This is a genomic window from Thermococcus marinus, assembly GCF_055389025.1.
Genome location: NZ_AP042417.1, coordinates 223,091 through 278,403, shown reverse-complemented (window position 1 = coordinate 278,403; position 55,313 = coordinate 223,091). Strand labels below are relative to the sequence as shown.

The 55,313-nt window shown below is 54.7% G+C and carries 56 protein-coding genes and 1 other RNA gene (2 of these 57 running past the window's edge); 36 read left to right on the top strand and 21 right to left on the bottom strand.

Features of this window, described 5'->3' with window-relative positions; genetic code table 11:
• The 3 genes in view from ACZ5ER_RS01490 to ACZ5ER_RS01480 are tightly spaced (each overlapping or abutting the next) and all read right to left on the bottom strand, a layout consistent with a single transcriptional unit that may run on beyond the window.
• Positions 1 to 802: the 5' portion of an NEW3 domain-containing protein gene (locus ACZ5ER_RS01490; RefSeq protein ID WP_081947189.1), read on the bottom strand. The gene continues 1,133 nt to the left of window position 1, outside the view; only the first 802 of its 1,935 coding nucleotides appear in the window; its start codon is at positions 800 to 802; the stop codon falls past the left edge of the window.
• Positions 802 to 1,797: an ABC transporter permease gene (locus tag ACZ5ER_RS01485; RefSeq protein ID WP_050002377.1), complete on the bottom strand. Its 996-nt coding sequence runs from the start codon at positions 1,795 to 1,797 to the stop codon at positions 802 to 804. Before ACZ5ER_RS01485 ends, ACZ5ER_RS01490 begins: the two co-directional genes overlap by 1 nt.
• Positions 1,794 to 2,729, bottom strand: coding sequence for an ABC transporter ATP-binding protein (locus tag ACZ5ER_RS01480; RefSeq protein ID WP_464934640.1), 936 nt, complete (start codon positions 2,727 to 2,729; stop codon positions 1,794 to 1,796). The genes ACZ5ER_RS01485 and ACZ5ER_RS01480 overlap by 4 nt, the downstream gene beginning before the upstream one ends.
• 92 nt (positions 2,730 to 2,821) lie before the next feature.
• Between ACZ5ER_RS01480 and ACZ5ER_RS01475 the strand changes: the two genes are divergently transcribed.
• The 4 genes from ACZ5ER_RS01475 to ACZ5ER_RS01460 all read left to right on the top strand — a co-directional run bounded on the left by ACZ5ER_RS01475 (position 2,822) and on the right by ACZ5ER_RS01460 (position 5,272).
• Positions 2,822 to 3,337: a YkgJ family cysteine cluster protein gene (locus ACZ5ER_RS01475; protein ID WP_050002379.1), complete on the top strand. Its 516-nt coding sequence runs from the start codon at positions 2,822 to 2,824 to the stop codon at positions 3,335 to 3,337.
• 30 nt (positions 3,338 to 3,367) lie between these two features.
• Positions 3,368 to 3,874 (top strand): PUA domain-containing protein, encoded by a 507-nt coding sequence (locus ACZ5ER_RS01470; protein WP_050002380.1) that lies wholly within the window; start codon positions 3,368 to 3,370, stop codon positions 3,872 to 3,874.
• Positions 3,875 to 3,958: 84 nt separating this feature from the next.
• Positions 3,959 to 4,705, top strand: coding sequence for a KaiC domain-containing protein (locus ACZ5ER_RS01465; protein WP_464934639.1), 747 nt, complete (start codon positions 3,959 to 3,961; stop codon positions 4,703 to 4,705).
• A 21-nt stretch (positions 4,706 to 4,726) separates the two neighbouring features.
• Positions 4,727 to 5,272, top strand: coding sequence for a hypothetical protein (locus ACZ5ER_RS01460; RefSeq protein WP_464934638.1), 546 nt, complete (start codon positions 4,727 to 4,729; stop codon positions 5,270 to 5,272).
• On the opposite strand, the gene speD is transcribed toward ACZ5ER_RS01460, so the two are convergent.
• Positions 5,269 to 5,688 carry an adenosylmethionine decarboxylase gene (gene speD / locus ACZ5ER_RS01455; RefSeq protein WP_050003923.1) on the bottom strand — a complete coding sequence of 140 codons (420 nt, stop codon included), beginning with the start codon at positions 5,686 to 5,688 and terminating at the stop codon, positions 5,269 to 5,271. The genes ACZ5ER_RS01460 and speD overlap by 4 nt on opposite strands.
• Before the next feature lie 314 nt (positions 5,689 to 6,002).
• Between speD and ACZ5ER_RS01450 the strand changes: the two genes are divergently transcribed.
• The 15 genes from ACZ5ER_RS01450 (at position 6,003) to ACZ5ER_RS01380 (ending at position 20,839) form a co-directional block, all read left to right on the top strand.
• A complete protein-coding gene (locus ACZ5ER_RS01450) occupies positions 6,003 to 6,911 on the top strand; it encodes a protein translocase subunit SecF (RefSeq protein WP_050002388.1) in 909 nt (302 codons plus the stop codon).
• Positions 6,908 to 8,428, top strand: a complete 1,521-nt coding sequence (locus ACZ5ER_RS01445) for a preprotein translocase subunit SecD (RefSeq protein ID WP_464934637.1) — start codon at positions 6,908 to 6,910, stop codon at positions 8,426 to 8,428. The genes ACZ5ER_RS01450 and ACZ5ER_RS01445 overlap by 4 nt, the downstream gene beginning before the upstream one ends.
• Complete coding sequence (locus ACZ5ER_RS01440; RefSeq protein WP_050002390.1) at positions 8,428 to 9,105, top strand: potassium channel family protein; 678 nt, start codon at positions 8,428 to 8,430, stop codon at positions 9,103 to 9,105. Before ACZ5ER_RS01445 ends, ACZ5ER_RS01440 begins: the two co-directional genes overlap by 1 nt.
• Before the next feature lie 170 nt (positions 9,106 to 9,275).
• The gene (locus ACZ5ER_RS01435) at positions 9,276 to 9,587 is read left to right on the top strand and encodes a V-type ATP synthase subunit H (RefSeq protein ID WP_464935048.1); all 312 of its coding nucleotides are present in this window, start codon (positions 9,276 to 9,278) and stop codon (positions 9,585 to 9,587) included.
• 1 nt (position 9,588) lies between these two features.
• Positions 9,589 to 11,598, top strand: coding sequence for a V-type ATP synthase subunit I (locus ACZ5ER_RS01430; protein WP_464934636.1), 2,010 nt, complete (start codon positions 9,589 to 9,591; stop codon positions 11,596 to 11,598).
• Between the two features lie 3 nt (positions 11,599 to 11,601).
• Positions 11,602 to 12,087, top strand: a complete 486-nt coding sequence (locus ACZ5ER_RS01425) for an ATP synthase subunit K (protein ID WP_050002393.1) — start codon at positions 11,602 to 11,604, stop codon at positions 12,085 to 12,087.
• Between the two features lie 38 nt (positions 12,088 to 12,125).
• Positions 12,126 to 12,737 carry a V-type ATP synthase subunit E gene (locus ACZ5ER_RS01420; RefSeq protein ID WP_050002394.1) on the top strand — a complete coding sequence of 204 codons (612 nt, stop codon included), beginning with the start codon at positions 12,126 to 12,128 and terminating at the stop codon, positions 12,735 to 12,737.
• Positions 12,737 to 13,837 carry a V-type ATP synthase subunit C gene (locus tag ACZ5ER_RS01415; protein WP_464935047.1) on the top strand — a complete coding sequence of 367 codons (1,101 nt, stop codon included), beginning with the start codon at positions 12,737 to 12,739 and terminating at the stop codon, positions 13,835 to 13,837. Before ACZ5ER_RS01420 ends, ACZ5ER_RS01415 begins: the two co-directional genes overlap by 1 nt.
• Positions 13,834 to 14,142 (top strand): V-type ATP synthase subunit F, encoded by a 309-nt coding sequence (locus tag ACZ5ER_RS01410; protein WP_050002395.1) that lies wholly within the window; start codon positions 13,834 to 13,836, stop codon positions 14,140 to 14,142. The genes ACZ5ER_RS01415 and ACZ5ER_RS01410 overlap by 4 nt, the downstream gene beginning before the upstream one ends.
• 6 nt (positions 14,143 to 14,148) lie before the next feature.
• Positions 14,149 to 15,906, top strand: coding sequence for an ATP synthase subunit A (locus ACZ5ER_RS01405; protein ID WP_464934635.1), 1,758 nt, complete (start codon positions 14,149 to 14,151; stop codon positions 15,904 to 15,906).
• Between the two features lie 5 nt (positions 15,907 to 15,911).
• Positions 15,912 to 17,303 carry an ATP synthase subunit B gene (locus tag ACZ5ER_RS01400; protein ID WP_050002397.1) on the top strand — a complete coding sequence of 464 codons (1,392 nt, stop codon included), beginning with the start codon at positions 15,912 to 15,914 and terminating at the stop codon, positions 17,301 to 17,303.
• 24 nt (positions 17,304 to 17,327) lie between these two features.
• Positions 17,328 to 17,966 carry a V-type ATP synthase subunit D gene (locus ACZ5ER_RS01395; protein WP_050002398.1) on the top strand — a complete coding sequence of 213 codons (639 nt, stop codon included), beginning with the start codon at positions 17,328 to 17,330 and terminating at the stop codon, positions 17,964 to 17,966.
• A 106-nt stretch (positions 17,967 to 18,072) separates the two neighbouring features.
• Positions 18,073 to 18,840: an oxygen-binding di-iron domain-containing protein gene (locus tag ACZ5ER_RS01390; protein ID WP_050002399.1), complete on the top strand. Its 768-nt coding sequence runs from the start codon at positions 18,073 to 18,075 to the stop codon at positions 18,838 to 18,840.
• 9 nt (positions 18,841 to 18,849) lie between these two features.
• Positions 18,850 to 19,620, top strand: coding sequence for a methyl-accepting chemotaxis protein (locus ACZ5ER_RS01385; RefSeq protein ID WP_050002400.1), 771 nt, complete (start codon positions 18,850 to 18,852; stop codon positions 19,618 to 19,620).
• Positions 19,613 to 20,839 (top strand): alanyl-tRNA editing protein, encoded by a 1,227-nt coding sequence (locus ACZ5ER_RS01380; RefSeq protein ID WP_464934634.1) that lies wholly within the window; start codon positions 19,613 to 19,615, stop codon positions 20,837 to 20,839. The genes ACZ5ER_RS01385 and ACZ5ER_RS01380 overlap by 8 nt, the downstream gene beginning before the upstream one ends.
• 27 nt (positions 20,840 to 20,866) lie before the next feature.
• Here ACZ5ER_RS01380 and ACZ5ER_RS01375 read toward each other — a convergent pair whose 3' ends face one another.
• From ACZ5ER_RS01375 to ACZ5ER_RS01355, 5 genes are read right to left on the bottom strand one after another with little or no spacing between them, the layout of a single operon-like run.
• A complete protein-coding gene (locus ACZ5ER_RS01375; RefSeq protein WP_050002402.1) occupies positions 20,867 to 21,697 on the bottom strand; it encodes a 7-cyano-7-deazaguanine synthase in 831 nt (276 codons plus the stop codon).
• Between the two features lie 31 nt (positions 21,698 to 21,728).
• Complete coding sequence (locus ACZ5ER_RS01370) at positions 21,729 to 22,397, bottom strand: hypothetical protein (protein WP_227738761.1); 669 nt, start codon at positions 22,395 to 22,397, stop codon at positions 21,729 to 21,731.
• 51 nt (positions 22,398 to 22,448) lie between these two features.
• A complete protein-coding gene (locus ACZ5ER_RS01365; protein WP_050002404.1) occupies positions 22,449 to 23,354 on the bottom strand; it encodes a radical SAM protein in 906 nt (301 codons plus the stop codon).
• Positions 23,355 to 23,401: 47 nt separating this feature from the next.
• A complete protein-coding gene (locus tag ACZ5ER_RS01360; protein ID WP_050002405.1) occupies positions 23,402 to 24,103 on the bottom strand; it encodes a dihydroorotate dehydrogenase electron transfer subunit in 702 nt (233 codons plus the stop codon).
• Entirely contained in the window at positions 24,087 to 25,310 is a 1,224-nt protein-coding gene (locus ACZ5ER_RS01355) for a dihydroorotase (RefSeq protein WP_464935046.1), read from the bottom strand. The genes ACZ5ER_RS01360 and ACZ5ER_RS01355 overlap by 17 nt, the downstream gene beginning before the upstream one ends.
• Positions 25,311 to 25,658: 348 nt before the next feature.
• Between ACZ5ER_RS01355 and ACZ5ER_RS01350 the strand changes: the two genes are divergently transcribed.
• The 8 genes from ACZ5ER_RS01350 to ACZ5ER_RS01315 all read left to right on the top strand — a co-directional run bounded on the left by ACZ5ER_RS01350 (position 25,659) and on the right by ACZ5ER_RS01315 (position 34,941).
• On the top strand, positions 25,659 to 28,130 hold the full coding sequence (locus tag ACZ5ER_RS01350; protein WP_464935045.1) for an ABC transporter substrate-binding protein: 2,472 nt from the start codon (positions 25,659 to 25,661) through the stop codon (positions 28,128 to 28,130).
• 179 nt (positions 28,131 to 28,309) lie between these two features.
• Positions 28,310 to 29,359, top strand: a complete 1,050-nt coding sequence (locus ACZ5ER_RS01345) for an ABC transporter permease (RefSeq protein WP_050002407.1) — start codon at positions 28,310 to 28,312, stop codon at positions 29,357 to 29,359.
• An 11-nt stretch (positions 29,360 to 29,370) separates the two neighbouring features.
• Positions 29,371 to 30,789: an ABC transporter permease gene (locus ACZ5ER_RS01340; protein ID WP_050002408.1), complete on the top strand. Its 1,419-nt coding sequence runs from the start codon at positions 29,371 to 29,373 to the stop codon at positions 30,787 to 30,789.
• Between the two features lie 10 nt (positions 30,790 to 30,799).
• Positions 30,800 to 31,759: an ABC transporter ATP-binding protein gene (locus ACZ5ER_RS01335; protein WP_050002409.1), complete on the top strand. Its 960-nt coding sequence runs from the start codon at positions 30,800 to 30,802 to the stop codon at positions 31,757 to 31,759.
• 10 nt (positions 31,760 to 31,769) lie between these two features.
• The gene (locus tag ACZ5ER_RS01330) at positions 31,770 to 32,777 is read left to right on the top strand and encodes an ABC transporter ATP-binding protein (protein ID WP_050002410.1); all 1,008 of its coding nucleotides are present in this window, start codon (positions 31,770 to 31,772) and stop codon (positions 32,775 to 32,777) included.
• 57 nt (positions 32,778 to 32,834) lie between these two features.
• Positions 32,835 to 33,347 carry a hypothetical protein gene (locus ACZ5ER_RS01325; RefSeq protein WP_050002411.1) on the top strand — a complete coding sequence of 171 codons (513 nt, stop codon included), beginning with the start codon at positions 32,835 to 32,837 and terminating at the stop codon, positions 33,345 to 33,347.
• Positions 33,328 to 34,089: an NAD+ synthase gene (locus tag ACZ5ER_RS01320; protein ID WP_464934633.1), complete on the top strand. Its 762-nt coding sequence runs from the start codon at positions 33,328 to 33,330 to the stop codon at positions 34,087 to 34,089. The genes ACZ5ER_RS01325 and ACZ5ER_RS01320 overlap by 20 nt, the downstream gene beginning before the upstream one ends.
• Before the next feature lie 9 nt (positions 34,090 to 34,098).
• Positions 34,099 to 34,941 (top strand): EamA family transporter, encoded by an 843-nt coding sequence (locus ACZ5ER_RS01315; RefSeq protein ID WP_050002413.1) that lies wholly within the window; start codon positions 34,099 to 34,101, stop codon positions 34,939 to 34,941.
• Positions 34,942 to 34,946: 5 nt separating this feature from the next.
• Here ACZ5ER_RS01315 and glnA read toward each other — a convergent pair whose 3' ends face one another.
• On the bottom strand, positions 34,947 to 36,269 hold the full coding sequence (glnA, locus tag ACZ5ER_RS01310; RefSeq protein WP_464934632.1) for a type I glutamate--ammonia ligase: 1,323 nt from the start codon (positions 36,267 to 36,269) through the stop codon (positions 34,947 to 34,949).
• Between the two features lie 223 nt (positions 36,270 to 36,492).
• Between glnA and ACZ5ER_RS01305 the strand changes: the two genes are divergently transcribed.
• The 4 genes from ACZ5ER_RS01305 to rnpB all read left to right on the top strand — a co-directional run bounded on the left by ACZ5ER_RS01305 (position 36,493) and on the right by rnpB (position 39,192).
• A complete protein-coding gene (locus ACZ5ER_RS01305) occupies positions 36,493 to 36,897 on the top strand; it encodes a DUF61 family protein (RefSeq protein WP_464934631.1) in 405 nt (134 codons plus the stop codon).
• A gap of 5 nt (positions 36,898 to 36,902) precedes the next feature.
• Entirely contained in the window at positions 36,903 to 37,175 is a 273-nt protein-coding gene (locus tag ACZ5ER_RS01300; protein ID WP_050002416.1) for a hypothetical protein, read from the top strand.
• A gap of 32 nt (positions 37,176 to 37,207) precedes the next feature.
• Positions 37,208 to 38,833, top strand: a complete 1,626-nt coding sequence (locus ACZ5ER_RS01295; protein WP_464934630.1) for a hypothetical protein — start codon at positions 37,208 to 37,210, stop codon at positions 38,831 to 38,833.
• Positions 38,834 to 38,870: 37 nt separating this feature from the next.
• An RNA gene (gene rnpB, locus ACZ5ER_RS01290) (RNase P RNA component) lies at positions 38,871 to 39,192 on the top strand.
• 337 nt (positions 39,193 to 39,529) lie between these two features.
• Here the strand turns inward: rnpB and ACZ5ER_RS01285 are convergent.
• From ACZ5ER_RS01285 to priL, 3 genes are read right to left on the bottom strand one after another with little or no spacing between them, the layout of a single operon-like run.
• Positions 39,530 to 39,979, bottom strand: a complete 450-nt coding sequence (locus ACZ5ER_RS01285) for a DMT family transporter (protein ID WP_464934629.1) — start codon at positions 39,977 to 39,979, stop codon at positions 39,530 to 39,532.
• The gene (gene priS / locus ACZ5ER_RS01280; RefSeq protein ID WP_464934628.1) at positions 39,976 to 41,013 is read right to left on the bottom strand and encodes a DNA primase catalytic subunit PriS; all 1,038 of its coding nucleotides are present in this window, start codon (positions 41,011 to 41,013) and stop codon (positions 39,976 to 39,978) included. Before priS ends, ACZ5ER_RS01285 begins: the two co-directional genes overlap by 4 nt.
• Positions 41,006 to 42,211, bottom strand: coding sequence for a DNA primase large subunit PriL (gene priL, locus ACZ5ER_RS01275; RefSeq protein ID WP_464934627.1), 1,206 nt, complete (start codon positions 42,209 to 42,211; stop codon positions 41,006 to 41,008). Before priL ends, priS begins: the two co-directional genes overlap by 8 nt.
• A gap of 232 nt (positions 42,212 to 42,443) precedes the next feature.
• On the opposite strand from priL, the gene ACZ5ER_RS01270 reads away from it, so the two are divergent.
• The 3 genes from ACZ5ER_RS01270 to ACZ5ER_RS01260 are packed head-to-tail and all read left to right on the top strand — an operon-like array spanning position 42,444 to position 45,508.
• The gene (locus ACZ5ER_RS01270; RefSeq protein ID WP_050002421.1) at positions 42,444 to 43,196 is read left to right on the top strand and encodes an ATPase domain-containing protein; all 753 of its coding nucleotides are present in this window, start codon (positions 42,444 to 42,446) and stop codon (positions 43,194 to 43,196) included.
• Positions 43,197 to 43,241: 45 nt separating this feature from the next.
• Positions 43,242 to 44,405, top strand: a complete 1,164-nt coding sequence (locus tag ACZ5ER_RS01265; protein WP_464934626.1) for a hypothetical protein — start codon at positions 43,242 to 43,244, stop codon at positions 44,403 to 44,405.
• Entirely contained in the window at positions 44,384 to 45,508 is a 1,125-nt protein-coding gene (locus ACZ5ER_RS01260; RefSeq protein WP_464934625.1) for a tripartite tricarboxylate transporter permease, read from the top strand. Before ACZ5ER_RS01265 ends, ACZ5ER_RS01260 begins: the two co-directional genes overlap by 22 nt.
• 2 nt (positions 45,509 to 45,510) lie before the next feature.
• Here ACZ5ER_RS01260 and ACZ5ER_RS01255 read toward each other — a convergent pair whose 3' ends face one another.
• A complete protein-coding gene (locus ACZ5ER_RS01255) occupies positions 45,511 to 45,822 on the bottom strand; it encodes a DUF5748 family protein (RefSeq protein WP_050002423.1) in 312 nt (103 codons plus the stop codon).
• Positions 45,823 to 45,916: 94 nt separating this feature from the next.
• Here ACZ5ER_RS01255 and ACZ5ER_RS01250 point away from each other — a divergent pair, with 94 nt between their 5' ends.
• On the top strand, positions 45,917 to 47,107 hold the full coding sequence (locus ACZ5ER_RS01250) for a class I SAM-dependent rRNA methyltransferase (protein ID WP_050002424.1): 1,191 nt from the start codon (positions 45,917 to 45,919) through the stop codon (positions 47,105 to 47,107).
• A 68-nt stretch (positions 47,108 to 47,175) separates the two neighbouring features.
• Here the strand turns inward: ACZ5ER_RS01250 and ACZ5ER_RS01245 are convergent, their stop codons facing one another.
• From ACZ5ER_RS01245 to ACZ5ER_RS01230, 4 genes are read right to left on the bottom strand one after another with little or no spacing between them, the layout of a single operon-like run.
• A complete protein-coding gene (locus ACZ5ER_RS01245) occupies positions 47,176 to 47,919 on the bottom strand; it encodes a methyltransferase domain-containing protein (protein WP_464934624.1) in 744 nt (247 codons plus the stop codon).
• A 36-nt stretch (positions 47,920 to 47,955) separates the two neighbouring features.
• Entirely contained in the window at positions 47,956 to 49,224 is a 1,269-nt protein-coding gene (locus ACZ5ER_RS01240) for a M20 family metallo-hydrolase (RefSeq protein WP_050002456.1), read from the bottom strand.
• 16 nt (positions 49,225 to 49,240) lie between these two features.
• Entirely contained in the window at positions 49,241 to 49,573 is a 333-nt protein-coding gene (locus tag ACZ5ER_RS01235; RefSeq protein WP_050002457.1) for a PqqD family protein, read from the bottom strand.
• Positions 49,574 to 49,612: 39 nt separating this feature from the next.
• Entirely contained in the window at positions 49,613 to 51,499 is a 1,887-nt protein-coding gene (locus ACZ5ER_RS01230) for an OPT family oligopeptide transporter (protein ID WP_050002458.1), read from the bottom strand.
• Between the two features lie 220 nt (positions 51,500 to 51,719).
• Between ACZ5ER_RS01230 and ACZ5ER_RS01225 the strand changes: the two genes are divergently transcribed.
• Positions 51,720 to 52,535, top strand: a complete 816-nt coding sequence (locus ACZ5ER_RS01225) for an MBL fold metallo-hydrolase (RefSeq protein WP_050002459.1) — start codon at positions 51,720 to 51,722, stop codon at positions 52,533 to 52,535.
• On the opposite strand, the gene glmM is transcribed toward ACZ5ER_RS01225, so the two are convergent.
• The 3 genes in view from glmM to ACZ5ER_RS01210 are tightly spaced (at most 32 nt apart) and all read right to left on the bottom strand, a layout consistent with a single transcriptional unit that may run on beyond the window.
• Positions 52,513 to 53,883 carry a phosphoglucosamine mutase gene (gene glmM, locus ACZ5ER_RS01220; RefSeq protein ID WP_464934623.1) on the bottom strand — a complete coding sequence of 457 codons (1,371 nt, stop codon included), beginning with the start codon at positions 53,881 to 53,883 and terminating at the stop codon, positions 52,513 to 52,515. The genes ACZ5ER_RS01225 and glmM overlap by 23 nt on opposite strands.
• A 29-nt stretch (positions 53,884 to 53,912) precedes the next feature.
• A complete protein-coding gene (locus tag ACZ5ER_RS01215; RefSeq protein WP_464934622.1) occupies positions 53,913 to 54,317 on the bottom strand; it encodes a UPF0146 family protein in 405 nt (134 codons plus the stop codon).
• Positions 54,318 to 54,349: 32 nt separating this feature from the next.
• On the bottom strand, positions 54,350 to 55,313 hold the 3' portion of the coding sequence (locus ACZ5ER_RS01210; protein ID WP_464934621.1) for an ABC transporter ATP-binding protein. It continues 155 nt past the right edge of the window; 964 of the gene's 1,119 nt are visible here — the last part of the coding sequence; its start codon lies beyond the right edge, outside the window; it ends in the stop codon at positions 54,350 to 54,352.

Below are 55,313 nucleotides of genomic sequence, written 5' to 3'. Positions count from 1 at the left end.
CGGAGACCCTAACCGCCCGAACCGGCTCTCCACCTGCGAGGAACTTTGCTCTCCATCCTTCGGGCATGTCAGCGTTCAGAAATACCACAGTGGGAGACGGCGAGGTAAGGACAAGCTGGAACTGGACGCTTTCGCCGGCTTCCACTTCCTTGACGGGGTAGTCGCACAGAACCCTAATACCATCGCCCTTTATCGTGACGTAGAGGGGCATTTGGCTTTCGCCGGCGCGGAAGGTGAGCTCAAACCTGCCAGTCTCGGCGGACGTTTTCACGACTATGGTGACCTGGGCGCTCTCGCCGTGTCTGAGGTAGACGCCGTTGATATCCGAGCTTCCGTCGGTTATTCTGGCGCTCCACCCCGGCGGGACATCAACCGAGAGCGGGACGAAAGCGTCGCCGCCTTCGTTCTTCACGGTAACCTGGAACGAGATCTCCCCACCTGGTGCCGTTATTTTGCTTGGAAACTGGGCCTCCAGGACTATGTTTCCTGGGGAATCCTCAACGCGGACGTCATCACCGATAAGGATTATGCGAACCGTGCCCTCGTTGTATTTGAGGCTCCCCGCCGTTAGATTCAATCCTTCGGCGATTTCCACCGTGTCCCCAAAGGAGAGCACGTAGGTTGTCCCGTTTACTCTGATGGCCGCCCTCCCGTCGCTCGAAAAGTCCACGAACTCAACTGGAATTCCGTTGACCCTTATGCTCTGGCCAACGTGGAGGGTTACGGTGATTGCTTTGGCAGACGCTACCGGCGTGACCAAGAGGAGAAAAAGAATCAGAGCGAGGGCCTTTTTCATTCCCATCACCTTATCTCAGCTCTAACAAAGCCGAGGTACGCCGCAACGAAGCCCACGACGAGATACGCCATCATGAAGACTATCTCCTTCTTTGCAAAGGACAGGCTCTCTGCCAGGCTGTACGTTGGCTCTTCGGAGTCGTCCATTCCAATCGGGAACATGACGTCTTCCCATGAGCGTGCGTGGGGGTTCAGGACGTACTGGGATATCTGCTCGAAGTCCGCCTGCGGCGACAGGCTGCTAATTGTCTCAACGGTCTCGAAGTATTTCTTGTTCCACTCCTTCATTTGCTCCTCGTATTCTTCCCACAGCTTCTCCTGCTCTTTCAGCTGTTCCAGCGTCATGTTCTCAAAGTTACCTGGGTCGTACGTGGGGGGCTGTGGTCGCGGGCCGGCCACGTGGTCCGCCACTATCGGAGCTATGGACTCAAAAACTACCGTGACCGCCAGGAAGAGCACGAGGGCGTACATCAGGGCGCTGCCGCTGGACTTGGAGTGTGCCGAGAACGCCACGGCTATCCCGAAGAACACCAGGAGGTAGACGTATGCAAAGACGAAGTAAACTGCCAGCCTCGTGACCGATGTGCTGTCCACGTTAACTCCCATCCACATCAGCGCTCCGAGGATAACGAGGAACGTTATGAAGACCGCCACGGCGAGCGTAACGGCACCGCCTATGAGCTTGCCAAGTATTATCTGGTCTCTGTAGACGGGGTGCCCCATGAGGACTTTCAGGGTTCTCTCTTCCCTCTCTCTGGTTATGGCGTCAAAGCCGAGGGCAAGGGCGAATATTCCCCCCGCGAGGCCTAGGTAATGCGTGACGCCCCACATGACCTCATAGACCTCTGGGCTTTCTCCTTCCTCGGTCATCCACGACATCATGCCCGTCTTTACCTGGACCAGCGCGAGCAGGGTTATGAGGAGCAGGAACCCGAAGAGAACCAAGAAGCGCCTGCTGGTTATGTAGTCGCGGAACTCTTTGGCCGCTATAGCTCCTATCATTCTCTCTCCCTCCCGTAAACCAGCTCAAGAAAGACCTCCTCGAGGGTCGGCTCGTGGAGGTGGATGTCGGTGACGGTGTAACCCATTCCCGTCAGCTCCCTAATCAGGTCTTCGCGGACGTCCCGTGAGGCGTATACGGTTATCCTGTTCGGTCCTTCCCTGTGCCAGTCAGTAACCTCTGTGTTCAGCCCGCTTATTTCGAGCGGCTGCTTCGTCTCCACGGTTATGACGACCCTTCCCTCAATGAACTTCCGCTTAATCTCCTCCTGACTGCCGCTTGCGAGGAGTTTTCCCCGGGAGATTATGCCGATTTCATCGCTAACCTCCTCGACCTCCGGGAGTATGTGTGACGAGAAGAACACTGTCTTTCCGTCCTTTTTCAGCTCCCTTATAAGCTCCCTCATCTCGATGACTCCGCGCGGGTCGAGGCCGTTGGTCGGCTCGTCAAGGAAGAGCACTTCTGGGTCGTTTATGAGGGCCTGTGCGAGTAAAAGGCGCTGCTTCATGCCTGTGGAGAACTCCCCGGCCTTCTTGTTCGCGACTTCTCTGAGCCCGACGAGGTCGAGCAGTTCCTTTGCTCTCTTCTCGGCCTCGTTCCGGGGCATCCGGTAGAACTTGGAAAAGTACAGGAGGTTGTCGAGGGCGCTCATGTTCGGGTAGAGGCCCCCCTCAGCCGGCATGAACCCGGTTATCCTCTTGACTTCGACTGGCTTTTCCATCACGTTGATTCCTGCTATGTACGCCGTCCCCTCCGTGGGCTCCACGAGGCCCAGGAGCATGAGGATTGTCGTTGTTTTGCCCGCCCCGTTGGGGCCCAGGAACCCGTAAACGGTGCCTTTCTTGACCTTGAGGTTGAGGTGGTCAACTGCGACTGTTCCATTGTAAACTTTAGTCAAGTTTTCTGTCTCTATTGCGTACACATGAACCACCATATGGGGGAAAAACTCTGGGACATATAAACCTTTCTGAAATTAAATCGTCGTTAGTAAAGCAAAGGTTTTTATCTGTGCTGAGAACTCGCCTTATGCGCTTCAAACCGAGACCCTTCAACGAACTCATTGGCTTCCGCTGTCTCTACTGCCTCGACTGCTGCAGGGGGAGACACATCTACCTGACCCTAAAGGATATAGAGCGAATAACTAAAGCTGGCTATGACCCTCAGGACTTCGTAACGTTCTCAATTGAGGGCGACAAGGTGCGCTTCGTTTTAGCTGTGAGGGAGTGGGACTTGGGCTGTGTCTTCCACGACCCTGAGACTGGTAAGTGCACGATTCACAAAGTTAGGCCTCTCATATGCCGCATCTACCCGTTTATGGTTTCAAGAAAGCCCCTCGGCGTGGAAGGGGAAAAGCCCTTCCACTACAGAGGCCAGGAGCTCTGGCTCTACTACGACGGGAGCTGTCTAGGAGTAAACGCCGACGAGCCTGAAACAACAATAACGCCTGAAGAGATAGCGGAGCTCGGCCTTGAGTTCGAGGAGGAGTTTGAGAGAACTGATATAGAGGGTTTCTCGGAGCTTTTGGAGGGGCTCGAAGGCTAAGCTTTTAAGCCCCCTGCCGATGTCAGAAACATGAGCAAGGAACTCCGCTACCGACGGGCTTCGGCCTGGGAGTACGACTTAATCCTCCGCGAGGCCGAGAAGTACGGTGAGCTTGAGCACCACTTCTTCGCCGTCGTTGAGGGTAGGTTCAGGGACGTTTACGCCGTCAACGGGAGGGTGTGGGCCGAGATTGAGGGCCTAAAAATCAAGCCCTACGCCTACGGAACCTTCGTCGGCACGATTAAGGTTGATAAGAACCTCGTGGAAAAGTTTTACCCCAACGTCGAGTTCTTCTACTTCGTTGAGGTCGAGAAGAACTACGCGGTTCTAAGCCCAAAGGCGGGCTTTCTGTTCACGACTGGCAAGGACGTGCCTAGGAGCGGTGTCCGAAAATACGTCTGGCAGGGGACTAAGAAGCTGGTAATATACGACGAGAACGGCGTTATCCTCGGTATCGGTAGGATAAACCCTGAGAGCAACCGGAAGTTCATTCTCAACGTCACTGACATCGGGGAGTTTCTGAGGAGGAACCGCTGACTTTTCTAACCCCACGTAATCTTTTTAAGACCCTCCGCATAGAATTCAAATGGTAACTAGAGGTTACTAAAGGGGGTGACGCTCATGGTCAGGAAAGTCAAGACGGGCATCCCTGGCATGGACGAAATTCTCCATGGGGGAATCCCCGAGAGGAACGCTGTCCTTCTCAGCGGCGGGCCGGGAACGGGGAAGACGATATTCAGCCAGCAGTTCCTCTGGAACGGCCTCCAGATGGGTGAGCCCGGCATCTACGTTGCCCTTGAGGAGCACCCGGTTCAGGTAAGGCAGAACATGGCCGGGTTCGGCTGGGACGTCAGGAAGTACGAGGAAGAAGGAATGTTCGCGATGGTCGATGCCTTCACCGCGGGCATTGGTAAGAGCAAGGAGTACGAGAAGTACATCGTCCACGACCTCACCGACATCAGGGAGTTCATAGACGTCCTCAGGACGGCCGTGAAGGACATAAACGCCAAGAGGGTCGTCATAGACTCAGTGACAACGCTCTACATCAACAAGCCGGCGATGGCGAGGGGCATCGTCATGCAGCTCAAGCGCGTTTTGGCCGGTCTTGGAGTTACGAGCATACTCGTGAGCCAGATAAGTGTCGGCGAACGCGGGTTCGGCGGTCCGGGAGTTGAGCACGGCGTTGACGGCATAATAAGGCTCGACCTTGACGAGATTGACGGCGAGCTCAAGCGCTCGTTGATAGTCTGGAAGATGCGCGGGACAAGCCACAGCATGAGGAGGCACCCGTTCGATATCACCGACAAAGGAATAGTCGTTTACCCGGACAAAGTTCTCAAGAGGAAGACCGTTGTTGAGGTTGAGTGAAAACTGAAAGGGGGTGAGAGAATGGAGGTTCCGCTGAACCCGATTGGGAGGGAGGAGATTCACAGGCTTGAGAGCATACTCCTCTTCGCGACGCTCTTCAGGCCCGAAGTTATAGAGCTCATAAAGGACCCGGCAGAGAGACTCACCTGGGTTGACAGCCTTGCAGTCGCTGCGGGTGCCATAGCCAGGGAGAAGGCTGGCATGACCACCAGCGAAATCGCCGAGGAGCTCGGCAGGACTGAGGCGACGATAAGGAAGCACCTCAAGGGTGAGACCAAGGCCGGCCAGCTCGTCAGAGAAACTTATGAGCTCATAAAGCAGGGCAAGCTCGACGAGCTCGTGAAGAACGTCGAGGTTCTGGCCAAGGGCGGTCAGCTCGTTGCTATGGAGGAGTACGAGAAGCTCAAGAAGGAGAAAGAGGAGCTTGAGGCCAGAGTGGAGGAGCTTGAAGAGAAAGTCAAGAGCCTCGAAGAGGAGAACAGGGCACTCAAGGCGAAGCTTGAGAACGTCAGGAAGATACTTGACGACGCTTTGAGCAGGATAAAAGAGATAGAGAAGCTCCTTTAACTTCCGTTTCCATTCTTCCTCAGGGCCTCTTCCCACGTCATTATCATGTGGGTGAAAGTCTCGTCGTCCTCCTCGATTCCGCGCTTTATCTCGGAAACGTGGGCGTACTTGGCCTTGAGCTGTTCGAGGATGTAGTCAACGGCCTTCTCGGGCTCGGCCTTGGTTCCGCAGGTGTAAACGTCAAGTGCGGCGTAGCCCTTCTCTGGCCAGGTGTGGATTGAGATGTGGCTCTCGGCGACGATAACTACACCGCTGACGCCGGTCGGTGAGAACTTGAAGAAGTAGCTTGACTTGACTTCCATGTTGCCTACCTTTGCCGCCTCAAGGAATATCTGCCTTATCTTGTCAGCGTTACCGAGAACCTCTGGATCGCACCCCGCGGCTTCAACAACGTAGTGAAACCCAATAGTCTCGATCTCGCTCATGGTCTCTCACCTGGGTGGTGGGTAGTACGCTCCCTTTTTAAAGTTAATCCCCAAAGTGAACAGGAATTAGCGGGCCGTTTCGGCTCTGAACTGGCCAGAATTGAATTTTATGGATTTAAACTGAAGTTTTCTGGTAGTTTTTGAAAAATCCGGTTACTTACTGACAAAACGGACTTTGAGGCGATTAAAGCCGTTTAAACCTTTCTGGTGAACAGTGTCCAGTTTAAACCAATGAACCACTAATTTTAAAACTCGCATTTCAAACTAACCACAAGTCGAGATTAAAAGCTTTCAGGGGTGAACGTATGGCCAAGAAGAAGGCTAAAAAGCCCGGGGAGACCAATGAGTTCCGGGCGAAAAAACGCGAAAAGCTCCGGTTTTTGGCTGAAATGGAACCGAAAAAGATGATAACCTATCCACTCGCCGTCTTTATAGTGGCCCTGCTCTTAGTGGCGGTTCACTTCCCGCCGCTTGGCATTGAGCTCAGGGGCGGTGTCGTGGTTACTGGCTACGGGATAAGCGCCGACCCCGACCAGGTCGAGAAATGGCTGGGTGACCAGCTTGGGTTCTCCGTCAATGTCGAGAGCTTTACGAGCGTTGATGGGTCAAAGGGAATTCGCGTTTACACCCCCGCTAACGCTGACCCCACCCAGATTATTAAGGCCCTCAAGCAGAAGTACCCAGATGCAGACTACACTCACAGCGAGGTTCTTCCAACGTTCGGTGAGCTCGCCAAGAGACAGGGCATTAGGGCCATAGCGTTTGCCTTCCTGGCAATGGCCGTGGTGGTCTTCCTGTTCTTCAGGAACCCGGTCTCGTCGCTGGCGATAATTTTCTCGGCACTCTCAGACATGATAATTGCAATTGCGCTGATGGGTGTCTTTGGAATCCAGCTGACGACGGCAACGATAGCGGCCCTGCTGATGCTCATCGGTTACACCGTTGACAGCAACATACTCCTCACCACCAAGCTCACGCGCAGGAAGGAGGACACCATAGAGGAGGCCTACCTCAGCGCTGTTTCAACGGGCTTCACCATGAGCACGACGACCCTTGGAGCTCTGTTTATGCTGTGGCTGATTTCAACGTCGCCGACGATAGACAACATAGCCATAGTCCTCATATTCGGTCTCCTCGCGGACTTCATGAACACCTGGGTCTTCAACGCCGGCGTTCTCCGCTGGTATCTCACCACCAGGGGGGTTAAGGCATGAACAGGAAGCTTAAAAAGCTCCTCCTCAACTGGAAAGTTCTCCTGCTCATCATCTTTGTCGCTGGTTCGATAGCGACGCTTGCTGTACGTCCATTGACCTACGGAATAGACATCGCGGGTGGAGTCGCCCTCATAGCCCAGACTGAGCGCCCCGTTGATTCCAGCACAATGGAGATTGTGACAGACTCGCTCCAGGAGCGTTTGAACACCTTTGGGCTGAGGGAGGTCCAGATTCAGGCGCAGGGAAATGACATTGTCGTTGTTAAAGTGGCTAACGTGACGAGCACTGAGGAAGCCAACTCCCTCAAGAAGGTCATTGAGAGCCAGGGTGTCTTCTACATGGAGTTCAACGGGGTAATATTTGGAACGGGTAAGGACATAACCTACGTTGGCGTTTACCAGGTTAAGTCTGACAACAGCTGGGCAGTTCCCTTCAGGATTTCCAAGGAAGCCGCTGAGAAGTTCGCCGAGCTCGCCAAGGGTAAGCCGGGCTGGCCCGTTGACATGTTCCTTGACCCGCCCGCTGACTCGCTCCTCGTCGTGCCCAGGAGCATTTACGACCTCATGAACAGCACAGCCTTCAACGCCAACGCCCCTGAGGCCCCGTACCTCATCGAGAGGATAGAGAGCGCCTTCAATACTACCACGGTGGTGTATGCAAACCAGAGCGCTGAGGAGCTGAAGAGACTCGCCAACGGGAAGCAGATTGTCCTCGCTGGAGTTGGTGCGGAGCTTGTAGATGAGCTCAAGGCAATGAACGTTAGCGTCCGCTACATCCCGAAGCAGAGTGGCGTTACGGACGAGGAGTTCATCAAGAAGGTTCTCGGCCTCTACGGCCCCTACTCCCTCGGTGCGGAGCTTGCCCAAGGCGAGCCTCAGACCGATGTACAGATAACAGGTCATGCCTCTAACAGGTTCCAGGCCGAGCAGGAAGCTAGGACCGTTTACACAGTCCTCAAGAGCGGTTCCCTCCCTGTTAAGCTTAAGGTCATAGGCATGGAGTTCATCTCGCCAAAGCTCGGTGAGAGCTTCAAGACCCAGGCGCTCTACGCGGGGATAGCCGCCCTGATGGCGGTGCTGCTCATCGTTTACCTTCACTACAGGAGCTGGAAGATAGCGATACCAGTCGCAAGCACGAGCCTCTCCGAGGTTATCATCATACTCGGAATCGCTGCCCTGATAAAGTGGAACCTTGACCTTCCGAGCATAGCAGGCATTATAGCGGCCATAGGAACCGGTGTTGACCAGCAGATAGTCATAACCGACGAGCTTCTCAGCGGGGACAAGTCCACCAAGATAACGAGGCGCTCCAGTACCCTCAAGAGGATTGGAAGGGCGTTCTTCATCATCTTCGCATCCGCGGCAACGACGATAGCGGCCATGAGCCTCCTTCTGGTATACTTCGTCGGGACGCTGAAGGGCTTTGCCGTGACGACTATAATCGGTGTCGTTATTGGAACCCTGATTACGAGGCCCGCCTACGCTGAGATAGCAAAGTACCTCGTTGGTGAGAAGTGATGTACGTCATAATAATGGGTGCCGGTAGGGTTGGATACCTGGTCGCGAAGATGCTCGAAGCGGACGGCCACGACGTCACGATAATAGAGATGGACAGAAATAGGGCGAAGGAGCTCTCGATGCAGATAAACGGCCTGGTCATAGAAGGTGACGCCACCGACCCGAGGACTCTCGAAGAGGCCAACATAAAGCAGGCCGACGCTTTCGCGGCGCTTACGGGCAAGGACGACGCCAACCTGCTCGCGTGCATCTTGGCGAAGCACCTCAACCCGAATATCAAGACGTCGCTGAGGATAAGCAACCCCAAGAACAGGCTCATATTCGAGGAGGTAACTGACCTCAGGAAGTACTTTGACTTCGTAATCTCCCCGGAAGTGATAGCGGCGGAATACATAAGCAGAAACATAGTCACGCCCGGCTTCGACCGCGTCCTCTTCCCGAAGGAAGGGGCGGAGATAGTGCGCTTCAACATTGACGAGAACAGCAAAATCGCAGGAAAGCTAGTTAAGGAGCTCAACCTACCAAAAGACGCTCTGATAATAGCAGTTTACGACGAAAAAGGCAACCTGATAATCCCGTCGGGGGACACGAGGCTCCCTGAGAAGGGTCAGATTATAGTTTTCGCCAAGAACTCAGTCCTTAAGGACGTTAAGGAGCTCTTGGAGGGCGAAGATTAGCCAGCAAACTAACAAATTTGGACGGTATTTGTGGTGTTTTAAATTTTAAACATTTTTCATAATTCTCATTTCATTAATTCATGAACACCATAAACTATTTAAAGCTGGTTAGGGAAGCCAAAACCGTCAAAAGGGCTCACCTGTTTTCATTGTCATCGGAGGGACGGTTCATGGAGGACGTCATCAAGCGGGTTGTTGAAGCAGAACGGGAAGCAGAGGAACGTATTGAGCGTGCGAAGGAAGAGGCCAAAGCCATTGTCCGCAATGCCAAGGAAGAGGCCAAGACCATCGAGGAGGAAATTCTCGCCAAGGCCCAGGCCGAGGCCGAGTCCCTCGTTCAGAAGGCGAGAGAAGAGGGCGAAGCCGAGGCCAAGAGGATTATTGAGGAGGGTGAGAGGGAAATCGAGTCCCTTCGCTCAAAGGCCGAGACGAACTTCGAGACTGCCATAGCCAGGGCGATAGAGCTTGTGAGAGGGGGCTGAAATGTTCAGGCCCGAGGAAATGGTCAAGCTCGAGGTCATAACCCTTAACCGCTACAAGGACGAGCTGCTGACTTACCTCCACGAGGCCGGGCTCGTTGAGATTCGCGAGCTCGACGTTAAGGTCGCCCAGAGGGACGCCCCCAACGAGTACTACCGGAAGGCCGCTTCGTACAGCATAACAATATCCAGGATTGTGGACTTTCTGAAGGCCCACAAGAAGACCTCCGGAGGGGGACTGAAGGGGTTCTTCTTCCCGAAGGAGCGCGCCAGAAGGACTTACCACTACGAGGGCGTTGAAAAGCTGATAAAGGACGTTGAAGAGTTCCTATCGAAAGTTGAGCCCGAGATAAAGGCCCTTGAGTCCCAGATGAACGCACTCCAGAGCGAGATTGAGCGCATCAACGAGTCCATTGAAGTACTTGAGACTCTCTCGCCCCTTAACCTGGACGTCCGCTACCTCAGGCACTCCGGGCTCGTAAAGGTCACAGTGGGTACTCTGGACAGGACGAGGCTGAAGCCCCTCATTGAAGACCTCAAAGGGGTCACGGAGGGTAAATTCGCCCTCGTTACGAAGGACTCCGGTGAGAAGGTTCTCCTTGTTATAGCGACCCTCAGCAGGTATCAGGATAAGGTCAATTCAGTCCTTGCAAAGCACTCCTTCGAGAAGATAGAGGTTCCTGGGGGTGAGGGGACTCCCGCGGAGCTCCTTAGAGAGTACAGGAGAAAGCTTGACGCCAAGCTGAGGGAGCTCGACGAGATCAGAAAAGAAGAGGAGAGCCTGGCCGAGAAGTACTACGACGACGTCGTTTTCTATAAGGAGCTCCTTGACAACGAGCGCGACAAGGCCTCAGTGCTTCCAATGCTCGCGAGGACCAACATGACGTTCGCTTTGACCGGGTGGCTTCCAAGGATGGACGTCCCCAAGGTTCTTGAGGGGATAAAGGACGTAACGGAAGGAAAGGCCTACATAAACGTCCGCGAGCCCACCGAGGCTGAGCTCGACGAGATTCCGATAAAGCTCAAGAACCCGAAGTGGGTCAGGCCCTTCGAGATGATTACCGAGATGTACGGTGTCCCCAAGTACAACGAGATAGACCCAACGCTCATCATAGCGTTCACGTACTCGTTCTTCTTCGGCTTCATGCTCACTGACTTCATGTACGGCCTTATCATCGGCGTGATTGCGGCATTACTCGTTAAAGGACACAGGAAGTTCAACGACGGAACCTACAAGTTCGCCTACACCCTCCTCTGGAGCTCGTTCTTCACGATGCTCATGGGTGCTCTCTTCGGCAGTTACTTCGGCAACGCGGGGGACATACTCCTCCAGCACATCACGGGCAACTCAAACGCCCAGTTCCCGCGCATAGCGGATCCGCTCAAGCAACCGATGACCGTGCTGATGATGGCCCTTGCCATAGGTCTGGCGCACCTCTTCACGGGCTATGCCACCGGCTTTGTCGTCAAGTGGAAGAACGGCGACGTCAAGGGCGCGGTGTTTGAACAGCTTCCATGGATGCTGATCATAATTGCCGTAGCCCTCCTTGCAACCAAGAATACCTCCATGACAATGCTCGCCAAGGTCATCTTCGGTGCTGGTCTGGTGCTCTTTGTGGTGGGAGAAATAGTCAGCAACGGCGGACTCGCGGCCCTGATGTTAATCTCGGACTTCTTTGGCTTCGTGGGCAACTGGCTCAGCTACGCCCGTTTGATGGCTTTGGCCCTTGCAACCAGTGGAATAGCGCTGGTCATCAATATCCTGGCGGAAATGGTCTGGGGAATCAAGGTAAGCGTCGTTCCCATTGGAATTGTCGTAGGTTTGATTATATTCTTTGGCGGTCAGCTGTTTTCAGTGGCAATAAACGCCCTTGGAGCGTTCGTTCACTCGCTCCGTCTTCACTATGTTGAGTTCTTCGGAACCTTTTACTCGGGTGACGGGAAGCCGTTCACCCCGTTCAAGTCCAAGAGGGAAGTTTCAAAACTTGAGCTGAAAGCTGATGGAGGTGCATGAAAGATGGATCCGATAGTTTACGTATCCCTGGGCGCGGCGCTCGCCGCGGGTATAGCTGGTGTCGCTTCGGCCTTTGGTATTGGTATAGCAGGTACTGCAGCTGCAGGAGCGGTGGCAGAGGACGAGAAGAACTTCAGGAACGCGCTCATACTTGAAGGTCTGCCGATGACCCAGAGCATCTACGGCCTCATTACGCTGTTCCTTATCCTGATGAGCGCGGGGATTATAGGCGGTGGCTTCAAGTTCACCGCCAACACCCCTGAAAACATCGTTAAGAGCGCCATACTCCTCGGTGCCGGCCTCACCGTTGGCCTTACCGGCCTCTCGGCCATCCCGCAGGGTATAATCGCAAGCGCCGGTATCGGTGCCGTTGCCAAGAACCCGAAGACCTTCACCCAGAACGTCGTCTTCGCCGCTATGGCAGAGACCACCGCAATATTCGGTCTCGTCGGTGCGCTCATTATGATAGCCACCGGAGTCGGCCTTTGAGCCAATCTCCTTTTTTTACAGCCTGAGGAGGACTGAAAATGGAGGGTGCAGAACTCATAATTCAGGAGATAAACAGGGAAGCGGAGCAGAAGATACAGTACATCATCAACGAGGCGAAGGAAGAGGCCGAGAAGCTCAAAGAGGAGGCCAGGAAGAGGGCTGAGGCCAAGGTCGAGTGGATACTCAGGAAGGCAAAGACACAGGCCGAGATTGAGAAGCAGAGGATAATAGCCAACGCAAAGCTTGAGGTCAGGAAGAAGAAGCTTGCCGCTCAGGAGGAGCTGATAAGAAAAGTCCTGGAGTCCCTCAAGGAGAGGCTTGCCAGCCTGTCCGAAGATGAGTACTTCCCGATGGTCGTCGGGCTCACGGCCAACGCCGTTGAGGAGCTCGGGGTTGATAGGGTCGTTCTCCGCTCGAACGATAGAACCCTCAAGCTCATCGTTGAGAGGCTCTCCGAGTTCAAGGAGAAGCTCCGCGAGGCCCTCGGGAAGGACGTCGAGGTCATCGTTGGCGAGCCGATTCAGACAATCGGCGGAGTCCTCGTTGAGAGCCCCGACGGGACGGTAAGGGTCGACAACACCTTCGAGTCTAGGATAGCGCGCTTTGAGAGCGAGCTGAGGGCTACCATTGCGAAGGCCCTCTTTGGGTGATTAAGATGGAGGCAGTAACGGGAATCCTCAACACCACCATCGCAGTCATATTTACGTGGGTGGGCTACAAAACGGCCAAGATGGTCTGGAAGTACACCCCCTACTCGTACCCGAACGCGAGGATTAAGGTAATGGAGGCCAGGCTCCTCACGGAGCAGAAGTTCAATGAGCTGGCGGAGAGCAAGACCCTCCAGAACTTCGTCGTGAGCCTGGAGGACACGGAGTACAAGGAGTACTTTACCGACGTTTCCACTTACTCAATCGAGGAAATCGAGAGGGCCCTTGAGAAGGCCCTCGCTGGAACCTACGAGCTCATGTTCAAGATACTCCCCAAGCGCTCAAGGGGCTTCTTCGAGCTCCTCCTTGAAGGCTGGGACGTCAGGAACATAACCAACGTCGTCAAGGCCAAGCTCGCCAACGAGCCGGCGAGCGACTACGTCATCGAGCTCGGTACGATGCTCCCCAAGGTAAAGGCCATGGCCGAGGCGAAGACCCTCGAGGAGATTCTGGTTATCCTGGAGGGCACCCCTTACGAGGGGCTCTACCAGAAGCTTCTCCTCGGCGAGATAGACGTTACGCGCTTTGAGGCCGAGCTGTACAGGATGTACTACGAGAAGCTCCTGAACTACGCCCTCTCAAGGAAAGACGACGAGAGAGCTGTCCTCGAAGACTACGTCAGGTTTTCAATCGACAGGCTCAACATACTGATCGCCCTCAGGGCCAAGAAGGCAGGCCTCCCGGCGGAGGAAATAAAGGAGATGCTCATCCCCGGAGGAACTATCGAACTCGACCCAATCCTGAACGTGGACTCCTTTGAGATGGCCCTGGCGGGACTTGAGTCCACCAAGTACGGCCACATCATCAGGAGCGCCAGGGAGGAGATCGAGAGGGACCTGAACGCCCTCGGGAGGGCGCTCAACGACTACATGATTACGAAGGTCTCAGAGCTGGAGCGCGTCTACCCGCTCAGCATCGCCACTCCGCTCAGCTACGTCCTCATGAAGGAGAGGGAAGTCAGGAAGCTGAGGGCAATAGCCAAGCTGGTGGAGAACGGAGTCAAGCCCGAGAGGATAAAGGAGCTAGTGGGTGAGGTGGCATGAAGATAGCCGTCCTCGGTGACAGGGACACTGCCCTGGGCTTCAAACTTGCAGGGGCTCATGAGGTGTATGCCTTTGAGGACACACCCCTCGAGATGGAGAGGCTCAAGAACAAGCTTATGGAGCTCATTGAGAGGGGCGACGTCGGAATAATACTCATAACCGAGAGGTTCGCCCAGAGGGTTGAGCTTCCCGACGTTACCATTCCAATCATCCTTCAGGTGCCGGACAAGTCCGGCTCTACGTTCGGTGAAGAAGCCCTCCGCGAGATAGTCAGGAGGGCGATTGGTGTTGAGCTCAAGAGGTGAAGGAAAATGGGAAGGATAATTCGTGTTACCGGACCACTCGTCGTTGCGGACGGCATGAAAGGAAGCAAGATGTACGAGGTTGTCCGCGTCGGTGAGATGGGCCTCATAGGAGAAATAATCCGTCTTGAAGGTGACAGGGCGGTCATTCAGGTCTACGAGGAGACTGCGGGCATAAGGCCCGGTGAGCCCGTTGAGGGAACGGGTTCATCGCTCAGCGTTGAGCTCGGCCCGGGACTGCTTACCTCGATGTACGACGGTATCCAGAGGCCTCTTGAGAAGCTCCGCGAGCTCAGCGGTGACTTCATTGCTAGGGGTCTTACCGCTCCGGCTTTGCCGAGGGACAAGAAGTGGCACTTCACGCCCAAGGTCAAGGTCGGCGACAAGGTCACCGGCGGAGACATCCTCGGTGTTGTCCCCGAGACCAGCATCATCGAGCACAAAATCCTCGTTCCTCCATGGGTCGAGGGTGAGATAGTCGAGATAGCCGAGGAAGGTGACTACACCGTCGAGGAGGTCATAGCCAAGGTCAAGAAGCCGGACGGAACCATCGAGGAGCTCAAGATGTACCACCGCTGGCCCGTCCGTGTCAAGAGGCCCTACAAGAACAAGCTCCCGCCGGAGGTTCCGCTCATCACCGGACAGAGGACGATAGACACCTTCTTCTCAATAGCCAAGGGTGGAACCGCCGCCATTCCGGGTCCGTTCGGTTCAGGAAAGACCGTCACCCAGCACCAGCTGGCGAAGTGGAGTGACGCACAGGTCGTCGTTTACATAGGTTGCGGTGAGCGCGGAAACGAGATGACCGACGTCCTTGAGGAGTTCCCCAAGCTCAAGGACCCGAAGACCGGTAAACCGCTCATGGAGAGAACCGTTCTCATAGCCAACACTTCAAACATGCCCGTTGCCGCCCGTGAGGCTTCAATCTACACCGGAATCACCATCGCCGAGTACTTCCGTGACCAGGGCTACGACGTCGCTCTGATGGCAGACTCGACCTCAAGATGGGCCGAGGCTCTGCGTGAGATTTCCGGAAGGCTTGAAGAGATGCCCGGTGAGGAAGGTTATCCGGCCTACCTCGCGAGCAAGATTGCGGAGTTCTACGAGCGTGCCGGCCGTGTAGTTACCCTTGGAAGCGAGCCGAGGGTCGGTAGTGTCTCCGTCATCGGTGCCGTTTCACCGCCCGGTGGTGACTTCAGCGAGCCCGTCGTCCAGAACACCCTGCGTGTCGTCAAGGTCTTCTGGGCCCTCGATGCCGACCTCGCGAGGAGGAGGCACTTCCCGGCAATCAACTGGCTGAGGAGCTACTCGCTCTACCTCGACGCCATTCAGGACTGGTGGCACGAGAACGTTGACCCAGAGTGGAGGAAGATGCGCGATACGGCTATGGCGCTCCTCCAGAAGGAGGCCGAGCTCCAGGAGATTGTCAGAATCGTCGGTCCAGATGCACTGCCCGACAGGGAGAAGGCCATACTCATCGTCACGAGGATGCTCCGTGAGGACTACCTCCAGCAGGACGCCTTTGACGAGGTCGATACCTACTGCCCGCCGAAGAAGCAGGTCACCATGATGCGCGTAATCCTCAACTTCTACAACAGGACGATGGAAGCCGTGGACAGGGGCGTCCCAGTGGACGAGATAGCCAAGCTCCCGGTCAGGGAGAAGATTGGCCGTATGAAGTTCGAGCCCGACATCGAGAAGGTTAGGGCGCTCATAGATGAGACGAACGAGCAGTTTGAAGAGCTCTTCAAGAAGTACGGGGCGTGATGCTCATGCCGGGAATGGAGTACTCCACCGTTAGCAAGATTTATGGCCCTCTGATGATTGTCGAGGGCGTCAAGGGAGTGGCCTACGGTGAGGTCGTCGAGATAGAGACCGAAAGCGGAGAGAAGAGGAAGGGACAGGTTCTTGAGGCCAGGGAGAACCTCGCGATAGTCCAGGTCTTCGAGGGAACCCGCGATTTGGACGTCAAAACAACGAGCGTCCGCTTCACCGGCGAGACGCTCAAGGTTCCCGTTTCAATGGACATGCTGGGAAGGATCTTCAACGGTATAGGCAAGCCCATAGACGGCGGGCCGGAAATTATCCCCGAGGACAGGCGCGACGTCCACGGCGCCCCGCTCAATCCAGTTGCGAGAGCATACCCGAGGGACTTCATCCAGACCGGTATCTCCGCCATAGACGGTATGAACACCCTCATCCGCGGTCAGAAGCTCCCGATATTCAGCGGTTCAGGTCTGCCACACAACATGCTCGCGGCCCAGATAGCCAGGCAGGCCAAGGTTCTCGGTGAGGAGGAGCAGTTCGCCGTCGTCTTTGCTGCCATGGGTATCACCTACGAAGAAGCGAATTTCTTCAAGAAGAGCTTCGAGGAGACCGGAGCCATTGAGAGGGCAGTCCTGTTCCTCAACCTTGCCGACGACCCGGCCATTGAGCGTATCATCACCCCGCGTATGGCCCTCACCGTTGCGGAGTATTTAGCTTTCGACTACGACATGCAGGTGCTCGTTATCCTCACCGATATGACCAACTACGCCGAGGCTCTGCGTGAGATTTCCGCTGCTAGAGAAGAGGTTCCTGGAAGGCGCGGTTATCCGGGTTACATGTACACCGACCTCGCCACAATCTACGAGCGCGCCGGCCGTGTCAGGGGCAAGAAGGGAAGCATAACCCAGGTGCCCATCCTGACGATGCCCGACGACGATATCACCCACCCGATTCCGGACCTTACCGGTTACATCACCGAGGGCCAGATAGTCCTCAGCAGGGAGCTCCACAGGAAGGGTATCTACCCGCCAATTGACGTCCTTCCGAGTCTCAGCCGTCTGATGAAGGACGGTATCGGTAAGGGCATGACCCGTGAGGACCACCCGCAGCTCAGCCAGCAGCTCTACGCGGCCTACGCTGAGGGAAGGTCTCTCAGAGACCTCGTCGCCGTCGTTGGTGAAGAAGCTTTAAGCGAGACCGACAGGAAGTACCTCAAGTTCGCGGACAGGTTCGAGAGAGAATTCGTCGCCCAGCGCTACGACGAGGACAGGAGCATCTTCGAGACCCTCGACCTCGGCTGGGAGCTCCTCGCCGAGCTTCCGGAGAGCGAGCTCAAGCGTGTCAGGAAGGAGTACATCCTCAAGTACCACCCCAAGTACAGGAAGAGGGGCTCTTAACTTTCAACTTTTTAGGTGGTCGAGATGGCAGAACTGCTCAACGTGAAGCCGACGCGAATGGAGCTCCTCAACCTCAAGAGGCGCATCCAGTTAGCAAAGAAGGGCCACAAGCTCCTCAAGGACAAGCAGGACGCTCTGGTCATGGAGTTCTTTACAATCTACGACGAGGCGCTTCAGCTGAGGCGCGAGCTCAACCTTAAGATGAAGGAGGCTTTTGAGGCCATTCAGATGGCCGAGATAGAGCTTGGAACGCTCCGCCTCAAGGAGATAAGTCTCTCGGTGAAGCCCAACAGGGAAGTCGAAATCCTCAAGAGGAACGTTATGGGCGTCTCCGTCCCCATGATAGAGGCCGAGAGCTTTAAGAGGAGTGCCGTGGAGCGCGGCTACGCCTTCGTGTCCAGCTCTGCGAGGGTCGACACCGCAGCAGAGAAGTTCGAGGAAGTCCTTGACCTGGCGGTCCGCCTTGCTGAGGTCGAGGAGACGCTCAAGAGGCTCGCGAAGGAGATAGAGGTCACGAAGAGGCGTGTCAATGCCCTTGAGTACATCATAATCCCGCGCATGGAGGCCACCGTTAAGTTCATCAAACAGCGCCTCGACGAGATGGAGCGCGAGAACTTCTTCAGGCTCAAGAGGGTCAAGGCGTTAATCGCCGCAAGGGGCTGAATTAGGGCTTTTAGTGCTTTTTTAAATCTCTTCTCTCTTATGTAGGTGTTTGTGTAGGCAAATCGCTTAAATATAATTTGTCCGTAATCTCCTTTGGTGATTGGGTGTGGGGGAGTATTTTATTGAGCCCGGGCTTGACCCGCGAAAGGATCACGTTCTCTACCGTGACGAGGAACACCTGGTCGTTTACCTCGGGACGCAGGAGGGGGGAGAAGACGTCGACGTCAACAGCTACCTCATAGTCAGCAGGGGGAAAGGTATCCTGATAGATCCAGGAGGGTACAAGATTTTCTCAAAAGTTCTCGCCAACATCTCCAAATACATAGACCCCCGGGACATCGAGTACGTTTACATATGTCATCAGGATCCCGACGTCGCGGGGAGCCTTCCCCTCTGGAGGGAAGTCAGCAACGCGAAAATAATTGTCCACTGGCTCTGGACGAGGTTTTTACCTCACTTCGGCTTCGAGGACGCCAAGAGCATCACACACGAGCTCCCTGATGAAGGTGAAACGCTCTCATTCGGGGCAACGACCCTTGAGTTCATTCCCGCCCACTTCCTCCACAGTCCCGGCCATTTCACAATATACGACCACAGGAGCAAGTTCCTCTTTACCGGTGACATTGGCATAGCGCTCCTTGACGAGCCATACATCGTTGTCGAGAATATCGAGAGACACATTCAGGCCATGAGACCCGTCCACGAAAGGCTAATGGCCAGCAACAAGGCAATAAAAGCTTGGCTGGACAAGGTCAGGTTCCTTGACGTTGAGGCAATACTGCCTCAGCACGGGGCAATCATACCCAAAAAGTTCATACCGCGCTTTTACGACTTCCTTGAGAACCTGAAGTGCGGCGTTGACCTCTACCGCTGAGGTGGTAGCATGAACATCAGAAGCATCGAGAAGGCCTCAAATGCGCTGGCCCAGTCAGTTCGTATAAAAACGTCCAGCAGGGAGTCCAGTAAAATCGTTGATGAACTTGCAGAGGAGATAAGCGGGCAGTTCCTGGACAACAACCTCGCAATAATAGAGAACATAGAAAAGCTGTCCAGGGTTATGAAAGAGCTCGAAAAGTTCCAGCAGGAGTTTTTACCCTTTTTCCAGCGCTTTGAGGTCTTTGCCAGCGAGTTCAACACCCTTGTTGAGAATCTTGAATACATTTCAAAAATAAGCGATTCAATAGCCAGTGTTGCCAAACAGACAAACCTGGTTGCCTTGAACGCCTCAATCGAGGCGGCCCGTGCGGGAGAGGCCGGGCGGGGCTTTGCTGTCGTTGCCGAGGAGATCAGGAACATGGCCGTCCAAACGATGAACCTTGCCAAGGAGATTAAGGACTTCAACGCCCGTGTTATGGGACAGCTGGAGACACTCCGCGATGCTCTGACGGTCATGGATCGCATTAAGGAGGGCACCGAGATACTGGGGAGGGATATAGAGGTAATGGTCGAGATTAGCTCCGTTTTGGAGGAAATTTCGAGAGAACAGGAAGAGATAGTCAACGACATCAAGAGGCTCAAGGGAATAGCCCTTGCCCTCAGGAAATTCGCCGACATGCAGGATAGGTATAACAAGGAGCTGGCTTCTCTCCTTAGGATGATGGTTAGTGAATACGCAAAGGAGCAAAAGACTGAAGAGGTGTTTGATGATGACTGAAAAGCTGTACTACAAAGACCCCTATCTCAAGGAGACGACAGCAAGGGTAGTTGAAGTTAAAGACCTCGGTAACGGTCTAGTTGAGCTTGTCCTTGATAGGACTATCTTTTATCCTGAAGGCGGGGGTCAGCCCTCTGACCGGGGGCTCATAGAGGGAGACGGCTTTGCAATTGAAGTCACCAACGTCAAGGAGCGGAAGGAAATCTGGCACGAGGGGGTACTTGAGGGCAGGCTTCCAGAGAAGGGGGAGGAAGTTACGCTCAAGCTCGACTGGGACTGGAGATACGAGAACATGAAGAACCACACCGGCCAGCACATTCTCTCCGCTGTTCTCAAGAAGCTCTACGACCTCGACACGACGGGCTTCCAGATTTTCGAGCACTACAACAAGATTGAGGTCAACGGCGAGCTTGACTGGGATATGATTACAAAGGCGGAAATCGAAGCAAACAGAATAGTGGCAGAGGGTATTCCCGTAACCGTCGAGGAGTTCAAGTACCTTCCGGAGGAGCTACTTAAGACGCTGAGGAAGCACGTGAGCAAGGTAACCGACAGGGTCAGGATAGTGAGCATCGGCGACGTTGACAGGACGCCCTGCGGCGGGACGCACGTCAGGAACACCTCTGAGGTCGGGCTTATCAAGGTTCTGCGCTTCTACAAGAAGTCCAGAGACCTCTGGAGGATAGAGTTCGTGACCGGCAACAGGGCTTTGAGGACACTCAACGAGCTCCTTGAGGACTACTGGAGTTCCCTTGAGGAGATGCCCAACAAGAACAGGCCCCTCATCGAGCGCGTCAAAGAGCTGAAGGCTGAGATGGGCTCCCTTGAAGGGAAGATTGAGGAGCTCAGGCGTGAGCTCTGGCGCTGGAAGGGCCTGGCCTTGATAGACAAGGCGGAGGAGATTGGCCACTATAACGTCGTTACCCTCGTCGAGAAGTGGCCGATGAAGGACGCCCAGGCCTTCGCCGTCAACTTCGTTGAGAACAACCCCGGCTCGATACTCCTCATTGCCGGAGAAAACTACGTCCTATTCGCGAGGAACGAAGAAGTGGAGGTCTCCATGAAGGAGCTCCTCTCAAAGGTCATCGAGGAGCTTGGGGGCAAGGGTGGGGGAACCGACAACCTTGCCCGGGGAAAGGTGGAGGCCGAGCCCGAAGACGTTCTTGACGTTGCAAAAGAAAAGCTGAGGGAGCTCATAAACTCCTCCGGGGACCAGTGAGCTTTCATTTTTGCCCTTCCGCTTTCTTTAATCCAGCGCGTCTTCCGTTATTCCCAGTTTTTCAAGCACAACCCTCCACTGCTCCTCTGGCACCTTGGGCTTTTTCAGCTCTTCCTCGGCTCTCTCCCTGCTCATCAGCCCGTAGCGGACTAAAGCAGCTATCCTTCTGTGCTCAAAAGAATGGCCGTGCTTTTCCCAGTAGCGCTCCAACGCCGGGCCGAGGACGAGGCAGTTGGTCGTGTAACCCGGCAGCTCTGGGAACTCAAAGGGGAGCTCTTTCAGTATTTCAAAGCGCTCCTCCTCGGTCATCATTGAGAGGAGCCTTATCTGAATCACCCCCCCACTCATGAGCCTGTAGGGGTGGTGGCCGAACGGCAGCTCGTGGCCGGTGATGATGTAGCGGTAGCCGTTTTTGAGGGCGTACTTCCTGAGCTTTTCCATAGTCCTCTTGGAACAGCGCCTGCAGGGGGATTCACCATTTAGCAGGGCCTCTCTAAAGATGTCCGAGTAGTCATAGCGAAGAACCTTGAACGGAACTCTCAGGTACTCAGCTATCCTTTTTGCGTTCTCTATCGCTTCCTCCGCCATGAGCCCGTGGTCTATCATGACTGCTTCAAGCTCCGGCACCTTGTAGACTTCCTTTGCGAGATAGAGCGACACAACACTGTCCTTTCCTCCGGAGTATGCGACTACGGCCCTATCAACGTCCTTCATTAGCTCCTCGAGCTCTTTCCTGATTTTCTCCCCCTCAATCGGGTGCTTGAGATAGACCTGGCACTCCCTGCATATTGGCTTCCCGTCGATGATGTCTATTTTGGCTGTCCTTTCATCGTGGACGCAGAGTGAGCACTTGAGCATGGCGAAAAGAAGGGAGGCGCGTTTTATAAGGCTACCTCCTGTACCTTTCGAAGCCCTTGAGGGTTTTGAGAACCGGCTCAATAGTTTTCTCCTTACCCTTCTTCCCCGCAAAGAGCAGAACCACCGTTATCTGGTCTTCGAGGAGAATGCCATCGTTGTTCCTCGCCATAAACCAGCCGAAGATGGCCCCGAAAACGAAGCCTGCTAACCAGAGGGCCATCACGAAGAGCGTCGTTGATGTTCCTGTTGAAGTGGTTGTCAGGGAAAGGGCCTTGTAAGCCAGCGCGAAGGCAACAATGAACATACCTTCTAGAAGCAGGCTTACCTTAACTGCTTTCTCTAGTATTCCGAAGACCCTGTCATCACTGGTGTATCTTTCAATAATCCTGCCGTCGTGGATGCTATAGACGAGAGTTCTGGAGACATTCGCGCCGCTTCTGAAAGCCAGAAAAGCAAAGAGCATGGCCAAGTAGTCCCAGCGGACTTTCCAGACCCCGTAGATGCCAACTATGATACAAATCAGTGTGAACAGCCTTTCAAGGGTTTTCTTCTGGTTCCCTGGAACGTCAATGCGGAAGGTTCTCCTTAGCGTTATTCCAGCCAGCTTGCTCATGAGTCTGGCCATCATTAAAGCTAAGTTCATGAAGAAAAATGCCAGCAGGAGAAGAATAGCCATAACCTTGGCCAGCAACGTTATCACTGTATTTACTACGCGTTTCAGGTTTTAGCCCTTTTCTGAGAAATAGGAAAGTTAGAGTTCTTCCCTCTTCCTTTTTACAATGGGTGCAACCTCCCGCGCGACCCTCTTGACGCTGAAGAGCGTGAGTGAGTCCATTCTCTTGAGCTGTGCCAGGAGGCAGCCGCTTATCCTGACGTCTATGTATTTCTTTGCCTCCATCACTGTCTTGAGGAGCTCCCTAACGCTCCCGGCCCTTTCAAAGTCCAGTCCGGCCTTCTTAAGCCTCTCCACGTTGAGCTCGTGGATTGTCAGCGGCTGGAGCATCATCTCGTCTATTCCGAGGGAAGCGGCAAGCTCTGCTATCTTCGGTATATCCTCGTCGTTGATGCCGGGCATGAATATCGTCCTGACGACGGAGCGGACGCTCTTGTCGGCGCCGACTATTCTGAGAGCGTTCACCACGGCGTCGAAGGTGTCGGCGTTGGTTATCTTCAGGTGTTTCTCACGAGTGGCCGCGTCGAGGCTTATCATGACGATATCGAAGTCGAGCTTCTCCCACAGCTCCTCAGTCAAAAGCGAGCCGTTCGTCTGGAGGTCGAGCCTCGCCTCCGGAAACCTCTCGCGGAGCATTCTGTTGACCTCTACTATTCGCTTGCTCAGCAGGGGCTCGCCGTACTGCGAAACGGTGATTGCCTTTGGGTTCTCCCAGCCGTAGTAGCCGGGTTTTGGAACCTTTCCGAGCTTCACCGCAACGTTGGAGTAGCAGAATATGCAGTCGTGGTTGCACGCGGGGGTTAACTCGTAGCTCGGGTGGTGAACCGGGTTTGGGTTGCTCAAATCAAGGCCCTGACACCCCTGGCAGTGGGTTGGGAACTTAAGATCCATGACAAACTCCTTTAACAGCCTCGCCTCTTTGTTCTCCAAAATCTGGGGCTCGACGCCCATCTTTCTCGCGAACTCCTCCCAGCTGTACTTCATTCTCTCACCGGTGGGAGCGGAAAAAAGGGCCTTAAAAAGGTGATTGGTCAGAGAAGTCCCCTCAGTTGAAGGCCGTCAAAGACCGGGCCGTCCCTGCACACGAGGTATTTTCCGAGGTTGCAGGAGCCGCAGACGCCTATGCCGCATTTCATGTAGCGCTCGGCCGAGACCTGGACGTTCCGGTAGTCCATGACCCGCAGGACTGCCCTCAGCATGGGCTCCGGGCCGCAGGCATAGACCTGGTCAAAGTCGTCCTTCCTTTCGGCCAAAACGTCCGTTGGGAAGCCCTTAACCCCTGCCGAGCCGTCGTCGGTCGTGATAATCACTTCGTCCACGTAGTTCTCGATATCCATCAGTGCAAGCTCGTCCTTTGAGCGGGCGCCGTAGATGAGCGTTACCTCTTTGAATATGCCTTTATACTGTCGTGCGAGGGCGTAGAGCGGCGGAATTCCTATACCTCCCGCCACGAGTGCAGGTCTGTCCCCCCTGAGTTCGAAGCCCCTTCCATAGGGCCCGCGAATCCACAGCCTGTCCCCTTCCTCCAGGCCGAAGAGCCTCGACGTGAACGGCCCGACGCGCTTGACAACGAGCATGTCCCTCCACGCCAGGCTGAAGGGCTTTTCCCCGGCGCCGGGGAGCCAGACCATGACGAACTGCCCGGGCGTAAAGTCAAACTCCCCTGAGAGCCTGAACGCCCGGACGTCCCTCGCGACTTCCCAGGTCTCCTTAAGCTCAACTACCCTGTACATTTAGGCGAACCCCCTTTGGCTTTCCAATAATTTCATCGTCCTCCATAACGACTTCTCCATGGAGAACCGTCATCACGACCTTTCCCCTCAGCTTTCTGCCCTCCCAGGGGCTCCATTTGGCCTTCGTGTAGAACTCCTCGGGTCTAACCCTCCACTCCCTCTTCAGGTCAATCACCGTGAAAGTTGCATCGTTTCCGGCTGCAAAGTCCCTTTCCCTAATCCCGAAGACCTTGATGGGGTTCTCGTGCATCTTCTCAACGATGTCAAAAACGCTGATTACTCCCCTGTTCACGGCGTCGAGGAGCAGCGCCACTTCGGTCTCAAGCCCGGGAATCCCGGCCGCTCCTGCTTCCTTGCCCTCCGGCGTGTGGGGTGCGTGGTCACTCGCTATTATCGGAATTTTTGAGAAGTTTCTCCAGAGCGCTTCAACGTGGTCTTTCGTCCTCAGTGGCGGGTAGACCTTTAGGAGAGGGTTTCTCTCGTAGCCTTTTCTTGTGAGAAATAGGTGGTGTGGAGTAACTTCAAAGCTGACCCACGGAAGGTTTTTATCCAGTATTGCCTCCAGCCCACCTTTCGTTGAGACGTGGCATATGTTCAGGGGCTTCTTGAGCCTCCCGGCGCTTTCGAGGGCTTTATGTATCGCCTTTTCTTCCACTTCCGGTGGCCTCTCCGGCATTTCTCTGATTAGTTCGGCATCCTCAGCGTGGACGCTCAAAACTCCCGGTGCACAGGCGTAGTCGTCCTCAAAGTTTTCCGAGTATATCCCACCGGTTGATGCGCCCATGAAGGCCTTGTAAAAGTCGGCTCCCGCGGTTATCGCCTCTTTGCAGTTGTTCTTCATTAGAAACCCGACTGCGTAGTCGGCATAAGCTTTTTTCTGGAACAGCTCAAGGCGTTTTTTGAACGTTTTTGAGTCCATCACCGGCGGCTTTGTGTTGGGCATGTCAAAGACCGCGGTGATTCCCCCGTGAAGGGCCGCCTTTGTCCCGCTCTCGACTGTTTCCTTCTTTTCCTCTTCGAAGTCCCTGAGGTGAACGTGGGTGTCTATCAGGCCCGGGAGAATTAGATACCGCGACAAATCCAGCTCCTTTTCTCCGGTTAGAGTCCGGGTTGCTATCTGCGATATTTTTCCGTCATCAACCGCTATACTGCCCTCGACGATTCTTCCCCTGAGAACGAACTTTCCTTTTAATACGAGCTCGTGCATTAAAGCCCGCACATGGGTTTTTTGGAGGGGGTTTTAAGATTTTTGCATTATGAAATTGAGAGGAAATGCTTTTTTCGGGTTTCCCCAAGCGTGTCTCAAGATTTTTTCAGAATTGTGGGTGAATTCTAACTTTTACATGATTCCAAAGCCACGTTCATGTCGCATTGTCTCTTTTGAACCCTTAATGCTTTTCTGTCCATGATCGAGTCTTTTTTCCGACAGATCTGTTCTGGTGGTTTGTACACTAACGTAACCCTTAAATATTACTCGAATGTATAGCTTCATGCCATTATACCCTATATATGGCAACACTGCTAAAAAGTGGAAAAGGAGGCCGAATAAATGAATATGAAGAAAACCTGGGGCATGATTGCTGCAGTTTTGTTGTTGTTTAGTTTGATAGCGACCCCAGTGGCCAGGCCAGTAGCTGCCGCAGAGGGCGACAAGGTCCTCAAGACCGTCATCTACTCTTCAACCGGTGCCCTCTTCATGGGTGTCTGGAACCCGAGCTCCAGCGGTTACAGTGACACTTACTCAAGGAGAATTGCTGACCTGGTTTTTGACAGTGGATTCCCCTACGGCGTTGAGGGTCTTCCCGTCCCCTACCACTGCCGTGTGGTCGAATACAAGAAGGATGTAACCGTCCCTGAGGACGCTGTGATATTCAACTCGACAACCGACACCTGGGTCGCCGCTCACGCCGGCGAGACTGCCAAGACCTATGCCAAGATTGAGTGTGACAGGCCCTACTTCCACGATGGCCACAAGGTCAGCGCCGCTGACGTCATGTATAGCCTTGCCTGGAGCTGGGAGTGGATCCACCAGGACGGTGATGACGACCCGTATTACGACGCCAGCGAGGCCGACTGGAGCGGTGACTCCATGGCAACAATCCTCGGTATCAAGTTCGTTGAGCAGACCGACGACAGGATGGTCTTTGAAGTCTACCACAACTACTACTTCCCGCCGAGCGAGATAATGACGGCTGCCTACGTTGTCCCGTTCACTGGCACTCCCTGGCAGCTCTGGTACGCAATGAGCGAGCTCGTTGCCCACAACGAGAAGTACTCCTGGAGTGAGTCCACCGAGGAGATTGAGCAGCTCGACCAGATCAACCCGAAGCACGCCCAGGCCATAAAGGAGGAGCTCCTCGAGCTCAAGAACTCCAAGCCGATTCCGGAGTTCCTCAAGCCCTACATCGAGAACGAGAACGAGGCCATTGCTGCTTACGACTCCATAGCCAAGTTCATTGACGAGCACCACCATGCCGTCATCGGCAATGGTCCGTACTACATTGATGAGTACCAGCCCGAGAACCTCTTCGTCAGGCTCAAGAAGTTCGACAAGTGGACGGTTCCGGCCTTCGCCGAGGGCAAGTACAGGGCCGAGCCATACTTCGAGACCATTGAGGTCTATGGTCTCCAGAACCAGGACACCGCAATCCTTGAGGTCGCCAAGGGCACTTACGACGTCCTCTGGTACCCGTTCCCGGCCTACAGGTTCACAGGCCTAAGTCAGGAGCAGAAGAACGCGATTGACCTTTACAAGAGCACTGCCGCCTTCGGTGACTTCGTCTTCAACCCGGTTCACGACCCGGACAACCCGTATCTGATTACCGCTGGTGACAAGAAGTACTTCAACCCGTTCGCCGTTAGGAAGGTCAGGTTTGCCCTTGAGTACCTGATAAGCAGGGCCCACATCGCTCAGAACATCTTCCAGGGTAGCGCCGGTGCCATGTACACTCCGTGGACATCAACCGAGACTGGTTACGAGTACATCAAGCCGGTCGTTGATGCGTTTGAGCTCTCAGAGCAGCCGGACGAGACGTTTGCCCTCCAGCTGATTGAGGAGGGCATGCAGGAGGCCGCCCAGGAGCTTGCCAAGATGGGCTACGAGCTCAAGAAGGTTGACGGCAAGTGGTACTTCGAGGGCGAGCCGGTTAAGATTGTCGGTATCGGCCGTTCCGAGGACGAGAGGAAGGACGTTGCCCAGTACCTCGTGAGCGTTCTCAAGGATGCTGGCTTCGATGCGGAGGCCCAGATTGTTGACAGGAGGACCGCGAGCGGTATGGTCTACACCAGTGACCCGAGCTCATACCAGTGGAACTTCTACACCGAGGGCTGGGTCTCCTCGAGCAACGTTAAGTTCTCGCCATCTAGGATTATCCAGTACTATTCTAGCATCTGGTATGCTCCAGGCCTTGTTGGCTGGAAGTGGAGCCCGGAGAACACCGAGAGGGCCACCCTTGAGGAAGTCCTCAAGTACCTCGGTGACGGGGACATCGCCAAGGGCCTCAGCAAGCTTGGTCTTGACTACTACAACACCGTGGACAAGATCCAGCCGCTCCTTGACTGGACTGCCGACGACTTTGCTCTGGTAATCTACGCGGGTGAGAACAAGGGCGTTAAGATGGACAGCGAGGACAAGTACTGGGACTTCAACAGGCTCGGTACCGCCATTGGTATCTACGAGAGCTTCAGGGTCTTCACCTACGAGAACTGGGAGTTCTACGCCGTGAACAAGAGGGTTAAGATCGACGTCGTTGACCCGGTTGCCGGTCTGGCTTCTAGGTGGGCACTCAGGAGCGCCAAGCCTGCTAACGTTGAGCAGACCAAGCCAGCCGAGACCTCGGAAGAAACTGGAACTGGCAAGGAGACTGGAACCACCGAACAGACTGGAACTGAACAGACCGGAACTCAGCAGGAGACCACTGAGCCAACTGAGACCCAGAAGACTACCGAAGAGGGAGGAGGAATCTGCGGACCTGCGGCCCTTGTTGGGCTTGCAGTGGTCCCGCTGCTCCTCAGAAGAAGGAAGTGATTCCTCTCTTTCCCTTCTTCAACTTTTGTTGGGGTACGTATTTTGACATTCTTCGATTCGCTCTTTTGCTTGGGCTTATGGTCGTATGCGTAAAGTATTTAAATAAAGTTTTACAGACAAGAAAAAGACAATGCTCAAAATTGAACCTAGCAGTACAGAACAGTGAAGGAGGGAATTTTATGGGATTTGGAAAATATCTGGTCATTAGAATACTGAATGCTCTTATAGTGCTGACTATAGTTACATTAGTGATGTCCGCCCTTTTCGTTAAAGTGGCGGAAAAGGACCTCCAGGAGACAATAATACAGCGAGTGAATGCTGAGTTCCAGGCCCTCCAGCAAAAGGGGCAGACCCCCGAGGACCCCGACGCCTGGAGGGCACAGAGACTTGAATACTATAGATCCATGTACCACCTTGACAAGCCCTACTGGTGGAGGGTTCAGTACTACTTTAAGCGCACGCTGACATTCGACTTCGGAAAGACCAAGAACCCTGTGTTTGGTTCCGAAAAGGACGTCGTGGCCATCCTTAAGACTGCAATTCCCCGCACAATCCAGCTCTTCACGACCGCGCAGATAATAATCATAGTTTTGGGTATCCTCCTCGGTGTAAAGGCCGCCCAGATGGTCGGCAGTCTCTTCGACAGGGCACTTTCAATCATAGCCCTGATAATGAGCAGCATCCCGATGTGGTGGTTCGGGATGATAATGCTGCTCGTGTTTTCGTTCAAGCTTGGATGGTTCCCGTCTAGGGCAATCCCTGACCCGAACCTCACCGGGTGGGCTCACATAGCCGACATCCTCAAGCGTATGACCCTTCCGGTGTTGACAATAGTTATCGTCTCCTTCGGAGCTTGGGCGTGGGTTATTAGGAACATCATGATCGGTACGATGCAGGAAGACTTCATTATGGCTGCAAGGGCAAAGGGTATCCCCGAGAGGAAGGTTATATACGGCCACGCCCTTAGGGCAGCAGCTCCCCCGGTTGTTACGATGATCATCTTCAGCCTCCTCGGTTCCCTTGGCGGTGCTATAATCACCGAGAGCGTCTTTACGTGGCCTGGAATGGGTAGGGTTTACTGGATTGCAATTGAGACCAACGAGACGAACCTCATCATGGGTCTGACATTCGTAAACGTGCTGCTTTACCTCGCGGGTGTTATCATCGCGGACCTTGCATATGGATTCCTTGACCCGAGAGTTAAGGTTGGTGCATCTGAACACATGTGAGGTGACGGGCCATGCGTTGGGTTGACTTTAAACAGTCCCTTTCAGAGTTTTGGAGTGACTTCAAAAGGCAGAAGTCCGGTTTACTGGGTATAGGGTTGTTAATCCTGTTCATCTTTACTGCAGTCGCTGCCCCGGTGTTGACGTCACCTGACATCCCTGATAAATGGCAGGAGTTCTGGCTTGACAACCCTAAGAACGTGCCCCCAGTCTGGGTAAACGCATTTTCCGGCGAAAAGAAGGCCGCCCATTTGATAATCGAGGGTGAGGCCCTCCAGAAGCTCATAACGGAGACCGACTCCGGCTACCGCATAGAAGTTACCTACAACAACGAGTACGATGTTCCGCCCCAGGACATAGTTATAAAAGATCTCGTCGGTAATGCCGACGGAGGCAAGCCCTCAATAACGGTCATGGTTGAAAGGCCCGACGGCAGAGAGGTTACTTTAATAGAGAACTACAAGTTCTCAGGAAAGATTGTCCTCCAGCTCGGTACCCACCCGCAGGTTAGGGCCAACCTCATCAACTGGATTAAGAGCGAGGGCATACAAATTGACCCGCTTCAGGAGTTCCAGTACAGAACCCTTATGGACGCCACCAAAGTAATCTTCGGAAAGTTCAACGAGAACATCCTCGAGCACCCCGAGCCCCTGAAGGGTACTTACAAGTTCACTATACTCGTGAACGTCCCTGAAGGCACTTCCGTTTCCTTTGATGATGCCAGGATTATATTCACGGGTAGAACCTACGGCTGGCTCGGAACAGACTTCAAGGGAAGGGACCTGCTTTCAGGTATCATCTGGGGTTCAAGAGTATCCCTCGTTATCGGTATCTCAGTTGCCGTTGTCAGTGTCCTTATCGGAATATTCTACGGTGTTACGAGCGCGTACCTCGGTGGATGGAAGGACGAGATTATGATGAGGTTCCAGGAGTTCATGGCATCAATACCCAGCCTTCCGATACTCATCCTCATGGGTGCGTACTTTGGAGGCCACATCGCGCTCTGGCAGATAGTCGTGCTACTCGCAATATTCGGATGGGTCGGTATAGCGAGGGTTGCCAGAAGTATGGCGCTCCAGATTAAGGAGCAGACTTACGTTGAAGCTGCCAAGGTTCTGGGTGCCGGTACAGGTAGGATAATCTTCAAGCACATGGTTCCACAGCTCCTTCCGTATGCCTTTGCCCAGATGGCACTCAGCGTTCCCGGTGCCGTGCTTTCAGAGGCTTCACTGAGCTACCTGGGTCTCGGTGACCCGACCGCGGTTACGTGGGGGCAGATACTCCACGATGCACAGACGGCCGGTGCGGCAGTGAACGGTTACTGGTGGTGGGTTATCCCGCCCGGACTTGCAATCGCCCTCGTCGGACTGACGTTCGTGCTCATAGGTACCGCCCTCGACAGAGTGCTCAACCCGAGATTGAGGAGGCTGTGAGGTGGTAAAAATGGCAAAACCCGTCCTCGAAGTTCGCAACCTTAAGATGTACTACTTCACCAACAGGGGTGTAGTGAGGGCAGTTGACGACATAAGCTTTGACATAAAGAAGGGTGAAGTCCTTGGACTTGCCGGAGAGAGCGGATGCGGCAAGTCCTCCCTTGGTTTTACTTTAATGGGCATGCCCACGCCGCCTGGAAAGATTGTGGACGGCAGCATCAAAATCGACGGCAGGGAGATAGTCGGCCTCCCCGAGAGTGTGCTCAGGAAGGAGATACGCTGGCAGAAGATATCCATGATCTTTCAGGGTGCTATGAACGCTCTTAACCCCGTTTACACCGTCGGCTACCAGATGATAGAGCCCCTGATCTACCACAAGGGAATGAGCAAGGAAGAGGCGCTCGACAGGGCCCAGAAATACCTTGAGCTCGTTGGTCTCGACCCCGAGATCGTCTACCGCTACCCTCACGAGCTCTCAGGTGGTATGAAGCAGCGTGTTATCATTGCAACCGCGTTGCTCATGGAGCCGAGCGTCGTCATAGCCGACGAGCCGACCACGGCCCTTGACGTCGTTGTCCAGGCCCAGATTATCAACCTCATGAAGAGGCTGAAGAAGGAGCTCGGCCTCTCGATGATATTCATTACCCACGACCTCAGCATCCTCGCTGAGATTAGCGACCGCGTTGCCATCATGTACGCGGGCAAAATCGTGGAGATTGGAGACAGCGAGAAGATTTACTACGAGCCTGCCCACCCGTACACCCAGAAGCTCCTTGCCGCCATTCCAAGGCTCCACGAAGACGTCGAAAAGCTCGAATTCATTCCGGGACAGCCGCCCAACCTCCTCAACCCGCCGAAGGGATGCCGCTTCCACCCGAGGTGCCCGTATGCAATGCAGGTTTGTAAGGAGCAGGTTCCCGAGATGAAGGAAGTTGATAAAGACCACTACGCTGCATGCTGGTTGCTGTGAGGTGTGAGACATGGCCGAGCCGGTACTTAAAGTTGAAAACCTTAAGAAGTACTTCCCAATCAAGAGGGGCTTCCTTGCCAGCCTTCGCGGTGAGCCCCAGCGCTTCGTCCACGCCGTTGATGGGGTAAGCTTTGAGATAGGCAAGCAACAGGTCTTTGCCCTCGTCGGTGAGAGCGGCTGTGGAAAGTCCACCACTGGAAAGCTCATAGTGAAGCTCCTTGAGCCCACGGAGGGTAAAATATACCTGGAGGGTCAGGATGTCACTGAGATTAGGACAAAGGAAGAACTCCTCGCATACAGAAGGAAAGTTCAGATGATATTCCAGGACCCGTTCTCTTCAATGAACCCCAGGTTCAAGATATACGACGTGCTTGAGGAGCCCCTGCTGATCCACGGAATCGGTGAAACGAGGGCTGAGAGGGAGGAACTCATTTACAAGGCCCTTGAGATGGTTAAAATTACCCCTCCCGAGGAGTACGTGGGCAGGAACCCCCACATGCTCTCGGGTGGACAGAGGCAGCGTGTGGCAATAGCAAGGGCCCTCATCCTTAACCCGACTTTCATCGTTGCCGACGAGCCGGTCTCGATGCTTGACGTTTCAATCCGTGCGGAAGTCCTCGAGCTGATGAAGGAGCTCAAGGAGAAGATGGGAGTTACTTACCTCTACATCACCCACGATATGTCCACTGCAAGGTACTTCGCCGACTGGATGGCAGTCATGTACCTTGGAAGGATTGTCGAGATGGGCCCAGCGAAAGTCGTCATTGACAACCCGCTCCACCCGTACACGAGGGCACTCCTGGCCGCGGTTCCAGAGCCGAAGCCCGAGCGCAGGAACATCATCAAGGAGCTCCCGATCAAGGGTGAAGTCCCCAACGCCGTGGACATACCGCCTGGATGCCGCTTCCACCCGAGGTGTATCTACGCCCAGAAGGGTCTCTGCGACACCAAACACCCGCAGCTCATCGAGTACGAGCACAACCACTGGGCGGAGTGCCATCTTGTCGGGAAGTACTGAGCCCACACAACTTTTTTATTTTAATTCTCTGTCTCTCGTTGTTGAAGGTGGTACCTGATGAGTAGCTTCAGAGAAGGTATTACGTATCCCCCAATCAGAACTGGCCTGATACTGCTGTTGCTGGCTTTTCTGATGTCCCTTGCCGCCTCTTATAACGTGCTCAGAGAAGACGTTCGAACTGGCGTTTGGGGGCCCGGAACTCACTCCATTGGTGACGAGATTGAGGTGTCTGGGGAAGTTGTGAGTATAAGCCTTGAGATTTCCTCGGACAACGCTTCGGTCAGGGTAATCGCCGATGGTGTGGAAAACACCTACACCCTGTCTGGGAGCAGCGAGAGGTTGGAACTTTCTTCGCCCCCGTCTGTTCTGGTCGAGAACGGGGAGGTCAGCTATTCGTATGCTGTAAAGTGGGTGGAGTACCCGTATTCTTATCTCGGCTTCCTGGCGTTTTTCATCATGATCGTGGGAAGCGTTATCGCCTTTAGGGGGTACCTAAGCTTCATGGAGTCCCTCAAAGAGAAGGCAACGGCAAAGAAGAGGGGGGAGAAAAATGAGGGCTCTAAACTATGATGTCGCTATAAAAACCACCATGGACTTCATAAAAGAGAAAGTGGGCGATGCTGGGGCGAATGGAGTTGTGGTTGGAATCAGCGGGGGCATAGACAGCGCGACCGTCGCGTACCTCGCCGTTAGGGCCCTTGGGAAGGATAGGGTTATGGGTCTTATCATGCCCTACTACAAAAATCGTGATGTTGATGACGCGAAACTCGTCTGTGAGAGCCTGGGAATCGAATACGAGCTGATAAACATAAAGCCCATCGTAGATGAGTTCGAGAAGGCCGTTGGGGGGCTTGACACCCTGAGCAGGGGGAACGTAATGTCAAGGACGAGGATGGTTCTCCTCTATGCCCACGCCAACGCCAGGAACTACCTCGTCCTGGGTACCTCCAACCGGAGTGAGTTTCTGACCGGCTATTTCACCAAGTGGGGCGACGGGGCGAGCGACTACGCTCCGCTCATAAATCTCTACAAGACAGAGGTCTGGGAGATAGCAAAGCGTCTGGGAGTTCCTGAGGGGATAATCCAGAAGAAGCCCTCTGCCGGCCTCTGGGAGGGGCAGACCGACGAGGACGAGCTGGGAATAAGCTACCGCCTCCTTGATGAAATCCTGTGGCGTCTAGTTGACTTGAAGATGGAGAAGGGGGAAATAGCGAGGGAGCTTGGCGTTCCAGTTGAGAGGGTAGAATACGTCGAAGGCCTCGTGAAGAAGAGCGAGCACAAGAGGAGACTCCCCATCGGGCCAGAGTTCTGAGGTGAGCGCATGAAGAGGGGCTACATTCTCGTTTTTCTCGCTGCGTCTATGTGGGGGACTCTCGGTATCTTCGCCAAGTACCTCGACGGCTTTGGCCTCAGCCCGTTCACTATGGTATTTTACCGCGTCCTTTTTGCCCTGATACTCCTGGGCATGTACCTTAAGCTCAGGGGTATCGGGCTCTCCATTGAGAAGGGAAGGCTGAAGTTCTATGCCCTTTACGGGTTCTTCAGCATATTTCTCTTCTACACGCTCTATTTCTACACTGTAACTATCTCCTCGGTCTCCTTTGCTGTCCTGCTCCTCTACACCGCGCCGGTGTACTCGATAGTCCTGGGACGGCTGGTCTTTGGGGAGCCGATGAGCAGGGAAAAGCTCGTTGCGCTGGTCATGGTGATGGTTGGAGTTGTCCTCGTCAACGGTTCTGGGGCTGAATTTTCCGCCAGGGCGCTTGTATTCGGCCTCCTTACCGGGCTGACCTACGCCCTCTATGGGGTTCTTGCAAAGCTCGCCGTGAGAAAAGAAGAGCCCGAGAAGGCCCTCTTCTACACCCTGCTTTTTGGGTTCTTCTTCCTCATCCCGTTCTCTGACTTTAGCGTTCCGACCGGTGCGGTCCCCTACCTCTTCGCACTGGCACTCTTCCCGACGTTCCTCGGCTACGTCCTCTACAACCACGCTCTGAAGGAAGTGGAGGTCAGCAGGGCAAGTATAGTCGCAACTATAGAGCCCGTTGTCGCAATACTCCTCGCATACATTCTCTTCGGGGAAAAGCTTACGCTGTCCCAGGTGCTTGGTGGGGCCCTCATAATCGGGGCCTCTGTGCTGGTTCACATCAAAGAGGAGAAGGGCTGAGGGACTCAAATGTAGAAGTACCTCTCAAGCTCCCACTCCGTCACTTTTTTCGTCTTAACCGGCAGTCCTTCACTCTCAAGGTAGGTCACGTATTCGCTCCATTCGTTCTCTTTGTAGGCGATGAAGTTTCTGTACGCCTCGCCAAGGGCGTCTCTCACAATCCTGTCCTTTTTGAGTTCTTCGAGTGCCTCTCCAAGGCTTCCGGGCAGGGTTTCGATTCCCCGCCTGTTTCTTTCTTCCTCGGTCATGTTGTAGACGTTGCCCTCGACGTATGCATCGGGTTCGAGCTTTCTCTTTATTCCGTCGAGTCCTGCCATCAGAACCGCGGCTATTGCCAGATATGGGTTGGCGCTGGGGTCCGGGCACCTGTACTCTATCCTCGCCCCGCTGTTCTGGAAGGCTGGAATCCTCACGAGGGTGCTCCTGTTTCTGTAGCCCCAGCTGATGTAAACGGGGGCCTCGTAACCGGGAACGAGGCGCTTGTAGCTGTTCACCGTTGGGTTGGTTACGGCGGCGAGGGCCTTTGCGCGCTTCAGGATTCCGGCTATGAAGTGGATTGCAGTCTCGCTCAGTCCGTCTTCCCCTGCGAAGGCGTTCTCTCCGTTCCTCCAGAGGCTTATGTGGAGGTGCATCCCGTTGCCAGGGAATCCGTAGAGGGGTTTTGGCATGAACGTCGCGTGGAGGCCTCTCATCTCGGCTATGGCCTTGACGATGTACTTGAAGCTCACGAGGTTGTCCGCGGTCTTTAGGGCCTCGTCGTAGCGGAAGTCAATCTCGTGCTGGGCTTTGCCAACCTCGTGGTGGAGTGCCTCAGGCACGAGGCCAAACGACGGCATGTAGAGTGCTATTTCTCTCCTGAGCTCCCTCGCCTTGTCGAGCGTCACCAGGTCAAAATACCCTCCACTGTCTGGTATGTGGAGCTCCCACGTGCCGTTCTTCTTGAAGAGGTAGAACTCCGGCTCTGGCCCTATATATGCCTTGAACCCTTCCTTTTCGAGCCTTTTGAGGGTCCTCCTCAGGACTCCTCTGGGGTCTGCTCCGTAGGGCTTTCCGTCCTTGTAGATGTAGCCGTAGACCCTTGCTATTCCTTCCCAGGGGACTTCTGCGTACGTGCTGGGGTCTGCCTTAAAGATGAGATCGCTGTCTTCTATGCCCTGGAACCCTGGGATGGAAGAGCCGTCAAAGGCTATGCCGTCCTCAACGGCCTCTTCGTACCTCTCAATGGGAATTTCCAGGCCCTTTGGGACGCCGTTTATGTCCACGAATATGAGCTGTAAGAACCTCTGCCTGGTGATATCAACATTTGGAAATTTTGCACTTATGTTCATTTTTTCATTCCTCCTTTGCTTAAACGTCTAATTATTTCCGCCTTTTGGTGAACAAATACTCCTAATTAACCCTTTCTCCTGGATTTTTGAACACGTGACAAAAAACGGCCGGCGTGCTTAATCTTTTTGACATTAAAATGCATATTTTGTTGGTTTCCAGCTGTTCTTTTGACAAAAAAATGCTAAACAACGTTTATCTGTCTTGCCCTGGATTAACACCTGTATGAACCCTGAAAACTCAATCCTAAAGGAAATCTACCGCATAAACAGTCATCTTCCTGCAAAGAGACTGACCCTTGCCCAGCTCCTTGAAGAGAACAGACCGTCGGTCAGGCTTAGGGACGGGAGCGAGCACTCTTTTAGACGCGCTGAGCTTGAGCGCATCAAGGGTTTGCTAGACCCGGGTGAGGATACTCAGCTCCTGCTCCCCATAGTCCTTGAGATTGTGAGCGACTTCAGGGGCTACTTCCGCGTCAGGGGAAGGGTCGCCGTCAAGGTGATAGACAAACTCCTCGGCTCATACGACCCTCTGGACGAGCCCGTGGAGAGGCTCTACCCGAGGTACCTGCTTTCGAGGGTTAGACGTGAGCTGCCGACGACAACAACCTACGCATTCATAGCGGAGTGATGGGTATGGACGACGAGAGGGTCTTCCTAAACTATCTCATCTTTACGGTGCCCCAGGTTACCGTACTTGTGGGAGCGATTTTTGGAATCCTCGTGCTTGTTGGGGTAGAGACCCCAATTGTCCTTGGGATTTTTGCGCTCCTTTACGGGGTGATGCTCCTCGCGGTTGCCCTCATTGCCAGGGAGCACTTCTCAGGCTTGATGTTGTATTGGCTGTTCTTGTTTTTCTCCATCGTTCTGGCCCTTTCGGGCGTTGGCATACTGGTCTATAACAGGTAACGTTTTATATTTTCCAGTTGTATAACTTTAAGGTGATGCTGATGTGGAGAATTTCTTCAGTGACGCTCATTGTACTGGTATTGCTGGCGATTCTGCCTCCGACAGCCGCTTCTTCGGACCAAGTGATTCAGGTCATAGCGGGGGACTACTCGGATGGAAGCGTCGTTGTTCTGAATCCCCACAGGGTGAACTACAAGCTGGCTTCAGTGAGGGAGGTCTGGGTTGAGTCGCCTGACGGAAGGCGCGTGGAGGGCTTCAATGTAACGATATCCCCCCGTGTGGTTCAGGACTGGGGGCTGGGGGAGGGAATGACGTTTAGATACAACGTGAGCTGTGCCCCAACGGTAGCACCCGGGGGCTATTCTCTAAAAATTCGGTTTCTGGGGGTTCTTCCTACCGGGGAGCTGTCAATATTCATTGTCTCCGTGCCTTTAACCGTCTTGGAAAGCCCGCTTCACTTTGGAGACGTTAACGTTTACACACTCACAGGGAGCTGGCCCAGGGTTTTTATTGGGGGCGAGCTGGTGGTGTATTCCTCGGTCTATAACATGGGTCATGTGGCCGTTAATGGGACGGCTTTTCTGACAATCTCTCGCGGCGGGAAGACCTACGTAAGCTTGAGTAAGGCCATTGTCTTTGAGCCTGCTTCAGATTCTACTGTGCTCTTTAACGTGAAACTCCCCTACTCTCTCGGGCAGGGGGACTATACCCTAAAATACGTCATAAAGACCCCGCGGGGGACGTTTTCTAAGACCTTGACTTTTTCCCTGGAGTGGGGGGTTTCCCTTCTGGGCGTTTCCCTTGAAAAAGACAGGGTTTATGTTGGAGATTCGGCCGTCGCATACGTCTCTGTAATGTCTCAGCGAAATATACCTGCCAATCTAACGGTCCGGTTCATCAATGATAAAGGGGAACACGTGGACACTTTGCTCAAGCAGCTTTCCCTTGGGGAGGGTTCCTTTGTCTTTGAAGTGCCTCTGTTTACAGAGGCTCCCGGCCGCTATAACATATCAATCTCCATAGGCGTCGGTGAAAATGTTATCGGCACAGCGTCCGCAACCTACGAAGTTGTTGAGGCCCCCAGGATTTCCTCGGTTGTCCCAGTGTACTCAGAGGAGAACCTGGAGTTTCGTGTCATGATTTCAAACCCCGGCGCCGCGGCTTCGGGTGTTATCTCATACCTGCTCCGCTTCGAAAACGGTACTGTGTACAAAGGCTCGAAGGTCATTGACGTTCCATCCGGGAATTCCACCGTTGTCTTTGTGTTTCCATCGGGTGCCGGTGACGTTGAGTACACCTTCAATCTCTCTGTCGGCGGCCGCGTTAGCTCGGCGAGCGGGACGTTTGAGCAGCCCTCTCCCCCAACACCGGGACCTGCTCCCACAAACACTTCAACTACGCCTGTAGAGAACACCACTTCGAGCTACACTCCATCAAACTCAACGGGTGCGCCGACGTCCGGTGGGTTGTGGTGGCTGTTCGCAGTCCTGTTGATTACTGCACTGGTCGTGAGTGGGGCGTATTGCATCCACAGAAATCAGGCAGGGAGAAAGCGCCGGGGGAAGCGTGGGCCAAAACGTCGCTCTCCTCTCGGGAGATTCAGGAGGCCGAGGCCTCCTACGTTCTGGGAAAGGGACTCTCTCCCCAAAAAGAAGTGACCAAACCTTTTTATTCTCCCTTTTCTACTTCCTTACGGCGAGGGGGTCGGGGGCTCTCGGGGTACTCCCGAGGAAGTTCCGCCCACCGCACCGGGGCCGCGGTGCCGCAAGGCACCTCCCGAGAGGGAGGGCAACGGCGCAGAAACGACACGGCCCCCGGGAGATGTGAATGACGCGTGCGAAGGGCCCGGCGACGGGTCCCGAGCTAACCCGCAGACAATCCCGGGGGATGCGGTGAAACGGCCGTCCCGCGGGGTGCAAGGCCGAGGGAGGGGCGATGAGTTCCCGGTGTGAGCCCCGTGGTAGGCCGCTCAGTCGAATGCCCCCTTGATACAGAAGGCGGGCTACGACCCCCTCGCCAAATCAATAGATGAAACTTCTCCGAAGGCCAAGAACGCGTAAACTATCGCGCTCAGCGGGTCGAGGTAGCTGAGCAAAGCGGCGTCTTTGACCTCGACCTTTTCAGCCCGTCCATGTAAAGGTAGGGAGCGAATACAGTATGCACGAGAACGAGAACCGCTATTGCCCACTAGACCGGGTTTCCGACGTTTTCAACGGCCACGAAGGGGACTAAAACGGCAGAAGCTACCGCCAGCTGGAGGAACGTCAGGCTTTCGCCGTCAATCTCCCTGAGGAACCTGCCCAGGTTTGGGATTAGAGCATAGAAGAACGCCGCCAGGAATGCAAGGACTATTCCTATGAAGTCCCTGTCCGAGCGGCTGATTTTCTGGACGATGTTATAAGGAGCAGTCCAGCAAAGGCCATCCCGATGCCGGCTATTTTCCGCCTGTCAAGGCCCTCTCCGAGGAAGCGCCACGAAATCAGCATCGCCAGGACGGGAGAAACATAGTAAACGAGGACGGCGTTGGCTATGGTAGTGTAGTTGAAGGCGGTAAACAGAAAGGCCCAGTTAAGAGCTAAAGACGCTCCCAGTGCCAGCAGGTGGAGAGGCCTCTCTTTTAGCTTGCCCAGCGTGTATCCCAGCTTTTTCCTGAACTTCAGGATTGGGAGGAGGACGAGCGCCCCAAGCGAGACCCTTGCAAAGGCCACACCCAGTCCGGACAGGCCGGAAAGTCTGCCGAATACCCCGACGCTTCCCCATATCAGCATTGCGACCGCTATCTGTGCCTTTGGGTTTATCCTCATTCCAGGGAGCCCCCCCACTCCTCGTACGCTTCCTTCACTTCCTCCTTTCTGAACTCTGGAACCGCGTCCCTGAACGGGTCGAAGCGCTCAAGATTTTTCTCGTCACCCCCTATGTACGTGGCCACCAGCCCAACTTTTGAGTGAAGGCTTGAGGGCAGGCGTAGGATTCTCTTGATGTCCACGGTAACCCTTCCGTCAAAGTATGCCTTTGAGAACGTGCTTGATATTGAGAACAACCGTATGAGCGTTTTATATCCCACCCCGCTCGGAAATGCTGCCAGCAGGCCCTTCTCAACGAAGCTTTTGACTATCTGCTCCCTGCTCTCCTCGCTCAGTATCTTTCTTGCGAGGCCTTTCTTTATCCCAGCACTTATTAGATGGTTCTCGTTGGCCCTCTTTATGAAGTAGCCGAACCGGAGCCTGAAGGTTCTGAAGTAGCCGCTCGACAGCATAATCCTCCGGCTCATGACGTCCTCAAATGTCACTTCCTCAGAGGCGCTGATGTATGCGAGAATCCTCTCCCTCGCTTTGGAGTCCAGCCTTAGCGCCCACTCGTCAAGAACCCTTATGTGGTATCCCCTGCCCGAGTAGACCACGTGGACGTTCTCAAAGCCGAAGTCCTCCTTCAGGACCACCAGCGTGTCCTTCGCCAGCTCCTTGGCGTCCTCAAGGCAGATTGGACAGACCTGTCCGCTCGGGTGCCTGTCCATACACCGCCTTAAGGGCAGGTCTTTGGCGTCTATGTCGAAGACCAGCTCCGCACCGAGCCAGCCCTCCATTTCAGCCGGCTCCCTGTAGAGGGCAACCGAAGTGTAGACCGCGTAGGGAGATGTCGCCTTGATGTAGTCCTCCAAATCCCTAACATCGGCGAAGACGTTTTTCCTGTCGCTCGGCCCTTCTCCCGTATGGTCAAAGCCAAACTCCCGCTTTTCGAGCTCCTTTAAGATGAACTCTGGTATCATCTCTGCCTTCCACTCACCCTTATAGTAGAGCTCCCTTTCTTCCCTGCTGACCTCTCTGAGGAGCTCAGCCACTTTCCTCACCCCCTTGAGCCTCGCTCCGCTCTTCCCTCGCGAGCCTGCGGAGGTAGTAGGTCAGCGGGTTTTTTACTCCCCTGCAGTGCTTGTCCGGCTTGCACAGCTGGGGCGCGTTGGCGCGTATCTTGTCGCAGTTCGGGGGGAAGTACCAGGTTGAGTTCCCGCTGTCCTCAAGGGTAGGGCTGTCGGTGAGGCCGAAGCCGAGGTGGTACCAGATGTTCTTAATCTCGTGGGGCTGGTCTTCGAAGAGGGGTGGTTTACAGCGGTTTCCGGCCTCGATGATAATCGGTAGAATTTCCTCCTCAATGATTCTCAGGTCGCTCACGCAGTCCTTGACGCGGACGTCCCTTTTTGGCGGGTTCGGACAGAGGCGCGCGTAGCTGAGGAAGCTCGTTAGGAGGACGGTAATCGCGTAGTTCCTCATTCCCGCGGGGACGCCCTTCAGGGCCTCCTTCACGCACGGCGGGAAGAGGTCGAGGCGGAGCGGTTTGGCGCCGACTTTTCCAAGCTTCTCGAGCCTCTCTTTGAAGTACTCTCCCGCAAGTTCCTCCAGCTTTTCTCTCAGCTTCTCATAGAACTCCGGTAGCTCGTCCCGCACCTCTGTGAGAATGCTGACCGCCCTGTCGAACCGCCTCTCGAAGGCCATCTCCCAGAGCCGTAGTGTTTCTTTCCATCGGAGGTACGCGTAGCCCCTTCTGATGTAGATCTCTTTCAGAGACCCGTCCCACAGTTCGATGAATTTGCTCAGGGGCATTCTGTATTTCAGCTTGAGCTTCTCCTTATCCTCTTTCGGCAGGTTTCTGTCCATTGCCCTCTCAAGTATCTTTCTATCTCTTTCCGGAACTTCCTCTGCCGGCTCAATTTCTAGGAGGCTCCCTTCAAGTGAGCCTTTTCTCTCTATCCGCGCGCGGTAGAGCTTCGCGGTGGCCTTTCTCACGAACTCAACTTCAATGCCGTACGGTGAAAATGCGAGGGCCCCCAAGAGAGCGTAGAATCTGAAGAGGTCTCTAAGCTCTTCGAGAGCATCAATCTTGAGGAGCTCGGCGGGGGGTTCGCTCGAGTCAGTCATCCATCTGACGAGTGAAAGGGCCTCATCTACACCTATGCTTGAGGGGATTCTCTCCAGGAGCGTTAAAATGTCCCCAAACTCACGCCGTATTAACTCCTGTGCCTCCCTTCCAAAGGGGTCGGGCATGGTTTCACCTTCCAGTCACTTGGGGTTATCCAATAAAACGTTTCCCCTTCTATATATGGCCGCGCGTTGGTTCTCTGGTTTTGGGGTATGTTCCATTGCAAATCTTCCATCGGATTGCAGTTTATTTCCATTATCTTCCAAAAGTTTTATATCTACAAACCATCAATTAGGTATAGCAGTAGCATGGGAATGGATAGAATGGAAATTCCAAATAGCACTCACGGTGATTCCTATGACCGGAAATGTTTGGCAGGTTCCGAGAGTCAAGACCGGGATTCCCGGTTTTGATGACCTCGTTGGGGGAGGATTTCCAGCGGGGACCACAGTTCTCGTGACTGGTCCCACTGGGAGCGGTAAAACGACGTTCGCCGTTCAATTCGTTTACAAGGGTGCCGAGCTCTACGGTGAACCCGGCGTCATAGTCACCCTTGAGGAGCGTGCCCAGGACCTGAGACGTGAAATGAAGGCCTTTGGTTGGGACATTGAAAAATATGAGCGCGAGGGCAAGATAGCCATAGTGGACGGTGTCAGCGCGGTGGTTGGTCTCCCGTCTGAGGAGCAGTATGTTCTTGAGGGCAATCTCAACACCGAGGACTTTCTTAGGTACATCTACCGCGTTGTCAAGGCTATTAACGCGAAGAGACTGGTTATAGACTCCATTCCATCGATAGCATTCCGCCTTAAGAAGGAAGAGGACATCAGAGAAATGCTCCTTCAGCTCAATACAATACTCCTTGAGATGGGCGTCACCTCAATCCTTACGACCGAAGCCCCCGACCCTGCCAGGGGTAAGATTAGCAGGTACGGCATTGAGGAGTACATTGCGAGGGGCGTTATCCTGCTTGACTTCATTGAGAGGGAAGTTGAACTCAAGCGCTACCTTTTGATCAGGAAGATGCGTGAGACGAGGCATTCCATGAAGAAGTATCCCTTCGAAGTGACCGAGGACGGTATAGTTGTTTATCCAAGCGGGGAAATCTACTGACCTTCAACCCAAAATTTTTTAAAGTTCTGCTTCTTACTAAGTTTGATGGTGTCTAAAAAAGAACTTGTAGTTGCCCTGGCGTTGTCACTCATACTCGTTTCTCTTGCGCTTAGCCGTTACTCTCTGGAACGGGATTCCTTTACTGGTCTCTGCGTTCGCTCGTCCCCATCGTTCTCCCTCCTCTACGACGGGAGGGAAGCTGTTGCAGTGGGACGACAGCTTAATGTTGGGGAGATATACACCGTGGAAGGCAGGCTTAGAAAAACCGAGAACGGCCTGTGGATGGACGTTGCCTCGGCGATTCGGTCGAACGCGACGTTTCCCCTCGAACGGATTGAGGGTGCGTACTGGTACTCCAACGGCCCGCTCCTCTTAACTCCCCGCCGCGTCTACCTGCCCTATCCGCTGAACGTTTCGAAGGGTGCTTTTGTAAGAGTTCAAGGTCTGACCTACGGCTCGAAGTTTTATCCTGTTAAGGTGGAGGAAATTGGCAGTTTTCACGAGCTGAGGAACGGCATGCCTTACTCTGTTGATGGTGTTGTCCTATACGGCGGAAACCCCGCAACCCTCTGGAACGGGAGCGAAGAGTTTAGGGTTTACCTTCCATACGGCCTAACCCTCAAGCCAGGCTCCCGCGTGAGGGTTCTCGGCATAGCGAGGCTGCACTCGACGGTTACCCTCTACGCTGGGGACGGGGGCGATGTTGAATTCCTTGGGCCCGCTGAGAGCAAGCTCCTCGAAAACGCCAAAATCGGGGAAACAGCGACAGGGGAGTGCTTGGTTATTAAGAGCACCTCCCGGTACTTAAACCTCAACTGCACGTCCCTGCGGCTTTACGGCTTTCGGGCGAGGCCAGGGGACACGCTTCGTTTCAAAGCCCTCAGAAGAAAGTCGAGCCTGCTCTGTCTGGAATGCTCTGTTGTGAGGCCGAGGGAGAAACTTCCCAACGGAATATGCTCTTTTAGAGAAGGCTCCTTCGCAAGAATTTCCGGGACTGCTGTCCGGGTCAAAACCTACAGAAACGGTTTCGGAATAGCGAACGTTACGAACGGCACGTGCTCGGTCTTACTGAAGCTGCCTTCGAGGCTCGGCGTTTCTCTGGTTGAGGGAGATAACGTGACTGCTTACGGCTTCTTTACACTGTACAAGGGAAAACCGGCCTTTGAAGTCCAGTCGGGTGATGACCTTTGCTGCGGGAAGCGCTGTTAGGGCTTTTCCTCGGCACATTCACTGGAATAACACCTGGAATCCACGTGAACACGCTGGCCTCCATGCTCCGCGACGTTGTGCTGAGTCCCGTCGTCCTCTTCGCCATGGGGCTGACCCACACTTTCCTCGATGTTCTCCCATCAACGTTTCTCGGTGTCCCAGACGGAGGCACGGCCCTTAGCGTTTTGCCCGCTCACAGGCTCGTACTTAGGGGCAAAGGCCTTGAGGTAGTCAGAATAGCGCTGGTTGCGAGCTTCTTAGCAACTCTCTTTTCTATCCCTCTTATTCCGATATACATTCGTCTTGCCCCTCTCTATCGGCCGGCTGTGGGGAAAATCGCTGTCATCTTCTTGATAGTTCTCCTCGTGGCAACCGAAGACGGCGTGAAACGTCTCTATGCGCTCTTCGTGGTTTTTGTATCCGGGGCAGTGGGCTTCTTAGTCCTTTCCCTGTCCATGGAGGAGCCGTTCTACGCGCTTTTCACCGGGCTTTTTGGCGTCCCGGTGATAGTCTCTTCAATAGGTTCCGGAACAAGAAATATAGAACCGGGGAAGCCTGAAGTGGAGATTGCTCCGACAAAGCTCGCGTTCTTCTCCTTTTACGGGACGCTCTCAGGCATGCTTGCGTCTCTGTTTCCGGCCTTCACCGCGTCGCAGGCGGCCCTGCTCGGCACTTTTGTCTCCCGGGACGAGCGGTCTTTCCTAACTGTTGTTTACTCACTGAACACTGCCAACTTTCTCTTTGCGTTCTTCAACTTCCTAAAAACTGGGAGAGAAAGAAACGGGATAGTGGCGCTGATGGAGCCCTTAGGCCTTGAGAGCCTGCCCCCGTTTGTCCTGCTTGCGCTGTTTGTCGGCCTAGCGACCCTTCTCTACGGCGAAGCGCTCGCGGCCCTCTGTGCGGGGGCCCTTTCGAGGCTTCCATACCGGCTCATCAACTTTTTAGTCCTGGTGTTTTTGATAGTCCTGGCCTTCGTTTTTGATGGCGTCTTGGGACTGCTGGCGCTTACGGCATCTTCAATTACCGGCTACCTTGCGGTTCTTCTCGGCGTGAAAAGGACAAACTGCATGGGCTCCCTGATGCTCCCTGTCCTCCTGAGGTGAACTCAGGCTGACTTCTTCTCTTTCATAATCCTCTGGAACTCTGAGTAGTCGGTTACAATCCTCTTGCCGTCCAGCGTCTCGAAGTACACCTTCTTGACCTTCACCTTTTTGACGTCGGTGTACTTCATCTCAGGTGGGTCGTAAGAACCGGGCTCGACGACCTCGTCTTCTATTACATGGGTCTTTAGTTCGGGCTGGCCGACGTATTTCCATACCTCGTAGAAGACCTCCGGCTCGAGGTGTATCTCACCCTCGAGCTCTGTCCAGTCGGCCCCAATTTCTTCCAAGAACTCCTTCACAACCTCGAAGTGCATAGAAACCACCGCTTTATAATATGACGCCGGGGGTTAAATACCTATCGCCGGGCAGGTTTTTAAACCCCCTTCTCTAACTCCTCCGGTGGTTAAGATGGCGAGGGTAATCGTTGACGCTCAGGCTGCGAGAGCTATCGGTAAGGGCGCGATGATAGTCTTCAAGAAAGGGGTGGTGAGAACAGAGGGCGACTTCGAGCCGGGAGATATAGTCGAGGTCTACACGCGCGGGGGCAAGTTCCTCGGGAGGGGCTTTGTGAACCCGAACTCCAACATCATGGTTCGCCTGCTCATCAAGGACAGAGAAACCCCGATAACGAAGGAGCTCTTCAGGGAGAGGATTAAAAAGGCCAACGAGTACAGGAAGAAGGTTCTCGGCTACGACAAGGCATACAGGATGGTCTACGGCGAGGCGGACTACCTGCCGGGCCTCATCGTTGACAGGTTCAACGAGATAGCCTCAATCCAGATTTCGAGCATCGGTATGGAGCGCTTCAAGCTTGACCTTGCGGAGGCCATAATGGAGGCTGAGCCCGAAATCGAGACGGTCTTCGAGAAGAACACCGGGCGCTCAAGGCGGAGGGAGGGCTTGCCTGAGATAGAACGTGTCCTCCTCGGAAAGGAGAAGTACCGCACGATAATAGAGGAAGGGAAGGCAAAGTTCATCGTGGACATGCGGGGTCAGAAGACCGGCTTCTTCCTCGACCAGAGAGAGAACCGCATCGCGCTTGAGAAGTACGTCAAACCTGGAATGAGGGTTCTCGATGTCTTCACCTACACCGGCGGCTTTGCGATACACGCGGCAGTTGCTGGCGCCGATGAGGTAGTTGCCGTTGACAAGTCCCCTTGGGCTATCAACATGGTCATGGAGAACGCCAAGCTCAACGGGGTTGAGGACAAGATGAAGTATATAACGGGCTCCGCGTTCCAGGTCATGGAAGAGATGCTCAGGAAGGGAGAGAAGTTCGATATAGTAATTCTCGACCCGCCTGCCTTCGTCCAGCACGAGAAAGACCTCCAGCGCGGGCTCAGGGCGTACTTCAACGTCAACTACGCCGGCTTGAAGCTCGTGAAGGAAGGGGGAATCCTCGTCACGGCCTCCTGCTCCCAGCACGTTGATATGCAGACCTTCAAGGACATGGTGATAGCGGCCGCTGCTAAGGCGGGCAAGTTCCTCAAGATGCTTGAGCCCTACAGGACTCAGGCTCCAGACCACCCGATACTCATGGCATCAAAGGACACCGAATACCTTAAGTGCCTGTTCCTCTATGTTGAGGATATGCACTGAAGCTTGGGACGATGACGAGAAAGCACCTCCACTGAGAGCCAATGCTGAGACGCCCACGGTCGGAGTCCCTAAAGCGTTAAAATCAGGCTGTGTCTCCACCGGGTTCCCGCCTTAAAGCGGACGTCCTTCACCGAGTAGTCAAGCTCCTTTCCTTTTTCTGATATCGCGTCTATCAAGGGTTCTTTGTCGGGCAGGAAGAGGGCCACCCTTCCACCGGGTTTTAAGTAGTCCCTAGCCTCTTCGAGGAGCTTCACCGAGAACGCCTCGCCGTATTTGCCCCCTCCAACCCCTTCCCGCTCCGTCAAAACACCCCTCGTCGGTTTCTCGTAGTAGGGCGGAGCGGAAAAAACTACATCAAAACGCTCCCCCTCCGGGACGACGCCCCGGATTATTCCACCGTTGCTTTTGAGCAATCTAACTCTGGCGCCGTTCCTCTCGATGTTCTTCCTTGCGTACTCGAAGAACTCCTCATCGAGCTCCGTCGCCGTAACGTCGCACTTGAATAGCTTCTCTGCCATGAGGGCTATCATTGCGGTGTGTCCCGTGCCGATTTCCAGAACCCTCTCTCCTCCGCGCAGGAACGTCTTCAGGAAGAGGTAGCGCGAGACCGGCGTCGTTACAAGTCCTCGCGGGTGGTACTCAATCTCAAGCCCGAAGAGGGCCTTTGCTATTGCCCTGTTGTAGAGTATCCTCGTCTCCCTGTTCGAGAGGTCGAGTCTTCCGCGTTTGTCGAGGTATTTTTCAAGCTCCGGGAAGAGCTTTACCGCCTCTTTGACCGGCAGTCCGAGCTTTCCGTCCTTCCAGAGGGGCATAACCCAAGGTGGAAAAGAGGAAGAAAAAGCTTTTGCTCAGAGAAGCGCCAGCGCTGCCATGACCTTCGCGTCCTCGACCATGTTGTCTATCTTCGCGTACTCGTTGGGCTGGTGGGCCATCTCGTCGAGTGTCGCCCAGACCACCGCCGGGATTCCGAGCTTCCTGAAGTAGGCCGCGAAGGTTCCGCCGCCTATTCCGCCGACCTTGGCCTCCTTTCCGCGGAGCTTCCTGAGGGCCTCCTGGAGGAGCTTCACTATCTCGCTGTTCGGGTCCGTCGGCTCCGGGGCATCAACGCGCTGGAGGACTTCGAACTCTATCTCCGGCAGGACTTCTCCGTCAACTTCCTTCCTGTGCCTCTCCTTGACCTCTTCGGCCAACTTCTCTGCGTCGGCGAGGACCTCGTCGAGGTTATACCTCGGCAGAACCCTGCAGTCGAAGACGAGCTCGTGCTCGCCGGGGGCTATGTTCGGGCTGTCCGCGGGGTTTTTGACCATCGTCGGCTCGAAGGTGCTCTCAGGCGGGTCGAAGAGCTCGTCCCTCTCGCCGTACTTCTCGTGGAGGAGTCTGTCGAGGTGGTAGGCGAAGTCGAGGGCAACGCGGTGGGCGTTGAGGCCCTTGTCGGGCATGCTCGCGTGAACCTGCTTGCCCTTGACCCTTACCTTGAGCCAGAGGATGCTCTTCTCGGCGACCTCTATGAAGGTTCCGTCCTCGTTTCCGCCGTCCGGGACGAGGACAAGGTCGTCCTTCCTGAAGAGCTCCGGGTGGTTCTTCATCAGCCACTCGACGCCGTACTTGCTGCCGGTCTCCTCGTCGCTGACGAAGGCCAAAATAACTGTCCTCTTCGGCCTTATGCCGAGGTTCATCATGGCCCTTACCGCATAGAGGCTCGCCACCAGGCTCTGCCCGTTGTCCTCGCTTCCGCGTCCGTAAACTTTCCCGTCCTTCACGACCGGCTTGAAGGGCTCGGTAACCGTCCACTTGCTCAGGTCTCCGGGCGGGACTACGTCAAGGTGCGTTAGAATCCACAGGCGCGGGCTCTCCTCACCCTTTTCGCCGTAGTAGTAGGCCAGAATGCTCGGCCTGACGCCGTTTTTGGCCCTCTCGTCGGGCGCGTTGTAAACCTCAACCTTGTCGAACGGCCAGTCCTTGATTATCTCAAGGAGCTTCTGGGCCTTGTCGTATTCGCCCTCGTAGCCGTAGTCAGGACTTATGGCCGGAATCTTAATCAGCTCGACGAGTGTTTTTACCATCTCGTCGCGGAGCTTTTCAATCTCCTGCGAGACCTTTTCAAGGACTTCGCTCACGGGTATCACCACCATACTATAGCTCGCTTACCCTTTTAAACTCAACCAGATACCTCCTGGCCAGCTCAAAAAGAAAAGTCACCAGGCGCTCGTAGAGGGGCTCAACTTCTTCTCCAAAGCGGGCCTTGAGGGCCTTACCAATCTCCCTCACAGTTCTCCTGCCGTCGCAGAGCTCCCACGTGTATGCCCCTACCTCGTCGAGCTCTATCCTTCTGTAGTCCCCGTGGAGCCTCCGGGCCAGAAAGTCCAGCTTTGAGTCCATGGGGATTAAGAGGTAGTACTTGCCGTCAATCTTCTTCAGCTGGACTTTGGGGTTTGGCACTGGGACAAGCTCGAGGTACTCTTCCATGAAAGTCCCCTCCAAAAGAGGAAATAAAGGGACGGGCCTTCACTGGCCCTCTTTTCCTATCTTGTAGAGCCAGCCAAGCAGTCCAAAGAGGAAGAGGGCTCCGAGGACGTTGCCGGCGGTCGTGGTGGAGACGGAGGGCGCCACGTCGCCAATGATGAGTGCGGCGAACACTATTCCCATGAGAGCCTCTCCCGTTATAAGGCCCGCCGCTCCGAGGACTCCTGGGTCGGTGAGGCTCTCACCCTTGGCGCCCCTGACCTTGTCGACGAAGTACCTAACGATACCGCCGAGGAATATCGGGACGCCAAGTGAAAGCGGCAGGTATATACCGACGGCCACGGGCATTACCGGAGTCCTGAAGCTTGAGCCCTTCATGGCGAGTATCTCGTCGAGAATTATGAGCACTATTGCAATTCCGGCACCGATGAAGACCATGTTCCACGGCAGGTTGCCCTCGAAGACACCCTGGGTGACCTTTGCCATCAGGAAGGCCTGCGGTGCGGCGAGGGCGTTTTCTTTTGCCGTGGGAGTTCCTGCTATTCCGTACGCCTCAATCAGGAGGTTGAGGACGGGAGCCATGACGAGGGCCGCCGCGAACACACCGACAATCTCAAAGACCTGCTGCCTCTTGGGTGTTGCACCGACGATGTAACCAGTGGCAAGGTCCTGCATGGTGTCTCCAGCTATTGCTGCAGCGGTACACACGACGGCAGCGACGAGTATGGTGGCGACTGCGCCTTCAATGCCAGTAAGGCCGAGGGCCTTGAGGATGAGGGCCGTGAAGAGGAGGCTCATGATGGTTATTCCTGAGACCGGGTTGTTTGATGAGCCGACGATACCCGCGAGGTAGCCTGCTATTGCGCTTCCGAAGAAGCCCAGTATGAGCATGAGAACTGCCATCACCGCAGCGTGGAGGACGCTATCGAGCACGTGCATGTACAGGAGGAAGAGCGGAATGACGAAGGCAACGATGAGGACTATTACGTAGTTAAGAGGCATGTCCTCCTCTGTCCTCAGGACAGTACCTCCGGCCTGCCTGTGCTTAGCGGCTTCGAGACCGGCCTTGATACCTCTGCTTATCGGCCCCCTGAGCTTGATGAGGCTCCAGAGGCCACCGACGACCATCGCACCTACTCCCATGTACCTAATCTTGGTGCTCCAGATGGTCCAGGCAAGGTCGACGGCACTAAGACCATCGGGGTTGCCGTATGAGGCGGCATAGATGGGAATCGCTATGAACCATGCTATTGCACCACCGAGGAAGACAAGGAAGGCTATATTAAGCCCAACGATGTAACCGACGCTTACCAGCGCGGCGGAGAGGTCGCTTCCAAGGTAGAGAACCCTTTTTCCAATGAACTTCGCGCCTTCAAGGGTTCCCTTCCACACGCCGATGCTTCCGAGGAACTTGTAGAGCGCACCGAATATTCCACCTATGAATATCGGCTTCGCGTGGCTTCCACCCTTGTCACCGGCTATGAGGACTTCCGCACAGGCGGTACCCTCCGGGTACGGGAGCTTCTCCTCGGCTATGAACGCCCTCCTGAGGACGATTGTGAAGAGCGCACCGAGGGAACCGCCGAGAGCCGCTATCGCCGTGACCAGGTAGTACGGGAAGGTCGTGTAGTACTCGAGGACGACCAGCGCCGGGAACGTGAAGATGACTCCCGCCGCGAGGGACTCGCCTGCTGAAGCCGCCGTCTGCACCATGTTGTTTTCGAGGATGTTCTTGTCCTTGAACGCAAGAAGTATTGCCATCGATATAACCGCTGCTGGAATGCTGGCGCTCACGGTCATACCGGCGTACATGCCGAGGTAGGCGTTTGCCGCGCCCATTATCACTGAAAGCACAATACCCAAAACAAAAGCCTTCAGAGTGTATTCGGGCAGGGATTTCTCGGGTGGTATATAGGGTTTGAACTCCATTGTTGTCACCCCCTTAATTGGGCATAGTAATTAGGTGCCGCGTCATAAAAATGTTTTGTTGTGTTCATTTACGTTTGTCTGTGTGCTTGGTGGCACCCCTCTTGAAAGTTTTCCACTGCCATGGTGCTCTCTGCTCTTTTTGCTCCGCCGATGTGGGGCAATGCCTTATATACTCCCGGTTGTATATTTCACCGTCCGCAAAGGATACGGAGGTGGGGAAGTGATAGAGATAACGTTCCTGGGGAGCGGTGGGGGCAGGTTCATTACCATAACCCAGTTCCGCTCCACGGGAGGGTTCCACATAAGGGCCAGCAGGAACGTCTACGTTGACCCTGGGCCCGGGGCGCTTGTGAGGAGCTGGCGCTACAAGCTCGACCCGAGGAAGCTCGACGCCATCTTTGTCTCCCACAGGCACGTAGACCACTGCAACGACCTAGAGGTCATGGTTGAGGCGATGACAGGCGGTGCTCTGAAGAAGAGGGGGACGCTGATAGCATCTAAGAGCGTCGTCTACGGCGACGAGGATCACACGCCGGCGATAAGCAAGTACCACATAGACGTCCTGGAGAGCGTCCACACGCCGGAGCCCGGCAACAAGATAACTATCGGCGAGGAGGAGTTCCTGATAACTCCCAGCAAGCACTCAGACCCGACCACGATAGGCTTCCGCATGAGGACAGCCTACGGGGACATATCCTACATTCCGGACACTGCGTATTTCGACGGCCTGATAAAATGGCACGACGGGGCGAGGGTTCTCATAGCGGCAATTACGAGACCAAGGGACATGGGTATTCCGTACCACCTCAGTACCGACGATGCCGTCGAGATGCTGAAGAGCATGGAGAAGAAGCCTGAGGTGCTGGTAATGAGCCACATCGGAATGAAAATGCACTTTGCGAACCCATACAAGGAGGCCAAATACATAGAAAACGTCACGGGCGTAAAGACCTACGTCGCCAAAGAAGGGTTCAGGGTAATGGTGGACAAAAAGGAAATAGCAGTCAGAACGCTCAGGCCTGCCCGCTTTGTTTGAGCTTTTCCACTTCTTTTGCGACGACGCTGTAGGCAAGCTCAAAGAGCTCGTCGCGCCTCTTCTCGCTCGGGGCCTCGACCACGACGCGAATCTTCGGCTCCGTTCCGCTCGGTCTCACCAGAACCCAAGAGCCGTCCTTGAGCTGGAAGCGGTAGCCCGAAATCGTGAGGACTTCCTTAATCTCGTCCCCAAGCTTTTCTTCAAGAACCCGGTGTGCCCTTTCGAGGACGGCCTTTTTGAGATCGTCTGGGCACCTCACGTTCTTCTTGGTCAAGTAGTAGGTTGGTATCTCCTCCTTGATTATTTGGGAGAGCGGCTTTCCGCGCTCGTCTATGAGCTTTATGAGGAGCCCCATCGTCACGAAGCTGTCTATCCACGGGCCGAACTTCGGGTGGACGAGCTTCCAGGGCTCGGCGGCAAAGATGGCGCCGTACTTCTTTATTCCGTCGTGGGGCTGGCCGAGGGGAATTCTTACAACCTTTCCGCCCGCTTCCTCAACAACGTGGTCTATCCTTGAGCCGGTGTCTATCGAGACGACGACAGTTCCTCCTCCGTGTTCCTCCACGTAGAGCTTGGCGAAGAGCGCTATTAGAGTATCCTCGTTCACGTACTGGCCCTTCTCGTCGAAGACCGCTATCCTGTCGGCGTCGCCGTCCTGAGCGATGACCAGGTCAGCGCCGAGCGTCCTCGCGAGCTCGCCGAGGTAGGCGATGTTCTCGTACCTCGGCTCCGGCTTCCTTCCCGGGAAGTGGCCGTCGATGTGGGCGTTCACGCTTATCACTTTGGCGCCCATCTCCCGGAGGAGGTACGGCGCCACAACGCTTCCAGCACCGTTGGCGCCGTCGTAGAGAACCGTTAGGTTTGTTTCGTGATTGACAAAGTCGAGAACAGCCTTAATGTATTCATCCCTAATGTCGAGGCTTTTGAGGCCCTTTATCTCGTCCCACTGGGCCTTTCTGAAGTTCTTGGAGAAAACGAGCTCCTCAAGCTCTCTCTCCTGCTCAACGTAGAATTCCGTCCCGTCACCGTTGAAGACCTTTATGCCGTTGTCCGTCGGGGGGTTGTGGCTCGCGGTTATCATGACCCCCCCGTCGGCGTATTTCCTCGTTCCCCACGCCAGGGCTGGCGTCGGAATCAGGCCAAAGTCAAGGACTTCCTTTCCTGTCGAGAGGAGCCCGGAAATGAGGGCGCTCTGGAGCATCACGCTTGACGTCCTGCCGTCCCTGGCAACGGCCACGGTCTCTCCGTCGATGTACGTCCCCATGGCCTTTCCAATGTCCATCGCGAGTTCCGGCGTGACCTTCTCCCACAGAGTCCCGCGGATTCCAGCCGTGCCGAAGAGCTTCATAACACCACCGTGTTTAGTTGGGCGGGCCCTTAAATATCTTTGGTGGTGTAGATTGATAGCCCTCGGTAGTTTACCAGCCGCAGTCCCCTCGGGACGGAGTCGCCGCTCAGCGGTAGAATTACTAGGGGAACCCTTACTTTCCGGCTTAACTCAATAATCGGCCTCATTATCTCTGGTGTTGGCCTCACGGAGTAAAGGGCAACCGCGTCGCTGTAGAGCTCCAGCTTCGGCCTGAACAGGTCGTCCCGAACGGCTTTAATCCCCGCTTTCCTCGCGTTTTCCACGGCTTCCTCGTTCCAGTCCACTGCCAGAACGTCGTATCCGAGCTCCTTCAGCCTGAGCGCTACCTTTATCTGGAAGCCTATCCCCAGCTCGACTATTTTTCCCTTTGGAAACTTCTCCGCCAGAAAATCCGCGAAGTCCTCAATTGGCATGGGAGAAAATAGAAACGGGGGTTTAAAAAGCTTCAGAACACGGCCTTTCCGCTTCCCTTCTCGAAGATGTGGGCCTTACGCATGTCGAAGACAACGTCGACCTCCTGGCCCTCCACGACCTTGGACTCGGCGCGGAAGGAGCCAAGGAAGGTCACGTTGCCCACGCGGAGGTGGACTATCTTCTCGCTTCCGAGGTTCTCTATGATGTCCACCATAGCCCTGACCATGTTCTCCCCCGGAATCTTCACCTGGGCGAACATGGCATCGTAGAGGTCTTCCGGCCTGATGCCGAAAATGACATCCTTTCCGACGAGGTTCTTCTCCTCAAGAACCTCAAACTGATCTGGTAAGAGCTTGAGCTTGAACTCGCCGAAGTCCACGAAGCCGTCTTCTGTGACGGTTGCATCAATGAAGTTCATCGGCGGTGAACCGATGAAGCCGGCAACGAACGTGTTGGCCGGCCTGTCGTAGACTTCCTCGGGGGTTCCAACCTGCTGGAGGACGCCCCTGTTAATGACGGCAATCCTGTCGCCCATAGTCATGGCCTCAACCTGGTCGTGGGTGACGTAAATCGTGGTGACGCCGAGCTGTCTCTGGAGCCTCTTGAGCTCGGCGCGCATCTTTACACGGAGCTTTGCGTCAAGGTTGCTCAGCGGCTCGTCCATGAGGAAGACCTGCGGCTTTCTCACGATTGCCCTGCCGAGGGCGACACGCTGTCTCTGTCCACCGCTGAGCTCCCTTGGCTTTCTGTGCAGGAACTCCGTGAGACCGAGCATCTCCGCGACTTCTCTCACTCGCTTGTCAATCTCCTGCTTCGGAACCTTCCTCAGCTTGAGCGGGAAGGCTATGTTGTCGTAGACGGTCATGTGCGGGTAGAGCGCGTAGCTCTGGAAGACCATTGCGATGTCCCTGTCCTTTGGCGGGACAAAGACTCCCTTCTCCGGGTCGGCGACGAGCTTGTCTCCGATGTAAATCTGGCCTTTCGTGGGCTCTTCC

What these genes read in the sequence shown, in the direction of transcription:
- ACZ5ER_RS01485 (WP_050002377.1), bottom strand. Translation starts at nt 1,797, where the DNA reads ATGATAGGAGCTATAGCGGCCAAAGAGTTCCGCGACTACATAACCAGC.
- ACZ5ER_RS01480 (WP_464934640.1), bottom strand. Translation starts at nt 2,729, where the DNA reads ATGGTGGTTCATGTGTACGCAATAGAGACAGAAAACTTGACTAAAGTT.
- ACZ5ER_RS01475 (WP_050002379.1), top strand. Translation starts at nt 2,822, where the DNA reads ATGCGCTTCAAACCGAGACCCTTCAACGAACTCATTGGCTTCCGCTGT.
- ACZ5ER_RS01470 (WP_050002380.1), top strand. Translation starts at nt 3,368, where the DNA reads ATGAGCAAGGAACTCCGCTACCGACGGGCTTCGGCCTGGGAGTACGAC.
- ACZ5ER_RS01465 (WP_464934639.1), top strand. Translation starts at nt 3,959, where the DNA reads ATGGTCAGGAAAGTCAAGACGGGCATCCCTGGCATGGACGAAATTCTC.
- ACZ5ER_RS01460 (WP_464934638.1), top strand. Translation starts at nt 4,727, where the DNA reads ATGGAGGTTCCGCTGAACCCGATTGGGAGGGAGGAGATTCACAGGCTT.
- ACZ5ER_RS01450 (WP_050002388.1), top strand. Translation starts at nt 6,003, where the DNA reads ATGGCCAAGAAGAAGGCTAAAAAGCCCGGGGAGACCAATGAGTTCCGG.
- ACZ5ER_RS01445 (WP_464934637.1), top strand. Translation starts at nt 6,908, where the DNA reads ATGAACAGGAAGCTTAAAAAGCTCCTCCTCAACTGGAAAGTTCTCCTG.
- ACZ5ER_RS01440 (WP_050002390.1), top strand. Translation starts at nt 8,428, where the DNA reads ATGTACGTCATAATAATGGGTGCCGGTAGGGTTGGATACCTGGTCGCG.
- ACZ5ER_RS01435 (WP_464935048.1), top strand. Translation starts at nt 9,276, where the DNA reads ATGGAGGACGTCATCAAGCGGGTTGTTGAAGCAGAACGGGAAGCAGAG.
- ACZ5ER_RS01430 (WP_464934636.1), top strand. Translation starts at nt 9,589, where the DNA reads ATGTTCAGGCCCGAGGAAATGGTCAAGCTCGAGGTCATAACCCTTAAC.
- ACZ5ER_RS01425 (WP_050002393.1), top strand. Translation starts at nt 11,602, where the DNA reads ATGGATCCGATAGTTTACGTATCCCTGGGCGCGGCGCTCGCCGCGGGT.
- ACZ5ER_RS01420 (WP_050002394.1), top strand. Translation starts at nt 12,126, where the DNA reads ATGGAGGGTGCAGAACTCATAATTCAGGAGATAAACAGGGAAGCGGAG.
- ACZ5ER_RS01410 (WP_050002395.1), top strand. Translation starts at nt 13,834, where the DNA reads ATGAAGATAGCCGTCCTCGGTGACAGGGACACTGCCCTGGGCTTCAAA.
- ACZ5ER_RS01405 (WP_464934635.1), top strand. Translation starts at nt 14,149, where the DNA reads ATGGGAAGGATAATTCGTGTTACCGGACCACTCGTCGTTGCGGACGGC.
- ACZ5ER_RS01400 (WP_050002397.1), top strand. Translation starts at nt 15,912, where the DNA reads ATGCCGGGAATGGAGTACTCCACCGTTAGCAAGATTTATGGCCCTCTG.
- ACZ5ER_RS01395 (WP_050002398.1), top strand. Translation starts at nt 17,328, where the DNA reads ATGGCAGAACTGCTCAACGTGAAGCCGACGCGAATGGAGCTCCTCAAC.
- ACZ5ER_RS01385 (WP_050002400.1), top strand. Translation starts at nt 18,850, where the DNA reads ATGAACATCAGAAGCATCGAGAAGGCCTCAAATGCGCTGGCCCAGTCA.
- ACZ5ER_RS01380 (WP_464934634.1), top strand. Translation starts at nt 19,613, where the DNA reads ATGACTGAAAAGCTGTACTACAAAGACCCCTATCTCAAGGAGACGACA.
- ACZ5ER_RS01375 (WP_050002402.1), bottom strand. Translation starts at nt 21,697, where the DNA reads ATGCTCAAGTGCTCACTCTGCGTCCACGATGAAAGGACAGCCAAAATA.
- ACZ5ER_RS01365 (WP_050002404.1), bottom strand. Translation starts at nt 23,354, where the DNA reads ATGAAGTACAGCTGGGAGGAGTTCGCGAGAAAGATGGGCGTCGAGCCC.
- ACZ5ER_RS01360 (WP_050002405.1), bottom strand. Translation starts at nt 24,103, where the DNA reads ATGTACAGGGTAGTTGAGCTTAAGGAGACCTGGGAAGTCGCGAGGGAC.
- ACZ5ER_RS01355 (WP_464935046.1), bottom strand. Translation starts at nt 25,310, where the DNA reads ATGCACGAGCTCGTATTAAAAGGAAAGTTCGTTCTCAGGGGAAGAATC.
- ACZ5ER_RS01350 (WP_464935045.1), top strand. Translation starts at nt 25,659, where the DNA reads ATGAAGAAAACCTGGGGCATGATTGCTGCAGTTTTGTTGTTGTTTAGT.
- ACZ5ER_RS01345 (WP_050002407.1), top strand. Translation starts at nt 28,310, where the DNA reads ATGGGATTTGGAAAATATCTGGTCATTAGAATACTGAATGCTCTTATA.
- ACZ5ER_RS01340 (WP_050002408.1), top strand. Translation starts at nt 29,371, where the DNA reads ATGCGTTGGGTTGACTTTAAACAGTCCCTTTCAGAGTTTTGGAGTGAC.
- ACZ5ER_RS01335 (WP_050002409.1), top strand. Translation starts at nt 30,800, where the DNA reads ATGGCAAAACCCGTCCTCGAAGTTCGCAACCTTAAGATGTACTACTTC.
- ACZ5ER_RS01330 (WP_050002410.1), top strand. Translation starts at nt 31,770, where the DNA reads ATGGCCGAGCCGGTACTTAAAGTTGAAAACCTTAAGAAGTACTTCCCA.
- ACZ5ER_RS01325 (WP_050002411.1), top strand. Translation starts at nt 32,835, where the DNA reads ATGAGTAGCTTCAGAGAAGGTATTACGTATCCCCCAATCAGAACTGGC.
- ACZ5ER_RS01320 (WP_464934633.1), top strand. Translation starts at nt 33,328, where the DNA reads ATGAGGGCTCTAAACTATGATGTCGCTATAAAAACCACCATGGACTTC.
- ACZ5ER_RS01315 (WP_050002413.1), top strand. Translation starts at nt 34,099, where the DNA reads ATGAAGAGGGGCTACATTCTCGTTTTTCTCGCTGCGTCTATGTGGGGG.
- glnA (WP_464934632.1), bottom strand. Translation starts at nt 36,269, where the DNA reads ATGAACATAAGTGCAAAATTTCCAAATGTTGATATCACCAGGCAGAGG.
- ACZ5ER_RS01305 (WP_464934631.1), top strand. Translation starts at nt 36,493, where the DNA reads ATGAACCCTGAAAACTCAATCCTAAAGGAAATCTACCGCATAAACAGT.
- ACZ5ER_RS01300 (WP_050002416.1), top strand. Translation starts at nt 36,903, where the DNA reads ATGGACGACGAGAGGGTCTTCCTAAACTATCTCATCTTTACGGTGCCC.
- ACZ5ER_RS01285 (WP_464934629.1), bottom strand. Translation starts at nt 39,979, where the DNA reads ATGAGGATAAACCCAAAGGCACAGATAGCGGTCGCAATGCTGATATGG.
- priL (WP_464934627.1), bottom strand. Translation starts at nt 42,211, where the DNA reads ATGCCCGACCCCTTTGGAAGGGAGGCACAGGAGTTAATACGGCGTGAG.
- ACZ5ER_RS01270 (WP_050002421.1), top strand. Translation starts at nt 42,444, where the DNA reads ATGACCGGAAATGTTTGGCAGGTTCCGAGAGTCAAGACCGGGATTCCC.
- ACZ5ER_RS01265 (WP_464934626.1), top strand. Translation starts at nt 43,242, where the DNA reads ATGGTGTCTAAAAAAGAACTTGTAGTTGCCCTGGCGTTGTCACTCATA.
- ACZ5ER_RS01255 (WP_050002423.1), bottom strand. Translation starts at nt 45,822, where the DNA reads ATGCACTTCGAGGTTGTGAAGGAGTTCTTGGAAGAAATTGGGGCCGAC.
- ACZ5ER_RS01250 (WP_050002424.1), top strand. Translation starts at nt 45,917, where the DNA reads ATGGCGAGGGTAATCGTTGACGCTCAGGCTGCGAGAGCTATCGGTAAG.
- ACZ5ER_RS01245 (WP_464934624.1), bottom strand. Translation starts at nt 47,919, where the DNA reads ATGCCCCTCTGGAAGGACGGAAAGCTCGGACTGCCGGTCAAAGAGGCG.
- ACZ5ER_RS01235 (WP_050002457.1), bottom strand. Translation starts at nt 49,573, where the DNA reads ATGGAAGAGTACCTCGAGCTTGTCCCAGTGCCAAACCCCAAAGTCCAG.
- ACZ5ER_RS01230 (WP_050002458.1), bottom strand. Translation starts at nt 51,499, where the DNA reads ATGGAGTTCAAACCCTATATACCACCCGAGAAATCCCTGCCCGAATAC.
- glmM (WP_464934623.1), bottom strand. Translation starts at nt 53,883, where the DNA reads ATGAAGCTCTTCGGCACGGCTGGAATCCGCGGGACTCTGTGGGAGAAG.
- ACZ5ER_RS01215 (WP_464934622.1), bottom strand. Translation starts at nt 54,317, where the DNA reads ATGCCAATTGAGGACTTCGCGGATTTTCTGGCGGAGAAGTTTCCAAAG.